The organism is Microbacterium sp. 11MF, assembly GCF_000383475.1.
Lineage (GTDB): Bacteria > Actinomycetota > Actinomycetes > Actinomycetales > Microbacteriaceae > Microbacterium > Microbacterium aquilitoris.
In genome coordinates, this window is record NZ_KB911459.1 from 1,051,329 (window position 1) to 1,105,804 (window position 54,476).

A 54,476-nucleotide genomic window follows, 5' to 3' on the forward strand; every position below is an offset into this window, starting at 1 on the left:
TTCTCCGAGTTCCCCGCCAAGGGTCGGGCGACCGGCGGCGTCCGCGCGCAGCGTTTCCTCCGGTGGGAGGACGCGTTGCTCGTCGCGTGGGTCGGCGACCAACCGCGCGCCGTCGGCATCGACGGCGCGGTCCGATCGCTGCCCGAGACGGGCGCGAAGCGGGATGCCTCCGGCCAGGCGCTCGACGCCGCGGTCGGCGCCATCGGCACGACGGTGGCCTGAGCAGGGTTCAGCCTGCGAGCTTCGCCTTCACGTAGGCGACGATCGCGTTCGCGTGTCCGTGCCCGAGCCCGTGCTCGTCCTTGAGGACAGCCACGGTCTCCATGTGCGTCCGGGTGTCCAGGCTGTCGGCGGCGACGTCGAGCCAGTGCTGCACCGGTTGACCGTAGGTCTTCTCGATGCTCGGGAAGTACGAGGCGGGACCCTTGGGCTTCTCCCCCGGGGCGATGACGGGCGCGACGACGCGGTGGGCTTCCATACCCGTCACGCTAGCGCCGCAGGGGTCAGGCGTCGATGCGCTCGCGATCGAGCCGTTCGCTCGAGGTCACGATGAAGTCGCGGCGCGGAGCGACCTCGGACCCCATCAGCAGCTCGAACACCGTCGAAGCGACCTCGGCGTCTTGCACGCGCACGCGTCGCAGTGTGCGCCCGGCCCGGTCCATCGTCGTCGTGGCGAGCTGATCGGCATCCATCTCACCGAGACCCTTGTAGCGCTGGACCGGTTCCTGCCACCGCTTGCCCGACTTCGTCAGCTTCGCCAGGAGGGTGTGCAGCTCCTGCTCGCTGTACGTGTAGATCGTCTCGTTCGGCTTGGTGCCGGGGTTCATGACGACGACGCGGTGCAACGGCGGGACGGCGGCGTACACGCGGCCCTCCTCGATCAGCGGACGCATGTAGCGGAAGAACAGGGTCAACAGCAGCGTGCGGATGTGCGCCCCGTCGACGTCGGCGTCGCTCATCAAGATGATCTTCCCGTAGCGCGCGGCCTCGAAGTCGAAGGATCGTCCGGACCCCGCGCCGATCACCTGGATGATCGCGGCGCACTCGGCGTTCGAGAGCATGTCGCTGACCGAGGCCTTCTGCACGTTGAGGATCTTGCCGCGGATCGGCAGCAGCGCCTGGTACTCGCTGTTGCGCGCGAGCTTCGCGGTGCCGAGCGCGGAGTCGCCCTCGACGATGAACAGTTCGGACTCGGCCACGTCGTTCGTGCGGCAGTCCGCGAGCTTCGTCGGCAGAGACGACGACTCGAGCGCATTCTTGCGTCGCTGGGTCTCTTTGTGCGTGCGCGCAGAGATGCGCGCCTTCATCTCCGAGACGATCTTCTCGAGCAGGAGCGCCGTCTGCGCCTTGTCGTCCCGCTTCGACGATGCGAACTTCGCAGCCAGCTCCTTCGAGACGACGGATGCAACGATGTTGCGGACCGCGGGCGTGCCGAGGATCTCCTTGGTCTGCCCCTCGAACTGCGGCTCGGGCAGACGCACCGTGAGGACGGTCGAAAGCCCCGCGAGGATGTCGTCCTTCTCGATCTTCTCGTTCGCGCCGACCTTGAGCTTGCGCGCGTTCGACTCGATCTGACCGCGGAGGGTCTTCATGAGCCCCTGCTCGAAGCCCTGCTGGTGCGTGCCCCCCTTGGGGGTCGCGATGATGTTGACGAACGAGCGGGCGACGGTCTCGTACCCGGTGCCCCAGCGCAGCGCGATGTCGACCTCGCACTCGCGTTCCACCTCGGTCGGGACCATGGCCCCCGACGCCTGCAGGACCGGCACCGTCTCGGTGAACGTGCCGGTGCCCGAGAGGCGCCAGGTGTCGGTGATCGGCGCGTCCGGCGCCAGGAACTCCGCGAACTCGGAGATGCCGCCGTCGTAGCGGAAGCTCGTCTCGATCTCCTCGTCGGTCCGCCGATCGACGATGACGATCTCGAGCCCCGGGACGAGGAACGCCGTCTGCCGCGCACGCTGCTCGAGCTCTCCGAGGTCGAAGGCAGCGTCCTTCGTGAAGATCTGCCGGTCCGCCCAGTACCGGATGCGACTGCCGGTGACGCCGCGGGGCGCCTTGCCGACGACGCGGAGTTCGCTGGACTTCTCGAAGGGACGGAAGGTGGTCGAGGGACCGTCTCCGTCGAACGATCCGGGCTCGCCGCGGTGGAACGACATCGCGTACGTCTTGCCGCCGCGGTCGACCTCGACGTCCAGGCGCTCCGACAGGGCGTTGACGACCGACGCTCCGACACCGTGCAGACCGCCCGAGGCGGCGTACGAGCCGCCGCCGAACTTGCCGCCCGCGTGCAGCTTCGTGAAGACCACCTCGACACCCGAGAGACCCGTCCGGGGCTCGATGTCGACGGGGATGCCGCGGGCGCGGTCGCGCACTTCGACGCTGCCGTCGGCGTAGAGAAGGATCTCGATCCGGTCGCCGTGCCCGCCGAGGGCCTCGTCGACGGAGTTGTCGATGATCTCCCAGAGGCAGTGCATGAGACCGCGGGAGTCGGTCGAGCCGATGTACATGCCGGGCCGCTTGCGGACCGCTTCGAGCCCTTCCAGGACCTGGAGATGATGGGCGGAATACTCGGCTGTCACGATCTCCCATCGTATTCGCCGCGGCTGACACCGAGCCGACCGACACACACGCCGACGCGAGCTCGTCATGCACAGCGCGCGCATACCGTACGCGCACAGCGAAATGTCATGCAATGGCGGCATACGTGCCACATCCCCGTGGTTGTATGACATGACAGTTCACCCGTCATGAGCAGTACGAGGAGGCACCTGACATGAGCACGTCGACCACCACCGAGCCTGGAGCCGTCCTCGAGCACCGCCTCACGGCGATGGATCGCTGCGATTCCTGCGGCGCCCAGGCCTACATCGCCGCCGAGGTCAACGGCAGCGAGCTCCTCTTCTGCGCCCACCACGGGCGCAAGTACGAAGAGAAGCTCCGCGCCGTCGCCACGTCATGGCACGACGAGACCGCACGCCTGACCGAATCGGTCTGAGCCGAGGCATCCCGAATACGACGAAGGCCCCCTGCTGAGGCAGGGGGCCTTCGCGTATGCGGAACCGATTCAGAAGCCGACGGCCGCCTGATACACGGGCAGCAGTCCCGTGCGGACGCCGGAGGCCGAGGGCTTGGGCTGGAAGACACTCGAGTTGTGGTTGCCCTCGATCACGACGGGACCGTTCGCCGTGATCGCGATGTCCCAGCCGACGTAGGGCGCTTCCGGGGTCCGCCGGGCGAGCGAGGCGACCAGGTCGAGCACGCGGTCGTACTGCGGCACCTGGAACCCGACGATCGGGGTCCCCGTGGCAGGATGCTCCCGATACACGTTGCTGTTCTTGTCGACGCCCGGGTAGAGCGCGACGCCCTCGTCGTCGAGCATCGTGAACATCCCGCCCGACGCGAAGTTGTCGATGACGTCCCCGTTGCCGATGCGCAGGACGGCGGCAAGCAGGTGCACCCGGTCCTCGCCGTCGAGGAACGTGATGAGCCGGACGGTGTTGACGGCATCCGGATAAAGCGCCGACATCTCGGGGTGCTGGACGATGAACTCGTCGAGGACCGTCTGCCCCTTCGCGGTGACCTCCGCGCGGAACGCGGCGACGTCGACGTCCGCACCCACCTCGTGCAGGTCGATGCCGCCGCCGCCGTGTCCCTCGTTCGGCTTCGCGAGGACGCGCGGATGGCGCGCGAGGAAAGCCGTCAGCGCGGCATCGTCGACATCACGCAGATCGATCGTCTCGCGACCGAGCAGGTCGGCGTACTCGCGGGCGAACCGGCGCTTGTCCTCGAGCTTCGACCGCCCCTCGGGCGTGTTGTACATCTTCGTGATGCGGAACGACTTGGGGTGCGTCATCCACGTCTTCCGCTCCCGCGCGTTCAGCAGACGGATGTCCCACACGGCGTAGTCGCGGAAGGCCATGTCGTAGCGCACCGAGCACCACAGCATGTCGGCGATGATGACGGGCAGCGGGGCCTTGGAGACCTGCTGCACGGTCCGCGCGAACTCGACGAGGTTGCCCGGCCGGAGCTTGCGCGCGCGTCGGATCAGGTACTGCAGGCGAACGCGGATGCGGCGCATGGCGGTCCCTTCGGTTCGGGTCGGTCAGAAACGCATTGCGGCGCGATACCGCGGGAGGAGGCCGCGACGGATGCCGGAGACCGAAGGCTTCGACTGGAACACACCGGAGTTGTGGTTGCCCTCGATGACGACGGGTCCCTCCGGAGTGATCGCGATGTCCCACCCGATGTACGGGAACGCGGGCACGCGCCGCGCCAGGCGGTCCACGAGCTCGAGGACCTCGTCGTAGAGCGGGACCTGGAACCCCGTGATGGGCGTTCCGGTCGCAGGGTGCTCGGCGAAGGGACGACCCTCTTCATCGCTCGCCGCGTGCAGTGCACGGCCGCGCTCGTCGAGCATCGTGTACATGCCGCCGTTGCTGAAGTTGTCGATGACGCCGCCGTTGCCGATCTTCAGCACACCCGCGAGCACGTGTACCTCGCCGTCGGGATCGAGGTAGGACACCATCCGCAGGGAGTTGACGCTGCCGGGGTACAGCTCCGCCATGTCGGGATGCTGCACGAGCACCTGTTCGACGAGGGTCTGACGATCGGCGAGCAGCCGATCCCGGAAGGCGGCCGGGTCGTCGATGTCGACGGAGTCGACCAACGTGATGCCGTTGCCGCCCACGCCGCCGGGGTTCTTGGCGATGATCCGCGGATGCCGGCTCAGGAAATCGGCGAAGGCCGCGGCATCCGTCTGGTCGAGATCGATCCACTCACGGCCGAGCTCGGGTCCGAACCGCGTCGCGAACTGCAGCTTGTCGTCGAAGATCGCGCGCTGCGCGTCGTCGTTGAGTCGGCGCGACAGGTGGAACGACTTGGGGTCGGTCATGTAGGTCTTGCGCTCGCGCGCCTTCAGGATGCGGAAGTCCCACTCCGAGTAGTTCTCGAAGGTGGTCTCGTAGCGCACCGAGCACCATGCCATGTCAGCGACGACCCACCACAGCGGCGCCTTCGACAGCCGGGCCGACTGCCGCGCGAACTGCAGGACCCGGTCCGTGTCGAAATTGACCACGCGTCGCACGAAGAACCGAGCGCGACGGTAGAGCCTGTTCACGGCACCCACGGTCAGGCCTTCGACGGACGGATGATGCCGAGCGGGGTGGACTGGTGTCCCTGTCCGAGCGGGTTGTCCGAAAGGATGCGGACGAGCCGCTGCTCCCCCGCCTTGTCGAGCGTCGACCCGAGGATGTTGCCCCCGATGTCGTTGATGTCGACGACGGCGACGTCGTTCCCCCCGCCGAGCTGCGCCTTCAGACGTCGGGCGACCGTCGCCGGTTCCTTCGGTCCGAGCACGACCGCCTTGTTGTACGGCGGGATCGTGTGCGGCGTGGGCCCGTCGATGGAGCGTGCCTTGTCGCCGGCGATCCGGTAGAAGTCGCCGCGGCGTCCGAACAGCTTGGTCACGGCCGCGACGCCCGCTGCGAAGACGATGCGGGGCGTTCCGCATTCACGGAGCGCCATCTCCATCGTCTCGGGCATGCCGAGGCCGATGCCGTACTTCGTCTTCACGACATAGCGCGACAGGAACCGCGCGAGCGGCCTGGGCGTGATGTCCTCGACGAGGTACGAGCGCCCCTGCGTGATCGCCACGATCTTCTCGGTCACGAAGAGCAGATCACCGGGCCGGAGCTCCGCAGCGGCGTAGGTCGCGACGATCTCGTCGATGTCCTCGCCCGGCATGACGACGTGCGTCCGGATGGGGATCCGGGCGTACGTCGCGCCGTCGACCGCTCGCGTGAGCTCCTTGCCCTCGTTCGCGGCGTCGCTCATTCGAGGTAGTCCCGGAGCGACTGCGACCGCGACGGGTGCCGCAGCTTCGCCATCGTCTTGGACTCGATCTGGCGGATCCGCTCGCGGGTCACGCCGAACGTGTCGCCGATCTGGTCGAGCGTCTTGGGCTGGCCGTCGCCGAGACCGAAGCGCATGCGGATCACGCCCGCCTCGCGCTCGCTCAGCGAATCGAGGAGCGACTCGAGCTGACGCTGCAGCATCGTGAAGCCGACGGCGTCGGCAGGAACGACCGCCTCGGTGTCCTCGATGAGGTCGCCGAACTCGCTGTCGCCGTCCTCACCCAGGGGGGTGTGAAGCGAAATGGGCTCGCGGCCGTACTTCTGGACCTCGATAACCTTCTCGGGCGTCATGTCAAGCTCGCGGCTGAGCTCTTCCGGCGTGGGCTCGCGACCCAGATCCTGGAGCATCTGACGCTGCACGCGGGCGAGCTTGTTGATGACCTCGACCATGTGTACCGGGATGCGGATGGTGCGCGCCTGGTCCGCCATCGCACGCGTGATGGCCTGACGGATCCACCACGTGGCGTAGGTCGAGAACTTGAAGCCCTTGGTGTAATCGAACTTCTCGACGGCACGGATGAGGCCGAGGTTGCCCTCCTGGATGAGGTCCAGGAACTGCATGCCGCGGCCCGTGTAGCGCTTGGCCAGCGAGACCACGAGACGGAGGTTGGCGCCGAGCAGGTGGCTCTTCGCGCGCTGTCCGTCACGGGCGACCCACTGCAGGTCGAGGCCCAACTGCGACGACTTCTCCGCCGCCGTCATGTGCGACAGCTTCTCTTCGGCGAACAGACCCGCCTCGATACGCATCGCCAGCTCGACCTCTTCGGCCGCGTTGAGGAGCGGGACCTTACCGATCTGCTTCAGGTAGTCCTTGACCGGGTCGGCCGTCGCGCCGGTGATCTGCGTCGAGTAGACCGGAACCTCGTCGTCGTCCGACGACGAGATGACGATCGCGCCCGTCGGAAGGGGCTCGGTGAACGCCGGCTTGGCGGGCTCGTCCTCGTCGTCGCCGTCCGCCTTGTCGGCATCCTTCTTGGCGTCGTCGTCGGAAGTGTCGTCCGTGGCCTCGGCGTCGAGCTCGACCTCGTCCGCCTCAGCGTCCTCGTCGTCCTCATCTGCGGACTTCTTGGCACGGGACTTCGCCGGGGACGCCTTCGTCGCGGCGGGCTTCTTCGCGGGAGCTTTCTTCGCCGGAGCCTTCTTGGCCGGAGCCTTCTTTGCGGGCGCCTCGGTCTCGGCAGGCTCGACGACGTCAGCTTCGTCGACCGCTTCTGCCGCTCGTGTACGGGTGGTCCTCGTGCTCGAAGTCACGTCTCGCCTTTCACCGACGGCATTCCGCCGGGTTTCGGACACTAGTAAGACCCTTGTCAAGTCCCGCGGACACGCACAACGACGTTCCTTCGGACCGGACAACGGGTCATTTCGTCCATTCTCTCATACGTGTCGGATGCATGAAGGACGTACCGGTGTCAACACCGAAAACCGTATGCGCATTCCCCCAACAGAGGGATGAATACGGGCGAGGCGGGCCTGTCAGCCGAGGCCCGGCCGCCGATCGTCGTCACCCGACGGGCGATTCGCGAGGAACCGCTCCAGTTCGGCGGCGAGTTCGTCGGCCGACGGGAGGTCTCCCGTGTGGATGATCGGCTGAGCCTGCGTGGAACCCGCCATGTAGGCGTCGTAGCGCGCCTCGAGATTGTGAAGCATCGTCGTCAGCTCGTCGCTCGCCGAGACCTGATCGTCGACTTTCTCGAGGTACTCGCGGTTCTCGTCGCGCAGGGTGTCGCTGTCGAAGACGAGTCCCGTCGCGATCGACACGCTGTCGAGTGCGGCGATCGCCGCCGCGGGGAAGTCGGTCTCCGCGAGGTAGTGCGGGATGAGGAGGGCGAAACCCGACACCGAGACACCCGCATCCGACAGGCGGTACTCGAGGAGATGGCCCGCCGTCGAGGGCACCTGCGTGCGCGGCTTCCAGACGGAGTGGGCCTCGGTGAGGTCGGACCTGTTGCCGCTGACCGTCGTTCCGAGGGGTCGCGTGTGCGGGACGGGCATGGGGATCGCGTGGACCCACGTCACAGATCGCACCTGCAGCCCCTCGGCCAACCCGACGACGGTGTCGACGAACGCCTCCCACGCGAAGTCGGGCTCGTAGCCCGACAGGAGGACGAACGGCTGACCGAGCGCGTCGTGAACGAGCGCGAGGTCTAGGCGCGGCGGGCGGTAGTCCGTGAGGTGATCGCCGTCGAAGGTGATCAGCGGGCGCCGAGCCCGGTAGTCGAAGAGCACGTCGGGGTTGAACGTCACGACCGGCTGCGGGTCGTGCTCGGTGTGCAGATGGTCGACGACGCGCGTGACCGCGGACCCGGCATCCGTGAAGCCGGTCAGCGCGACGACCAGGGGCAGGCCCGCCGGAACAGGGGGCGCGGTCGTGATGCGCTCGTAGAGGGGACCAGACAGGGGCATGCTTCCACTGTAGAAGCAGGCTCGAAGGGGTCGGCGCGCGAGCCGTCCCGCTCTGAGCGAACGCCTCTCTCCATAGGATGGAGACCATGCCGCACCCCGAGCTGACCGTGTCCACCTCTCCCGCACGCGACGGCGGCGCCGACGCGATCGTCCTGGCCCTTCCGCCGCTCGAGGAGGCGGCGGCGGTCCTGTCCGAGTGGCCCGGCGTGGAGGACGTCCTCCGCGGCGTCGGGTACACGGGCGTGGCGGGAACCACCGTGCGGGTCTTCGCCCCGGCATCCACCGATCTCCCCCTGTTCGTCGTCGGAACCGGCGCAGCGCCGTCGAGCGACGCGATCCGGGATGCCGTCGGTGCGGCGATCCGCACCACCACGGGCTTCGCGCACGTGGCCGTCGCCCTTCCGCATGCACAGGAGCACTGGCGGGCGGCTGCCGAGGGCGCCGTCCTGGGCGGCTACCGCTTCGAGGGGTACAAGTCGGGTGAGCCCGCCAAGACCCGGGCAGCCCACGTGAGCCTTCACCTGACAGCGGACGTCGATGCCGCCGACCTGCGCGCCGTCGAAGTGGCGGGTTCGGCCGTCGCCCTCGTCAAGGATCTCGTCAACATCCCCGCCGAATGGCTCAGCCCGGCCGATCTCGCCGAGCGCGCGATCGAGGCCGTCGCGGGGCTGCCCGTCGACGTCGAGGTCCTCGACGAGACGGAGCTCGCCGCGCAGGGGTTCGGCGGCATCCTCGGTGTCGGCCAGGGTTCGGACCGCCCGCCGCGCCTCGTCCGTCTCAGCTACTCCCCCGCGGGCGCCGACCGCCACGTCGCCATCGTCGGCAAGGGCATCACGTTCGACACCGGCGGCCTGTCGCTGAAGCCGCCGGCATCCATGGTCGGGATGAAGTTCGACATGGCCGGTGCGGCTACGGCGCTCGCCGTCGTCCGCGCCGCAGCGCAGCGCGAACTCTCCGTCGGTGTCACCGCGTGGCTCTGCATCGCCGACAACATGCCCTCCGGACGCGCGACCCGCCCGGGCGACGTGCTCCGGATGCTCGACGGCACGACCGTCGAGGTCCTGAACACGGATGCCGAGGGCCGCCTCGTCATGGCGGATGGTCTCGTCGCGGCGAGCCGCACGCAGCCCGACGTGATCGTCGACGTCGCGACCCTGACGGGAGCCGTCATCGTCGCCCTCGGCAACCGCCACACGGGCGTCATGGGCGATGACGCCACCGTCGCCCGCTACCTCGAGGCGGCGGCATCCGTCGGAGAAGCCGCGTGGCAGTTGCCGCTCCCCGACCACATGGAGGACGAGCTCGACTCCCCCATCGCCGACATGCGCAACGCGAAGGTGGGCGACCCTGCCGGCGGGACGATGTTCGCGGGCCTGTTCCTGCGCCGATTCGTCGGACGGACGTCGGAGGATGCCGATGCCCCCCGCATCCCATGGGTGCACCTCGACATCGCCGGCAGCGGCGAGAACAAGGCATCGCCGTTCGGCCCGACGGACAAGGGCCCGACGGCCGCGACGGTGCGATCGCTCCTCGCCTTCCTCGAGACGGAGTCGCGATGACCCGTCACGACTTCGACCTCGTCGTCCTCGGCGGCGGCAGCGGCGGGTACGCGGCCGCGATCCGGGCGAGCGAGCTCGGCAAGACCGTCGCGCTGATCGAGAAGGACAAGGTCGGCGGGACGTGCCTGCACCGCGGCTGCGTCCCCACCAAAGCTCTGCTTCACACCGCCGAGATCGCCGATCACGTCCGCGAGGCCGCGGCCGTCGGCGTCGACGCCACGTTGACGGGCTTCGACCCGGCACGCATGACCGCGTACCGGGAGGGCATCGTCGCGAAGAAGTACCGCGGCCTGCAGAGCCTGCTCTCGACGCGCGGGATCACCGTCGTCGCCGGCGCCGGACGACTGACCGCAGAACGGACCATCCTCGTCGGCGACGACGAATACGCCGGCACCGACGTCATCCTCGCCACCGGTTCGCAGACGCGCTCCCTCCCGGGGATCGAACCCGGGGGCCGCATCCTCACGAGCGAGACCGCCCTCACCCTCGACGAGGTGCCGGCCTCCGTCGTCATCCTCGGGGGCGGCGTGATCGGCGTCGAGTTCGCCAGTGCGTGGCGTTCACTGGGCACCGAGGTCCTGGTCGTCGAAGCACTGGATCGCCTGCTGCCCGCGGAGGAAGCCGTGTCGAGCAAGGCGCTCGAGCGTGCGTACCGCAAGCGCGGCATCCAGACCGCCCTGTCGACCCGGTGCGAAGGCGTGAGCGCACGAGAGGACGGCGTCGCGGTGACCCTCTCGGACGGTCGCGTCGTCGATGCCGACTACGTTCTGGTCGCCGTCGGCCGTGGGCCGGTCACAGACGGACTCGGCCTGGCGGAAGCCGGTGTCGCGCTCGATCGCGGCTTCGTGACCGTCGACGCCGACCTCCGGACGACGGTTCCGCACGTCTGGGCCGTCGGCGACATCGTCCCCGGCCTGCAGCTCGCGCATCGCAGCTTCCAGCAGGGCATCTTCGTCGCCGAGCGGATCGCGGGGCTTTCGCCCGTTCCGGTGCCGGAATCGACGATCCCGCGTGTCTCGTACTCGCACCCCGAGGTCGCCTCGGTCGGGCTGACCGAGGAGCAGGCGCGGGCTGCGCACGGCGACCGGATCACGGCGTTCGAGTTCAACCTCGCCGGCAACGCGAAGAGCGAGATCCTCGGAACAGCGGGGTTCGCCAAGGTCGTCCGGATCACGGACGGACCCGTCGTGGGCGTCCACCTCGTGGGCGACCGCGTGGGCGAGCTCATCACCGAGGGACAGCTCGCGATCGGATGGGAAGCGCACCCCGAGGACATTGCGCCCTTCATCCACGCGCACCCCACTCAGAGCGAAGCCCTCGGCGAGGCCTTCCTCGCTCTCGCGGGCAAGCCCCTCCATACCATCTGACCCCGTCGCACTCGCGACACTAAGCTAGACAGCACATCGCTTTTTCTTGAAGGAGACACAGTCATGAGCACATCCGTGGTCCTCCCCGCGCTCGGTGAGAGCGTCACTGAGGGAACGGTCACCCGCTGGCTCAAGAAGGTCGGTGATTCGGTCCAGGCCGACGAAGGTCTCCTCGAGATCTCGACCGACAAGGTCGACACCGAAATCCCCTCGCCCGTCAGCGGCGTGATCGAGGAGATCCTCGTGGACGAGGACGAGACGGTCGAAATCGGAGCCGTCCTCGCGAAGATCGGCGACGGCTCGTCGGCCCCCGCTGAGTCGGCTCCCGAGGAGTCGGCCCCTGAGGAGCCCGCTGCCGAGGAGCCCGCTGCCGAGGAGCCCGCTGCCGAGGAACCCGCGAAGGAAGAGGCACCGGCTCAGTCCGCGCCGGCATCCGCGCCCGCGTCCTCCGGCGACGCGAAGGACGTCGTCCTTCCCGAGCTGGGCGAGAGCGTCACCGAGGGCACCGTCACCCGCTGGCTGAAGCAGGTCGGCGATGACGTCGCCGTCGACGAGCCGCTTCTCGAGATCTCCACCGACAAGGTCGACACGGAGATCCCGTCCCCGATCGCCGGCACTCTCACCGAGATCCTCGTCCAGGAGGACGAGACCGTCGAGGTCGGCGCTGTGCTCGCCCGCGTCGGCTCCGGTGCCGCCGCTGCACCGGCCGAGCCGGCCCCCGCGGCGCCCGCCGAGGAGAAGACCCCCGAAGCACCCCAGGCCCAGGAGCCGACGCAGGACGCTCCCGCGGCTGAGGCGCCGAAGGCTGACGCACCCGCGGCCGAGGCCGAGGCCCCCAAGGCTGAGGCACCCAAGGCTGAGGCACCTCAGGCTGAAGCGCCTCAGGCCGCACCTGCCGAGGACGGCGTGACCTACGTCACGCCTCTCGTGCGCAAGCTCGCTCAGCAGCACGGTGTCGATCTGTCGACGATCACGGGCAGCGGTGTTGGTGGACGAATCCGCAAGGAGGACGTCCTGAAGGCTGCCGAGGCCCCGAAGACTGACGCAGCTCCGGCTGCCGCAGCACCGGCCCCCGCCGCCGTCGAGGTGTCGCCGCTGCGCGGCACGACGCAGCCCATGTCGCGTCTGCGCAAGGTCCTCGCCAGCCGCGCCGTCGAGTCGATGCAGCAGACCGCTCAGCTGACGACGGTCGTCGAGGTGGATGTCACGAAGCTCGCGAATTACCGCGACTCTGTCAAGGCGTCGTTCCTCGAGAAGACCGGCGACAAGCTGTCGTTCCTGCCGTTCTTCGCTCTGGCCGCCGCCGAGGCGCTGAAGACGTACCCCGTCATCAACTCCACCGTCGACGGCGACCAGATCGTCTACCCGGCGAGCGAGAACCTCTCGATCGCGGTCGACACCGAGCGCGGCCTGCTCACGCCGGTCCTGCGCGACGCGGGCGATAAGAACATCGCTCAGATCGCGCACGAGATCGCCGATCTCGCTGGCCGCACGCGCAACAACAAGCTGAAGCCGGACGAGCTCGCGGGCGGCACGTTCACGCTGACCAACACGGGTTCGCGCGGCGCGCTGTTCGACACGCCCGTCGTGTTCCTGCCGCAGTCGGCGATCCTCGGCACCGGTGTGGTCGTCAAGCGCCCAGGAGTGGTGACGGTCGACGGAAAGGACGCGATCAGCGTCCGTTCCTACGTCTACCTCGCCCTGTCGTACGACCACCGCGTCGTCGACGGTGCGGACGCGGCTCGCTTCCTCAGTGCGATGAAGGCCCGCCTCGAGGCTGCGCAGTTCGAGGGTCAGCTCGGCGTCTGACGCCGTTCGGGCGAAACCCGTCATGGCTGGTCCGCGAGGTCGTACACCTCGCGGACCAGCCATTTCTCTTCCACCCGCACCATGACCAGGACCTGCGTCAGCTCGTCTCCGACGATCTTCACCGCGGCAGCCCCGCCGTACTCATCCACGACGGCCACTCCGTAGCCGCCGGCGGCTGCAGGAATGTTCCCGGGGTCGACCGACTCCTCCCCCCACCGCTCGCGGCACGGCGCGTCCGAACACGCGCTCACCGCGTCGACCAGCCGGCGCGCGGCCGCGACGAGCTCCGCAGGCCCCGTGTCTTCGTGTGCAGGTGGGTCAGCCGGAGCCGAAGACGCCGCCGTCGGGGATGCAGAGGCGGACCTCGGCGGGGCAGTCGAAACGGACCCCACAGCGGCCGCCGGTCGGTCCTTCTCGTCGGTCGGCCACAGGGCTCCCGCCAGGATCACAGCGGTCGCCGCTGACGCCGCGACGAGAACCACTTTCCGCCTGCCCGCCGGGCGTGTCCTCCTCCGACCCCGGACGGCAGAGGTCCGCGTGAACACGGCACGAGTGCGGGCGATGGCGCGACCGACGCGATCGGCGACACCGCCGTCGACGAGTCGGGTGACGAGGTCGCGCACTGCACTCGTCACCCCGGGCCCGGCGGCGTGCTCGCCGGTGGTCCGCAGCCGCGTGGGCGGCGCCGTATCGGCGTCGCGGAGCGAGGTCGGAAGCGGCTCAGGATCGGCCGCCGCGAACAGCAGGTCCTCGACCTCTTCCGATTCGCGGCGCAGCCGGCGTGGATCGTCGATCGCCTCCACCGCGCGATCCAGCGCCGCACGGAGCGGCGGGTTCGCGGGGTCCAGACCTTTGAGAAGTGCGAGCGTGTCGCGCCGCCAGTCCAGTGTCCCCGTGAGCGCGAGGACGGGCCGCCCCTCCGTCGTCACCCACCACCGGCCGCAACTCGCACCCAGCCGGTCCGCCTCTGCCGCACCCCGAAGAGCACTGACGGCGACGGTGACGAGCGCTCCCGGTGACAGTGCGGCATCCCGCACCACATCGTCGAGCTGCACGGGACAGTGAGCCAGGAGGACGCGCGGCCCGTCCGTCGTCGCGGCGGCGTCGATGGGAGCGAGGATGTGCTCCGTGTTCAGCGCCGCCCACGCCGGTGAGGCCGCGACGTCGACCGCGTCCACCCAGACGGTGAGAGGTTCTCCGGCTCGGAGGACGCCGGCGAACGGTGCCTCCGCGAGTGTGAGATCGCGGAGGGCTGCGGGCGTCTCGAGAGTGACGGGGTCCATCCCTCCAGCCTGGGAAGCCGGTCAGGGTGCGGACGGCCCAGCCTGGCGGCCGGTGGACAGCCGGCATCCGCTCGACAGTGTGAAGAAGTCTGCGGGGCGCGAAGGTAGGCTGAGCACATGGCATCCCGCAGTACCGCACCTGAGAAACGCCCCGGATTCTTCTCGCAGATCCGCTCGCTCTACACGTTCACGCAGAGCGAGTTCCGCTGGCTGCCGTGGGCCCTCGTCGGCGCAGTCCTCGTCGGGATCGGCGTGGGCATCGGGATCGGGTTCCTCGTGCCGCCGGTGGAGATCTGGAGCGTCATCCTCTGGGGCGTGAGCGGCCTTCTCATGGGCGTCTTGCTGGCGATGGTCCTCTTGACCCGCCTGTCGACGCGCGTCATGTACCGCAAGCTCGACGGGATGCCCGGAGCCGTGGGACACGTCCTGTCGACGGGCCTCGGCCGCAGTTGGGTGACCTCGGAGATGCCGGTCGGCGTGAACCCCCGAACGCAGGATGCCGTCTACCGCGCCGTCGGGCGCGGCGGTGTGGTCATCATCGGCGAGGGAGCCCGTGGACGCCTGACGCGGCTCATCAACGACGAGCGCAAGAAGGTCTCGCGGGTGGCATCCGGGATCCACGTCGAGGTCCTCTACGTCGGCGACGGCGAGGGCGACATCCACATCTCCAAACTCGCCAAGACGATCAAGTCGCTGCCTAAGAACGTCGACCGTGCGACACTCGCCGCCGTCGTCAAGCGCATCGAATCGGTCTCCCAGTCGGTGACCTCGCTTCCGATCCCCAAGGGGATCGATCCGGCGCGCGCCCGGGCGCAGCGTCCTCGCTGATCCGGTTCAGCCTCTGACGAGGACGGTGCCGACGGCTTTGTCGTGGAGTCCGCGCTGATCGGCGTCCCAGATGACCGCCGGGAGGACGACGACGAGCAAGGCCGTGCGCACGATCGGGCGCCACAGGCCCGGCCATCCACCGCGGGCCAATTCGACGCGCATCCCCAGGATGCGATGCCCCGGGCTTCCCCCGATCGTGGGGATGAAGACGACCTGCAGAACGGCGAAGACGATCATCGGCGCGAACAGTGTCCACCCGGCCTTCTCGGGCAGAGCGAACTGGTCGTATCCGAAGAACGCAGTCGCCAGGATGGTCGCTGCCGCGTAGTCGATGAAGAGCGCGCCGATACGACGACCGGGGCGACCGATACTGCCGCGGCCGGTGGCGGGACGGCCCAACCGTTCTCCGGGATGATCGGGCGAGGACGAGGTCACCGCTTCAGACTAATCGCGCCCACGTAACATCCTCGAAACATCGGGGACACTGCCGAGCAACTGCTTCCCGATAGGTTCGAGGAGCGCCTGATCCGACGGGCGTCGACATCGCACCCGATCTTGGAGACTCCATGTTCAAAGATTCTTCCGAGGTGCTTGCTTTCATCAAGGACGAGGACGTCAAGTTCCTCGACATCCGTTTCACGGATTTGCCTGGTGTCCAGCAGCACTTCAACATCCCGGCCTCGACCGTTGACGAGGAGTTCTTCACGGTCGGCCAGCTCTTCGACGGCTCCTCGATCCGCGGCTTCGCGAACATCCACGAGTCCGATATGCAGCTGATCCCGGATGTCACGACGGCCTACCTGGACCAGTTCCGCGAGGCGAAGACGCTCGTCATGATCTTCGACATCTACAACCCGCGCACCGGCGAGATCTACCACAAGGACCCGCGTCAGGTCGCCAAGAAGGCGGAGAAGTACCTCGCCTCCACCGGCATCGCCGACACCGCGTTCTTCGCGCCCGAGGCGGAGTTCTACATCTTCGATGACGTTCGCTACGAGGTGAAGCAGAACTCGAGCTTCTACTCCGTCGACTCCGAGGAAGGCGCGTGGAACACCGGTCGCGTCGAAGAAGGCGGAAACCTCGCCAACAAGACGCCGTACAAGGGTGGGTACTTCCCGGTCAGCCCGGTCGATAAGACGGCCGACCTCCGCGACGACATCACCCTCAAGCTGATCGAGGCCGGCTTCGTGCTCGAGCGCTCGCACCACGAGGTGGGCACCGGCGGCCAGCAGGAGATCAACTACCGCTTCGACACCATGGTGCATTCGGCGGACGACATCCTGAAGTTCAAGTACATCGTCAAGAACACCTGCGAGGAGTGGGGCAAGGTCGCGACCTTCATGCCCAAGCCCCTCTTCGGCGACAACGGCTCCGGCATGCACACGCACCAGTCGCTGTGGCTCGACGGCAAGCCGCTGTTCTACGACGAGAAGGGCTACGGCGGGCTTTCGGACACCGCTCGCTGGTACATCGGCGGCCTGCTCGCACACGCCCCCGCGGTCCTCGCCTTCACGAACCCGACGATCAACTCGTACAAGCGACTGGTCAAGGGCTACGAGGCTCCCGTCAACCTGGTCTACTCGGCGGGCAACCGTTCGGCTGCGATCCGCATCCCGATCACCGGCTCGAACCCGAAGGCCAAGCGCATCGAGTTCCGCGCTCCGGATGCCTCCGGTAACCCGTACCTCGCCTTCGCGGCGCAGATGATGGCCGGCCTGGACGGCATCATCAACCGCATCGAGCCGCACGAGCCGGTCGACAAGGACCTGTACGAGCTGCCGCCCGAGGAAGCGAAGAACATCCCGCAGGTCCCGAACTCGCTCCTCGACTCGCTCGAGGCTCTGCGGGCCGACCACGAGTTCCTCACCCGCGGCAACGTGTTCACGCCCGAGCTCATCGAGACGTGGATCGAGTACAAGATCGAGAACGAGATCAAGCCGATCGCGGCACGCCCGCACCCCTTCGAGTACGAGCTGTACTTCGGGGTCTGATCCCACGATCGAGAAGAGCCCGCCGGCAGGACGCCGGCGGGCTCTTCTGCGTCGCCCGGGAGGTGACGACGTGCGTCAGAGACCCTCGTTGTCGTTGGTCGTCAGCCATCGCTGAAGCTCATCACCGGTGGGCCGCAGGGAGGTTCCCCATGACTGGACCACCGGGGCATCCGTCTCTCCCGACAATGTGCACAGGTACCCGTCCTCCGTCTCGGCGGGCACGTAGACGAACCATTCCGGCGTCACGGTGCGCCGCACGACGAGCGCGCTGTCCTCATCTACGGTGAGGGGCTGATCCGGCATGCTCGCGCTGACGCATTCCGAGACCAGCTCGCCCCATTCGGTCGAGTCGAGGACCACAGGCTCAGCGCCGGCGGATACGGACGGCGAGGGCGACGGAGCGGGTGCAGCCGATGACGCACCGGCTGAGGACGGCGGCACGGCCGAATCGCTGGGTGCGGGTGCCCCGCCGCTCGTCCCTGTAGGGGCGCATCCGCTGGCAGCCAGCGCCCCGAGGAGAGCGATCGATGCCGCCGCCGTACGTCTTCCGATCTGCGGTCGAACCGCTCTCTGAGGTGTCATTCCTCGAACGTATAGGTGAATGATGCACCGTCACCGAACGATCGGATAACGACGTCAGAAGCCCGGCAGGTTGATGTCTTTCGGATCCACCTCGATGTCGCCGACGTCGTCGGGGCCACCCGTGCCCGGTGCGACCTGGACCTGCGACGCGTCGATGTCGCCGTCGACGTCGTCGGAGACATGTTCGCCCTGCTTCTGCTGCGTCTCGGTCTCACTGCCGGGGCTGTAGGCGGTGTCCCGGTCGACCCCATCGACCTGGGACTGGGGTGAATCCGTCGCGGGTGTGGGTTCGCCGGAGGGGGAATCGTGGTGGTTCGTCATCCTCGGACGCTACGCTCCCCCACACCGGGACCACGCCCCCTTGACAGCCTCAGTGGGCTGCCGGCGTCTCGGTCTTCGTGTGTCCCCGGTCCTTGCCGCGCAGGCGTCCGATCAGCAGGATGACTCCGACGATGACGAGCCCGAGGAGCAGACCGGCGACGGCGGACACGAGTGTCTCGCCGATCCACACGATGACGGGCCCGGCGGCCTCGAGCAGATGCTCCACACCGTGCAGCAGGTCCGTCGTCCAGTGCCAACCGACCTTGCCCACGTTCTCGAGCACGAGGTGTCCACCGACCCACAGCATGGCGACGGTGCCGAGGATGCTGATGGCACGGAACACCGCAGGCATGGAGCGTACGATCCGGGCGCCGTTGTGGCGCACGCGCTTGATCGAGCTCTTCGCCATCTTCAATCCGATGTCGTCGATCTTCACCAGCAGTGCGACGGCGCCGTAGACGAGGAGGGTCATCATGAGGGCGATGACCGCCAGGATGGCGAGGGTCTGCCATACCCCGAGGTCCTCCTCGAGGCTGTCAAGCGCAATGAGCATGATCTCGCTCGACAGGATGAGGTCGGTGCGGACGGCGCCGAGGACCAGCTTCTTCTCGTCGCGCTCCTCCTCCTCTTCGGCGTGCATGTGGAACCCGAACCACTCGAGCACCTTCTCAGCGCCTTCGAAGCAGAGGAACGCTCCTCCCAGGATGAGCAGAAAAGGGAGCACCTGCGGGGCGAACGCCGTCAGGACGAGCGCGATCGGGATGATGATGAGGAACTTGTTGACGAGCGAGCCGAGCGCGATCTTCGCCACGATCGGGAGCTCCCGAGCCGGCGTGACCCCCTGGACGTACTGGGGCGTCACGGCAGCATCGTCGATGACGACACCGGCTGTCTTGGAAGAGGCCTTCAGGGCGGCGCTCAGGATGTCGTCGACGACGGCCAGCAGTCCAACGGACATGGGGGTGCCTTTCGGTGTGATCGGCACTCAGCCGTAGAAGAGATTCTCGAAGGCGCGACGTGCCCGACGCGCGGTACGCAGCCAATCCTCCTCCACCTGCGTGGCGGAGCGCGGCTCATACTCCAAGAGTCTGCCGATGCCGTCGAGTTTGCCACGATCGCTCGGCAGCACGTCGCTGGTCTGGCCGGAGAGGAGCGTGTTGGCCGACCGGAGCCGGCTGGCGAGCCACCATGCCTCGGCAAGACGTTCGGCCGCGTCATCCGGAACCAAACCGGCGCCGCGGGCGGCTTCGAGCGCGGCGGTGGTCGACGTGGTCCGGAGACCTTCGACGTCGGCGGCATGCTGCAGCTGGAGGAGCTGCACGAGCCATTCCACGTCGCTGAGTCCGCCCGGCCCGAGCTTGAGGTGCCGCGACCGATCGACCCCCTGCGGCAGTCGCTCGTTCTCGACCCGCGCCTTGATCCGTTTGATCTCGCGCAGACCCTGCGGATCGGGATGGAGCGGATACCGGAGGTCGTCCGCCAGCGCCATGAAGCGGCCGATCAGCGTGACGCTTCCGGCGACGCCTCGGGCACGCAACAGCGCCTGCGCTTCCCAGGACAGCGACCACCGGCGGTAGTACTCCGCGTAGGAGTCGAGCGATCGCACCATCGGGCCGTTCCGCCCCTCCGGGCGAAGACCCGCGTCGAGATCGAACGGCGCGCGCTGATCCTCCGAATGGGTGCGCAGCCCCTGGACGATCTTGAGCGCGAGCTCCTGCGCCCGCTGCGCCGGCACGCCGTTGGCGTCGTAGACGTAGATGACGTCGGCATCAGAGCCGAAGCCGAGCTCGGCTCCCCCGAAGCGCCCCATCGCGATCACCGCGAAGTCCAGCGCGTCGTCCTCGGGCGGGACGACCTCGCGCCACACCGCGCGGAGGGTCGCCTGGATCGTCACCTCGCTGATCGACGTCAGACCCTGCGAGAGCTCGGCGATCGTCAGCTCGCCCAGCAGTCCCCCGAGGGCGAGGCGAAGGAGCTCGCGGCGACGCAGCGCGCGCACCGAGCGCATCGCGTCGCCTATCGATTCGTGGCGCGCCTGGATCGCGCGCGCCTCCTGCTGCAGGGCGAACCCCGACCTTGGTCGCAGCTGCTCCGAGGAGTCGAGCCAGGCAGCCGCCTCAGGGATCCACTCCATGAGATCGGCGGCATACCGTGAGCCCGACAGCACGTGGGTCAGACGCTCCGCCGCACCAGAGGAGTCGCGGAGCATCCGCAGGAACCAGGGGGTGTCGCCCAGGCGTTCACTGATCCGCCGGAACGAGACCATGCCGTAGTCCGGATCGACCCCGTCGGCGAACCAGCGGATCATGACAGGCATGAGGTGGCGCTGGATGGTGGCCTTCCGGCTCAGTCCGCTCGTGAGCGCTCCGATGTGGCGAAGCGTCCCCGCCGGGTCTCGGAATCCGATCGCCGCGAGCCGGTCATGCGCTTGAGCTGACGACAGGGCGCCTTGTTCGTCCGCGGGCAGCGCCGCCACCGCCGACAGGAGCGGGCGGTAGAACAGCCGGATGTGGATCTCCCGCACCTGGAGCTTGATGCGCTCCCACACGGCTCCGATCCCGGCGGCATCCGTCGCCAGCCCGGTCGCTCGGGCCAGGACGCGCAGCTCGTCGTCGGTGGTCGGCATGAGGTGGGTACGCTGCAGTCGCCGCAGCTGCAGGCGGTGCTCCATGACGCGGAGGGTGCGGTAGTGCTGGCCGAAGGCCGCGGCATCCGTTCTCCCGATGTATCCCTCCCCGACGAGGGCGACCAGGGCACCCAGGGTGCTCTGCTGACGGATGCCCTCGTCCGACAGGCCGTGGACCAGCTGCAGCAGCTGGACGGTGAACTCGATGTCGCGGATGCCGCCGGGCCCGAGCTTCAGCTGCCGGGCGACCTCGTCTGAGGGGATGTGATCCGTCACGCGCTCGCGCATCCGCTGGACGCTGTCGACGAAGTTCTCCCGGGCGCTGCTCGTCCAGACGAGCGGTTGCACCGCGGCGCAGTACCGCTCCCCCAGTTCCAGATCCCCGGCGAGGGCACGCGCCTTCAGAAGCGCCTGGAACTCCCAACTCTTCGCCCACCGCGCGTAGTACGACAGGTGCGAGTCGAGGGTGCGGACGAGGGCTCCCTGCTTGCCTTCGGGCCGGAGGTTGGGGTCGACCTCCCACAGGGGCGGTTCGATCTCGACATCCGAGATGCCGCGCATCGTCAGCGCCGCGAGACGGGTCGCGATGTCGACCGCGCGGCCCTCGGCGAGTTCCGCTCCTTCGGCCACCCCGGCGACGAAGATGACGTCGACGTCGCTGACGTAGTTCAGTTCGCGCGCGCCGGTCTTCCCCATGCCGATGACCGCGAGGCGCGTCACTGCGACCTCGTCACGCGGGAACATCGTCGCCGCGCGAGCGCGAGCGGCGCACAGCGAGGCGTCGAGGGCCGCGCCCGCGGCATCCGCCAGCGCCGCCGCGACCTCCGGCAGCACGTAGGCGGCATCGTCGGAGGCGAGGTCGTAGGCGGCGACGAGCGCCACGAGCCGGCGGTAACGGACACGCAGGGCGATCCACGCAGACTCATCGGATGCCGCGGCGAACCCGTCCGCGTCCGCCCCGACGGATTCGAGCAGGCTCTCCCGCATGGTGCGCCCCGAGGGCAGCATCCGTCCCGCACCGATCAGGTGCACGAGCTCCTCGGGATGACGCAGGAAGAAATCGGCGTAGCCCGAGGAAGCCCCGAGGAGGGACCACGCGACGTCGCCGGCCTCGGCGAGCACATGCGTCAGGGCGTCGGGGGCACGCCGACCGATCCGCACGCAGGCCTGCACCGCACCGTCGGGGTCCGCCGCCCGCTGCGCAGCCGCGACGAGATCGGTACGCGCGATGCCGCTCAGCTCGCTCAGCTCGTCCAACGCGTCGGAGGACGATGCGAGGTCCGAGAACCCCGCACGGGCAAGATCGGTGAGCGCAGCCCGTCGCTCGATCGAGGCCATGGCCTCAGAGCATCTCGAGGTTCTTCTGCAGTTCGAAGGGCGTGACCTGCGACCGGTACTCCTGCCACTCGCGACGCTTGTTCAGCAGCACGTAGTTGAAGACCTGCTCGCCGAGGGTCTCCGCCACGAGCTCGGACTCCTCCATGTACTCGAGGGCGTGGTCCAGGCTCGACGGCAGCGGACCGTAGCCGAGGGCTCGGCGCTCGGCATCCGTCAACGACCAGACGTTGTCCTCGGCCTCGGGGGGAAGCTCGTACTCCTCCTCGATGCCCTTGAGGCCGGCCGCGAGCATCAGCGCGTACGCGAGGTAGGGGTTCGCCGCCGAGTCCAGCGCGCGGTACTCGACCCGCGTGGACTGTCCCTTGTTCGGCTTGTACATCGGCACGCGCACGAGCGCGGAGCGATTGTTGTGGCCCCAGCAGACGAAGCTCGGGGCCTCGTCGCCGCCCCAGAGGCGCTTGTACGAGTTCACGAACTGGTTCGTGACGGCCGAGATCTCGTTCGCGTGACGAAGAAGGCCCGCGATGAACTGTCGACCGGTCTTGGAGAGCTGGTACTGCGCACCCTCTTCGTAGAAGGCGTTCATGTCACCTTCGAAGAGGGACATGTGCGTGTGCATCCCGCTGCCGGGCTTGCCGCTGAGGGGCTTCGGCATGAACGTGGCGTAGACGCCCTGCTCGATCGCGACCTCCTTCACGACGGTGCGGAAGGTCATGATGTTGTCCGCAGTCGCCAGAGCGTCCGCGTAGCGGAGGTCGATCTCGTTCTGACCGGGCCCACCCTCGTGGTGGCTGAACTCGACCGAGATGCCGAGGTCCTCGAGCATCCGCACCGACCGACGACGGAAGTCGTGCGCGGTGCCGCCGGGGACGTTGTCGAAGTAGCCTGCCGAGTCAACCGGCTCGGGACCCTCAGGACCGAACGACGACGACTTGAGCAGGTAGAACTCGATCTCGGGGTGCGTGTAGAACGTGAAGCCCGCGTCCCCGGCCTTGGCCAGTGCGCGCTTGAGCACGTTGCGCGGGTCGGCAACTGCCGGCTGCCCGTCGGGCGTCGTGATGTCGCAGAACATGCGCGCCGTGGGATCGATCTCGCCGCGCCACGGCAGGGTCTGGAACGTGGCGGGGTCCGGATGAGCCAGCAGGTCGGACTCGTAGGAACGCGTCAGCCCCTCGATCGCGGAACCGTCGAACCCGAGGCCTTCGGCGAACGCGCCCTCCACCTCGGCGGGGGCGATGGCGACCGACTTGAGGGTCCCCGTCACATCCGTGAACCACAGCCGGATGAACTTGACCCCCCGCTCCTCGATCGTCCTCAGAACGAAGTCACGCTGCTTGTCCATCGCATCCTTCCCGGTGCCGAGCCGACTGCCAGACTAGCGGTCCGAAGCCGCGACGCCGTCACGCGACGCGGCGCCTGCTCACTCGTCTTCGGCGGCATCCTCTGCGGCCCACCTGCGCGAACGCTCCCGCATGATCTCCGGGGCACGAGCCGCTTCCTCGGCGGTGTCGAACGGACCGGCGCGATCGACCGCCGGAGACTCGAAGCCCTGCTGGACCTCACCCGTCTTCAGGTTGTACCAGTACTTTTCGGCGTTGCTCATGGGGTCCTCCTCGGCCTCGTGCGGTTCATCCTACGGACGGGTCCGCCAGAGGCCCACGTCCGGGCTGCCGCGGTCGGACTAGGCTCGAATGCATGACTGGGACCGCCACCACCGCCGTCGGCATCGACATCGGAGGGACGGGCATCAAGGGTGCCCTCGTCGACCTCTCGCAGGGAAAGCTCCTCACCGACCGCATCAAGGTCCCGACACCGAAGGGCGCCGAGCCCGATGATGTCCTGAAGGCCGTGACCGAGGTTCTGGAGAAGCTCGAGGTGACGGACGAGGATATCCCCCTCGGTGTGGCGTTCCCCGCGATCGTGAAGAACGGCCGCACACTGTCGGCCGCGAACGTCGCGCACACCTGGATCGACTTCGAGGCCGAGGCGTTCTTCGAGAAGGGTCTCGGCCGCCAGATCCACTTCGCCAACGACGCCGACGTCGCCGGCGTCGCCGAGATGCGGTACGGCGCTGCGAAGGACCGCGACGGGGTCGTGCTGCTCACGACCCTCGGGACCGGCATCGGCACCGCGATGATCTACAAGGGCGTCCTCGTCCCGAACACGGAACTCGGCCACCTGCACCGCCCGGGCCACAAGAAGGACTTCGAGCACTTCGCCGCGTACTCGGCGATGGAGCGCGAAGAACTCGAATGGGATGCCTGGGCCGAGCGCCTGCAGCAGTACTACAGCCACCTCGAGTTCCTCTTCACCCCCGACCTGTTCGTCGTCGGTGGCGGCGTCTCCAAGCACGCCGACAAATTCCTGCCCCTGCTGGATCTGAAGACCGAGATCGTCCCTGCCGTGCACCGCAACAACGCGGGCATCATCGGAGCCGCCGCACTGGCGCTCGCCGGCGACGACTCCGGCGCGCGTCGGTCGACGAGGGCGAAGACCTGGCGGGCACGACCTCGCGCTGACCATGAAGGTGCAACAGGTCGATGAGCGCGATGCGCGCTCCGAGGACTACGCGGTCGGTTACCGCGTGATGCTTGTTGGCCCCGGGCTTCGCATCGCGGCCTTCGACGTCGACGACGCAACACCTCGAGACGTCATGGAGTGGGCGGAGTCGGCCGCCGCCACTCGTGAGGCGAACTTCTCGATCGCCGCGAGGACGCGTAGCGACGACGGCGGAGTGGACCTCATCTGGCTGACTCCACCCCCGGAAACCTTCATGGGCTAGGACGCCTCGACGTACGAGGGGCGAATGGGCCGGCCTGTACGCCGGGTTCTGAACGCACGGACGTCGCGGCCAGCTGGCTGTCGTTGGCAAGCGCTGAAAACCCCGGTCAAGCGTCAATTGTCTGAGTTGCCCGGGATTGGGCGTGGTTGCGGGCTATCGCGTTTTCCGCGGACGCGTTGCGGACTGCGGGCGGACTGAGGAGCACCGTGCGCTCGCACACTCAAGCTGGAAAGCTCTTGCCATGGCGAACTCGATGACTGAACGCGACGAGGGTTCGGAGTGGCTCTACTGGGATCCCAAGCCACGGCGTTGGCGCAGGGTTGAACTCCTGACAGTTCCTGCTGGCAACCCCAAGCGCATACGAATACAGCACCTCGACCGGGACAAGGCGGGCGCTGCCGAATGGGCTCCTGCTTCTCGCTGCAGAGTCCGGTGGTCGGAACGCGGAGAGTACCTGGCGAGAGTCGAGCGGTGGGAGAGAGTTTCCGAACCCAGCCCTCCGACCCATATCGGGGACATCGCGGCTACGCTCCTCGATCGATACGTCGATGCGGATATTGCGGAGTTCTCGACCGTCGTAGGCGTCCTCCTTGTCCGCGACGCCGAGCGACTCGGAGCGCAGTGCGGCGTCTCGCCCACTTTCTTGACATCGGATCCGGCTGCATTCCGGGAACAGGATGGCTGGGTCATCCCGTGGTCAACGGCTGACAAAGTGCTTCGCGAACTGTGCCGGACCGACCCGGGTCCGGGCCTCCAGCTCCTGGAGGAGCAATTGCGCAACCAGCAGGCCTTTGATCAGCTGGTCGAGAAGGAGGGACCGCGGTGGTGGCAACGCATTGATGAACTGGAACCGTCCGATGAGCGTCTGGCGGCGTCGACGAGGGCATGGCATGAGGGAAGACTTGCCGCGACGCGCAGGGTTCGACTTTGGTTGGAGGATGGTAACCCCGCGGGGCTGGCAGACGCATACCTGGAACTGCGAGGGATGTACGCCGACCTGGCCGAAGCCGCACGAGACGCGATTCCTCGGCTGGGTATGGACCGCACGCAGATCTCCGGCCGCATCGCGATCCGATTGCGTCAGCTGACCGACGAGCCGACGCCGGTAGTCAATGTGCGCGGTTTCCGGCGGAGCGAGTAAGCCCGGCCGAGATCCAATGAGGATCGGCAATCGGTGGAGGTGACAAAACTGGTCGGCGGCCGCACTCATGTGAAGACGAGTAGGTCGGGACCTGTTCGAAAACTGATGCTGGCTCACCAGCTCGTCACGCCCCTATGCTTCGAACGCGCGGGGTCATGGGGCCCCGCATGTTCTGGGGAGAACTAATGCGCAAATCAGCGTTCACGCGATCGCGAGTGGGGGTGGCGGTCATTGCCGCTGCGGTCGGTTTCGGTCTTCTGGCGGCTCCGAGCCCTGCCTCGGCCGCCGAACGGACCACGGTGGTGCTTGGCAAGATCGCTGCCGCCAGTGGCGGGACGGTCACCGCGGGGAAGGTCATCGTCCTTTCGGGACGAGCGTCCTCGAACCTGAAAGGCAAGAAGCTGATCGTTCAGGTGAAGGCGGGGGCGGCTTGGCGGACGCTCAGCGCAACGCCCACCGTCACGTCGAAGCAGACCTTCGCCGCGAAGGTGAAGGCTGTGGGCCTCGGGACGACGACCTACCGCATCGTCTACCCCGGCACGACGGCCGGCAAGGATCTCAGCCGGTCGACAAGCAGCCGCAGCACAGTCGTCTGGCAGTGGTTCCCGCTAGCCGGGCAGAAGACGGTCGACTCGAAAGCAAGCTACGGCTGGTACGAGCCGTACGCTCAGGCAGCCACGATGGCAGGCGTCTATTACCCCGAGGCTATTGCCGGGAGCTCGAAGAATGACCGCACATCGTGGTCGGAGTTCAATCTCTCGTTCCAGTGCAAGCAGTTCTCTGCCCTTTCTGGCACAGACGACTCATCGCCTTCTGACAGTTCCGGAACCAGCTACATCACCGTCGATAGCACCACACCATCGAAGGGATCGGTCCCGCTCAAGCTGGGTAAGCCCACCGCCATCAGCCTGAACGTCACAGACGCCATGCGCTTGCGACTCTCGGTCGTCTCGCCGAACTCCGACGCAGTCACCGCCGTGTGGGCAAACGCGAAGATCCTCTGCAAGAAGGACGTGAACCCGAAAGACTGAGCCGTTCCGCGCGAAGACGCCCCCCCCCAGATTTGATCAGCCTGGGGGGCTTCTCCGTCACATGAAACCAGCGCCCTTGAGCCGTTCGATCGTCGCCTCGCGCGTCAAACGGTCGTGAGGGTCGATCCTCCGAAGGAACTCGTCGACGTCGTTCAGGTTCCGCACGCCTGGACTGTCAGGGCCGTGCGCTCGTGTCGTGGTGCGTCGCGGGATCAGCGGGGCCTCTCCCTCCGTGGGGGTGGGCGCCTTCGCCCTCAGATGATCGAGCACTTCGCTGGGGAACATGCGCCAGCGGTTCCCCACTTGGAAGGCAGGGATCTCACCTTCTCTCGCGAGGCGGAGCACGACCTCGTACGACACGCCCAATGTCTTCGCCATCGTTGCGGCCGAGATCGCGGCCTCGACGGGCTCCGCCGGCACCTCGAGCTCACCCTCCGCGAAGGCCTGGCAGCCCGTCGGGGGCTGACGGGCGTTCAACCCACGCGACATCGATGGTGGTCCCATCCCATGCGCATTCGTACCCGCCGTCGATGTCACGCATGACTGTCGCGCAGGCAGGGCATCTTGGCTGCGCGCCGTCATCGAACTCATCCATGGAGGTCACGCCGCTAGCCTCGCACGCCACCACGAGTTTGCGCGGTTCACCGACCCTGCTCGAGCGCAGCAGTATGACCCCCAGCACGAGAACGGCTGCAAGAAGTGGGATCGATGGGTCCGCCGACGTGGCATGCATGACAGATGCCAACGTCGCTTCACCGCCGTCCAGCACTGCGTCGACCACTCCCCCGTGTCGTTCCCCCGAAGACATGAGTCCAAACAGTAGACCAAGAGCAACCACCGACTCGAATTGGGCGTAAGTGTCTGCGTGTCCTCAAGTGGGCCCGATGGCGCTACTCTCACCAAAGAACGGCACAGCGGTGCGCCGTCAGTATGGGGGACCATCATGACCAATACACCTCTGCCCGCACCCGGGTGGTACCCGGCGGCGCACGCCAACAATGAGGCGCGCTACTGGGACGGGAGCCAGTGGCTCGAACAAGGGTCTGTCGCTGCAGCCGAACCGGCCACGACACCTCAGGAACCCGCGCCGGTCGGACCAAAAGCAAGCGCTGAGAAGAAGCCGCACTTTCTTCGTCGGCACTGGGCCATCATCGGTGTTGGCGTCGCGGGCCTGGTGATCGGGGGCATCATTGGGGGCGCTGCCAACTCGCACAGCGAGCCAGTCGCTCAGCCAACGCCCGTCCCAGCAGAGACAGTGGAGGTCGAGAAGATCGTCGAGTCTGGCGCACCAGAGATCTGCGTCAAGGTCGCCGGTGACCTCTTCGACATGGTCACCGGCTTTAACAGCGACATCGCATTGAACTACAACGAAGCGCTCCAGATCATCGCGACCGAGATGAGCAGCGGGTTCCCCGACGCGTCCGAGATTGAGCGAGCGACAGGCTTGGTCCAGGACGCTACCGACACCGTGTCGGGCTACACCGATCAGATGCAGAACGGCCTGAGCGCCGACTATCTAGAGTGCGTCGAGTGAGCATCAAACCATCCCCCGCGGGCTCAGGCGTCGGGCACCGCATCTACGCGCGCCCACACCTGACAGTGGGCGGCACGATAGGTTTCGCGTCGTGACGATGTTCAGTGGCGATGACCGGGCGCGACCTTCGATCTTCGACGCACCGATACCGCAGCTCGTGTTCCTCGCCATCCTCGGACCTCTTGCCCTGATCGGTGCCGTGATATTCACCCTCTGGTCGGGTTCGATTGACGTAGAGATTGATGTGCTGTTCGACCCGAGCGACGCCGCCCTGAAAGCAGGCCTAGCCGCGTGGGCGAACATTTTCCTCATCGTCGGGGTAGCCGCATCGGTCGCCGCTATTGGCCTGAATGGTGTCCTGCAGATGCTGAAGCGGGTCTTCAGCGCGCTTGAGTCACGGCTGTCATCCGAGGACGCCAGGTAAGGCGTCGCCCGCGGGGGAACGTTCGATATAGGGGACATCTATGCGTGTGCCGTCGAATCTGCACTCGTAACCGCCGTCGACGTCGCGCATAACCGTCCCGCAGGCGGGGCAGTTGGGTTGCTCACCGCCCTCGAACGAGTCAGCCGGCAAGGTGGCTTCGATCATTGGAGACGGATCGGAAGGAATGCCTCGATCAGCTCCCTGTTGGCTCGGAAGCCACGCCCCGAGCGTACGATGAGCCGTCGATTAAGCAGTCCGTTGATGTCACGCGAAATCGTCTTGGACTCCTTGTTCGCGTACTCCCTCAGGACACGGGCGGATACCTCAGGGAGCTTCGCACGAGTAACGACCTCTCCAGGTGGCATGTCGAGCACCAGGTGCATCTGTCGTCGCTTTGCCGGTGTGTCCTCGTCTCGGAACATATCGTGCACGTAGTTGACCCACGTGACTGAGAGCTGCTGCTGCCGGACGATCTGGATTTGCTCCCGAAGCTGGTCTACGAGCCCCTGGACGGCGTACCGCACGAATCCCTCGATCGGGTACCCCGGCATCCGGCTCGTCTTGTCGAGCTCGATCAGGTATACATCACGCGTGAGGTTGTAATGGTTGGAGAGAAGGTGCGCGGCCGGGCTGGGGACGCCGGCCTCGATCATCAGTTGAAACTCGATCATCCGTGCGGTGCGACCATTGCCGTCGCCGAATGGGTGGATCCAGGCGATGTAGAGATGGGCAAGGATCGCCTTCATTACCGCTATCGGGAATCGCATTTCGGGCTGGTCGTCAGGTGCCTGAAGTTGATTGAGCCAGTCCACCATCTGGTCGAGAAGGTACTCCGCATCCTCCGCAGGCGCGCCGCGGTAACCGGACAAACCGACGACGACGCTGTCCGTTCGTGTGCGACCGGGTATCACTCCCTCGCGCAACGGCTGTCCGTCCAAGATCCGGCGGTTGAACTCCTTGATTCGCGCCACGCTGAGCGAGAAGTCGCCTCCCAGGCGCATCTCGTCCGCGAGGTCGTTGCATATAGCCAGGATGTTGTCGATCTCGGCGCCCAGGTACTCCCGCGACTTAGAGAGTTCAAGCTCTCCGTCGATGCGGCGACGGACCTCGTCCTCGCTCAGGGTGTTGCCCTCGATGCTCGTCGTTCCGTGGATGCCTTTGGTCAGGAAGACCTTGTGAAGTTCCGCCGCGATCTCCGGCGTGAGGGCGGCCCCGGCGAGATGCTCGCACTTCGACTCGGCTTCACCCAGAAGCATCCAGACCACGTGGGATAGTCGACTCATGTCTACCCGAAAGGTCAGCCAGGGGTGCGTGCCGACATACTGACGCAGGGTGGAGGTAGCAGTCACGTAGCGATTATTGCACTACTTTTTGTCCATCCGGCTGACCTTCTGGATGTCCGAGTTTGCGGGCTCATGTCGGCGTAGCCTGACATCCTCGGCCGGAGGAAGGATCCCGGCCACCCGTGACGAAGAACCGCCGCTACGAGGCGCACTACGACACCCTCAACGACGCTCGCATCATGGAGTCGGCGAACGTCCGCGCTGCGACCACGCTCCCCCAGCAGGCGTTCGGCCCGCAGCCGTTCGAGTGGACGAACCGCGGGCAGCCAGTATGGGCGTGGATCTCGTGGGCGGCGGGGCCAGCGACGCGGATCCCGGCGACCGCGACCGGGTGGAACGACCGCGTCGTATGCGTCGAGTGGGAAGCGCACGGTGGCCGGCGATCAGTGATCGTCTGGCGTAACGCTGTCTCGCGACGCTCATAGGATCGCATTCATGCCCGTCACGCCATCTGTCCTTCGACTCCCGATTTTGACCCTCCTGACCGCCGGAGCGATCGTTCTTAGCGGATGTACTCCCGAGCAGGCTGCGCCCGCGGCAGTCGCCACCTCCGCGACGCCGGCTGCGAGCCCGACCCCCGAGTCTGCGACGCCTGCCGGCGCCAAGACAGGCGACATTGTCGACGACGCGACGTCTGAGGCGATCAACGGCGAGTACATCGACCCGATGCGCAAGGACATGACGGTCAAGCTGAGCTCGGGCGAGAACATCCTCGTCAAGAAGGCCGAGCCTCTGCCGAAGGTAGTCATCGACAGCGTGACGAAGGACGTCAAGACGGCAGCCCCGAACTACGCCAATGACACTTCCAACGACAGTGTCAACAAGATGGCCGACATCAAGCGTGACCTTGAGGAGCGCACCGGCCGGATGATCGCGACCGTCGTCTACGGCAACAGCTACAACGACAACGGAACCTGGTCTAAGGGCTGGTTCGTCGGCGAGCCGGCGACCGAGATCCTCGGCCAGTACCCGTCGAAGGAAGCGGCTATCGCAGCCGTCGAAGGCTGGGTCGCGAAAAGCCCCGCGATGCGGACCTACATCGTCATCGACACGGAAGGTTGATCATCATGTACCTCGGCACGATGCGCCCCAGCGAGACCCAAGCTGTCGACCTGACCGGGAACTCGCTCGAGGAGATCCACGCGGCCGCGATCGCGCGGCTCCCTGCCGGTTTCGAGCTCGTCAGCGCTCCGGTGCAGATGATCAAGGGCAGCACCGCCCTGACCGCGACCGCCACGTTCCGACGCGTCGATGGCATCCGCGAGATCGAGGCCGACGACCGGGCCGCGCTGTTCGCGAAGGTGCCCGCCGGCTGGCAGCTGCTCGAGCTGCGCACCGCCTGAGCGGCGCGGGTCGGAGCGTGGCAGGATCAGGTCCCATGAACGTTGAAGACGAGATCAAGGCGATCGCCGCGAACGTCGCCCACCTGAAGGCAAGCGGTCGGTTTGGCCACAACCCGGCGGAGGCCGACATCCATCGGCAGCTCGAGGGCATTTGGGAAGCGGTGCTTATCCTCGCCCGCGCGATCGACAAGTAGATCGCTCGACCTCCGCGAAACGCGGAACAGCCCCCGTAGCCGGCATCCGTGAGGACGCCGGCTACGGGCTGAACAATGGCGTCAGGTTCGGTCTAGGTAAACCCACAGGTGGTCGATCTCATAACCGGCAGGCAAAGCGTCCAGGTAATCCATGCCGTCTTGCACAGCCGCGAACGCATCCGTCGAGGTCGGGAAACGGCCCTCATACGCAGCCGTTCCGATCTTCCGAAAACCGGCGTTAGCGAGCACCTTTCGGAGCTCCTGCTGCTTGTTGTTCGGCGATGGGCCATTGATCGATGCCCGGACGATTGCACGCGCCATTCTGAACCCCCATTGCGAGGGACATCTTCATCCCCCTGGCGGACAACATACAAGCAAAACCCCCGACCACCTCAAGAGAGGCAGTCGGGGGCTGAACTATGTAGGGCGGCGTTACTGATACCCCCCCCTAGAGCGTTCAGTGGGCGGGCCAGAGAGCCTCGCTCACGCGGCGGTCGCATCAGCCACTACGGCCCATCCGCGTTGGCGAAGTGCGTCCAGTATGGCCTCGACGTGCTCCTCCGGGCTACGCCAACGACGTGAAGAGCGGTCGAGCGACTCTGCGACCTGAGCGATGAATCGCTAGGCTCACGAACTGGAGGAGTCGGGCATGTCGAGTCAGTCGAAATTGCGTGAGGCGAAGCACTTCGCCGAGCTCTTCCCCCAGCAGCATGACGAAGACGGCATCAGGCGCGTCTTCGGCGCTGCGGTCGCCGCGATCAGGACAGCCGCGCAAGCCATGCGGGAGGAGTCTCTGGCTCGCGTTTCCGGGGAACGCGACGCCTCGAGGACCAAGCGCGATTTGCGAGAGTGGTGGGACGCTGAACACCGCCGTCAGATGGACGACGACGTGTTGCGTTGGATCCTCGACGCCCGAAACAGCGACCAGCACGGTGACAATGCCAACTACCTTCAGGTCTATTACCGGTACGAAGCGGACTTGGTGTGTTCAACTGTGCCACCGGGAGCGGAAGTTGCCGACGGACAGATTATTTACGACCGCCACACCCCCGACGAACGGCGAGAACCCCTCAACGGCATCCACTCCAAGAAGTTCTTCTCACGTGCGGTCGGGAAGGTGGAGACACACCGCGGCGACGACATCCGCGACCACAACGGACCCCACGCGCTGCTGTTCATGGCGATCGAGTACTACAAGGAACTTTGGTACGCGACTCAGGATGACCCGCTGACCAGCGACTGGCCGCGGCCCCTCTGAACCGCGCAGGAGCTGCCCTGGTCATCGACACCATGCACGGAAGCGCCAGTCGCGCGCCCTCAGCGCGTGTCGCCTCGGGCGCGCGACGAGTTCTTCAGTAGGCAGGCATTGCTGCGGCGAGGTTGATCCCACCGGCAAGGCGGGTGACCATTGCCGGCGCGGGATGGGTCCCATCCGCCGTGGGAGTGCCAGCCGTGACGGACCATTTGCCCGAGTCGCGTGCGGATTCGGCCAGGTCGGCGATGTCCACGAATCCGAACAGAGGGTGGACTGGGTCGCCCGCCCGGATGACACTGGCACCGGGTGCACCGATTGCGGCTGCAGCGTATGTGCTCTTGTCCAGCGGCGCACCATCGCGGAGCCAGTTGTTGTAGGTCACACGGTGGCCGTTCTTGGTGGCATCGCTGATCGTCTGGTTCGCGACGGTCGCCCACGAGTCGGTTGAGGTGGTGCGCGGCGGGACGGTGACGCCGACCACACGAGACCCGCGGTCAGCGTAGAGCCGCCAGCGGGCGATTACGTCAGCCTGCAACTGGGCGGCCGTGCGGCTGTTCACGTAGAGGTCGTTCGACCCCATCGCGGAGATGACGTAGTCGGTGCAGCCAGCGAACTTTCCCCGATCACGGAGCCAGGGCACGAGGTTGACGGCAGAGTCCCCGTAGAGCGATCCCTGCAGGTAAGAGAACTCGTTTGCCATCGCCTTCACGGCCCATCCGCGGTCGTACGGGATGGTTGGGTTGGACGTGTCGCCGGCGCCCTGGGTGATGCTGTCGCCGTCGATGAGGACGGAGGGTCGGGCTGCCCGAGGGACCTGACCGATGATCGCGGCGGGCCCGTACACGCGAACGTTCGTCGTCCCGTTCCACGATGGGCTGCCGACCATCGTCTGATCGCTGCCGTCGAACCGTCCATCGGCGATGCCATCCGCCGAGGAAACGACATGCGTGGCCGGAAACTTCTCCCCCGCAGCCACGGTGACTGAGGTGCGCAGTTCGAGCCACGTGCCAGCCGGGATTCGCGGGGCGATGACATCTGAGACTGCGTAACCGAGCGGGTTGATCAGCTTGGACGTTCGCCCGTCAAAGGTGATCTGGTAGAGAACGCCAGCGAGCTTGATCGCGGCGGTGATGGTGATGTCGTTGTTCGTGAGGAGGGTGTTCCACCAGGCGGAGTTGCCGTACACGAACCGAACGCCCACGGCGTCGTCAGGGAAGTAGTGGCGGGTCATCGACGTCTGAGTCGTGACGACCCCATCGCTCTGGCTGTTCGCCTGGGAGTCACGTGCGTGGAGAAGCTGAGTGCGTGTCGCGCACGGGCGTAGCCCCAGCAGAGCATTCCCGGCACGCAGCTGGCTGAGGACTGGGAAGCTGTCGAGCCGCCGGCCGGTGGAGTCTTTCATGTAAGCCACGGTCAGGCCTCCTCGTAGACGATGTCGTCGATCTCGCCTGTGGTCGTGTTGATGACGATGGTGGTGATCGAGCCGGCGGGGAGCGGGTCGCCCTCCTGGTCCACGAACCGTACGAACGTGGCCCTTAGTGCAGCACCGGACGCGGTCGTCGGGCTGGCGAGGATCGGCGCCATGATGCCGTCGCTCGTGGCGACGACAGCCTGCACCGCTTCCTTCGACGTGTTCGCATCGGATGCCGCCGTGCTTGCTGCGGTGGCGAAGTCTCCCGCCGCGGTCGCAGCATCCGTCGCCGTACCCACAGCCGTGGTGATGTCTGCGGCCAGGCCTTCGACGTCGTTCTTCGCCTGGAAGACCTCAGCGATCACCTCAGGGCCGAGCCCGGCGTCCGCGACGGCCTGCTTCGCCGCGCCGAACACCGACCGGAGACGCACCTCGAACTGCCCGGACTTCAGGATCACGAACTCGGGGTCACCCTCGACACGGAACTGCGGGAGCTGTCCCACGCTCGACGAGACGAGCGGGTTGATCTCCGCACCAGACACTGCCTCATACACGGCGAGGGGTGTGGTGAAGGACAGGTCGGTCCCCGCGAACACCTCGAACTCCGCGTTCGGCACGAGCGTCCCTGTGCCATCGTTCCCGGTCGGGTCGACCGCGATCGGCTGGTCAAAGTAGTCGACCATCAGCCCTCCTCAGCGGTGATCAGGACCGTCTGCGCCTTGTCAGCGACGCCGGTGGGCTTCCACAAGCCGAAGTGGCCGGCGACGGCAACGACGAACGCGGGCAGTGCGGAGAACAGTGCAACCCCGAGGTCGTACACCTCACCGGAACCGATGGTGCGTGCGAGCTCGACGAGCAGCGACGTCACCAGAGTGAGGGTGGCGAGGAGCACAGCCTTCCACCGGCCCGACGTGACACGAGTGGTCACCAGGCCGACGAGGACGGGCAGGACGAACGAGATGACGAACTGGACGACCACGAGCGGGTCCAGCGTGAAAGCGAAGCTCATGATGTCTCCTTCTGCCGGCGCAACCACGTCGGCGGGATGGTGTCCTCAATCAGGGCGATGTCGGAAGGGTCAAGGTCGGGGCCGTGGTCGGAAGGCCACTGGCGGGCGATGGCGCGGAGGATGCGGGCGAACGCGGACGACTTGAGGCGGTCCTTCTCGACCAGCTCGTTGACCCGCCCCTCGAGGGAGCCGATCTTCGTCCAGGCGCCCTCGAGCTGCTCCGCAACGCGGGCGTCGATACGAGCATCGAGCGCGGTCTTCGCGTCGGTCTTCGTCTTCCCCCTGGTGCCGATGAACGTGACCACGATCCCGAGGAGACCGATGATCGCGACGACGATGGTGACGATGTGCTGCGGGTCCATTTCAGGCTTCCTCCTCGCGTCGCTCTTTGATGTCCTCCCCGAGCAGGCTCAGCCTGAACAACGGGAGGGGCAACGCGAGAAGCAAGATGAACACGACGAACGCGGACGACGGGTCCGGGCTCGAACGGAACAGCAACACCACAACGGCGTACGTACCCAGGAGGGCGACGAGCGCAACCTTCGACATCACCTCGAGGCGCCACAGCGCGGGGAAGATGACACCGATCGCGCAGGCGACACCAGCGGCCGCCAGCAACGCGCCCAGCACGACGATCACCTGATCGGGGAACAGACGGTGCAGGATCGGTGACCCCCACAGCATCGCCCACGCACCAGCACCGATAACGATCGCGTCGTACACCGGGAGGGCGATCCGCATGAGGTTGCGGAACTTCCACTCATCCGGGCTGATCGCGTCAGCATCCCAGATCGTGCGCCGCAGAATCCGCCGCCGCATCACTTCCCCAGTTCGGGGATGCTCTGCACCTGCTTCAGGTTCTGCTTGCCCTTCGAGTACGGGAGCTTCCGGCCCGCAGCGGTGAACGCGCTCTTGATGACCTCCCACTCCCCCGAATCGACCCGACGGCGGCGGCCGTCCTTCACCTCGTAGACGACCTTGTCGCCCTTCGCCTGCACGTAAACGGTCATGTCTTCCTCTTCCGGAGTGATGGCGGGAGTCGCCGGCTTGGGCTTGTTGGATGCGGGGGCGGGCTTCGGCGGCGCGATCACCGGGCGGCCCGGCAGGTGGCGACCATGAGGGGCGCGGTACAGGTCCGGGTCGACGCGGATGCCGTCGATGAGGAGCTCCTCATGCAGGTGCACACCGTTCGTTTCGCCCGTGTCCCCCATGACCCCGATCGGCTGGTCCAGGGCGACTTTCTGCCCTTCGCGGACCTTGACAGTCCCTGTCTGGTGGTGCGCGAGGCGAACCTGCGCACGGTCAGTGATCTGGATGAGGACGTAGTTGCCCCAACCGAGGTGGTGGCCGCCATCGTTGAACGCGGTGCGGATGATCCCCGCAGCTGGAGCGACGACCTGCTTTGACTGGCCCGGCCGAGCCGTGCTCCACTTCCAGTCCTTCCCCATGTGGGGGCGGTCGCGACTGTACGGCTTCACGTTCGTAGCGCCGAAAGGCAACCCAGGGGTCGTGGATGCGTACGGGACGGGCGAGGCGAGCTGAACCATGAGGCTCCTCCGGGAACGGCGGAGCCCCCGGGGTTACCGGGGGCTCCGTAGGTGGGTGTCAGGCCGTCAGGCCCTCGAGCGCGGCAAGACGCTCCTCGATCACGCCGAGACGTTCGATCGCGCGCTGCACCGGGGGGAGCATCGCGAGCCACGCGCGCTCGTAGTGGATGCCCTCGACGTCGCCGTCCTCGTTGTAGAAGACAGCCCAGCCAAGACCCGCCGCGTCGAGCGCGTCGGCGATCATTCCGGCATCGACCGGAGCATCCGACCCGTGCTGAGCGACCTGCTCCCGGTACCGGTACATGACGAACGCGACCGACAGGAGCTGCTCGTCCGTGATCTCCATCTCGGCGATGTCCTGCTTGTACTTCGCGGCCGACGACTGGTGACCCAGGTAGGTCGGCTCCGAGCCCTCGTTCGTGATGTACGCGGCGCGGCGGGTGCCGGTGAGGTTCCGGTTCCACACGTCCGCGTTGAACCCGCCACTGCGCACAGCGGGCAGGTCGGCCGTCTTCTGGTCGACGTACCGCTTGTTCGCACCGTTCTCCGGGGTAGCAGGGTCGGCCATGTCGAGGCGGCCGCCCGAACTCCACCGGGCAAGCTGCCCACCACCGGACGGACCAGACGTGGAACCGGCCGTGGCGTTGTCGACGTACCGCTTGTTCGCACCGTTCTCCGGCGTCGCGGGGTCCGCCATCTCGATTCGCCCACTCGCGGACCACCGGACCAGCTTGTTCCCACCCGACGGGCCCGACACGGACGCTTCGGTAGAGCTGTCGGTATACGCCTTCGCGACGGCCGCGGCGACGTCCGTGTAGGCCTTCGCTGCCGCGGCGGCTGTGTCCACGGTGCGCTTGTTCGCGACGCTGTCCTGATCGGTCGGGTCGGCGACGATGATGCGGCCACCAGCCGTGAAGCGGACGAGCTTCCCCGGCCCGGTAAGGCCCGAGGTGGACGAGTCGGTCGCGTTGTCCACGTACCGCTTCGTCGCGCCGTGCTCGAGCGCGGTGGGCTCGGACATGCCCAGGCGGCCCTCAGGGGTGAACCGGGCGAGCTTCCCTCCCCCACCGCTCGCTCCCGACGTCGTCGAGTCGGTGAGGTTGTCGACGTACCGCTTCGTCGCCCCGTGACCGAGCTGCGTCGGATCTGACATCAGCAGGTTCCCGGTGGGGCTCCACTGGACGAGCTTTCCGCCGCCCGTGCCGGTACCGACCGCCGTGGACTTCGTGACAGCATCCGCTGTCGGCTTCAGGGCCGCATCGACGTACCGCTTGTTCGCGACGTGAGCGTTCGTCTCCGGGTCCGCGACAGCCAGGCGCCCCTCCGGGGTGAACTTCGCCAGCTTCCCGCCGCCGCCATCCGTGCCGGTGGTGGTCGCCTCGGTGATCTCCGCTCGAGCGTCGACCCAGGTGGGGACTCCGGCGACGATCTGCCGCACCCACACCGCCGACCCCACGGTGACACGGGTGCCGATCCGCTCGAGGAAGGTGCGGACGAATGCGTCATTGGCTGAGGCGCCACCGTCTCCGTTCCACACGCGGAGGTCGACGACCTCCTGCGCGGAGGGCTGCCCGGCGGTGAACCGGACCAGAGCGAGAGGGTGGTCGTCGATCACACCGGGCACGTTCTGGCGGGTCGTGGCGAGGGCCTTCGTCGATGTGCCCTTCAGCACGACGACAGTGCTCGTCTTCGCTGCCCAGTCGCGCCGCAGTACAACGGTGTCCCACCGGCTGCCAGATGGCACCGCGACGGCTCCGACTGCCTCGACGTCGTAGGACACGTCGAGTACTCCGCGACCCGACGCGGTCCCAGGTTGCACGTTGAGGGTACGGTCGGCGGGGTTTGGGACGACCTCGAACGAGGAAGCACCGAAGACTGAGTAGGTCGCGCCGGCGTAGGTCAGGAGCTGCCCGTGCTCCGCGTAGGTCAGGGCTCGCTCGTACCCCTTGGAAACGATCGCCATGGTTACCTTCTCTCCAAGCTGCGTACGGACTTCGCGATCCCCGCGACGTACTTCGTGAAACGGATCTGCGGTTCGGTGTCGGCGAACCCGAACCGGGGCGTCACCGTGAAACCCGACCCGTTGGCGTGTGTCACGGTGATCTCGCTGACAAGGTCGTGCATGGAAACCGGGCCGACTTGCACGGGGAGGCGGGTGCCGAGCTCGTATGCGGTCGGGAACCGGAACCAGGACGTCTCCCGCAAGTTCGCGGTGACGCTGGCCTTCGCGGCGCTGTCAGCGAGGGCTTCGACGCCGTAGGGGGTGAGGTCGGCGCCCGGCTCAGCATCCGACGCGTCGACGTAGGTTTCGAGCACGCGCCCGAGGGCCGCTTCTCGCGCGGCGTCGACGACGACCCGGTACTCCTTGTCCGTGCCGCTTCCGGCACCGCCGACGACTACGCGGGTTGCGGTGGCTGGTTGCATCGACCAGTTCCAGGAAGACAGGACTCCCGATTGTGGGGTGAGCGGCCGCGCGTAGGTTGACCCTTCGCGGATGCTGACGTCCCATCGCCCGGTCGTGGCATCCCGCTCAAGGGTCAGCTGTAGCCGCGCCGTAGTGAGCATGTCGATGACAGTTGACAGCTGGTCCATGCGGAACCGGCTCACTCCGACCGGCCCTCTCCCGGTGGACGTCGGGACGTTCCAGGGGAGGTTGAGCCGCGCCGCAGCGGCGGCTATTACCGCCAACGCGCGGGTCTCCGCGGGGCCACTGTAGGTCGCGAACTCGCTGGTTTGTGCTGTGACTGCTGCTGCTGGGTCCTGCCATCCGAGGATGCTCGTGAACCAGGAGAAGTCGTCAGTGACAGTGACAGTCACGTTGCCGTAAGGGCCAGCTCCCTCAAGGGGGCCGATCCTGCCCTCGACGAGACGGCGCTTCGTCAACACGCTGCCATCCAGGCTGATCATCCACACGACGGCGCGTGCGCCCGCCGCTATCAGATGCGTGACAGCAGGGTGCGAGTCGCGAACAGTGAGCCGCGCGGTGGATGCTTTGTTGAAGCGGAGAACGCTCGTCGTCTCGGCGGGAAGAAGCTGCTTCACGAACGCTGAGGTCGCATCCTGGATCTCGACGAGAATGTGGTCGCGCTGCATCAGTACGCCCGCCAATACAAGGGTGTGAGCTCCGCGACCACTGAACCGGTGCCCTCCGCCTGGATGACGAGGGGGGACGTTCCGCGGGCCGGAACCGGGCCGAACACCTGGAACCCGAGTTCGGGGGTGACATCTTCACCGTCGAGCGTGGCGAACTGCCGGGCCGGGTCCGTGTCGATGACGAGAGTGGAACCGTCGGGGACGGGGATGGGGACCTCGATGATCGCCCCGTCCACACCGAGCTCGATGCTCGATGCGGGTCCGTGGACTGTCCATGTCAGGTAGGCGGGTTCGTTGCCCGGGTTGTCGATGTTCGCGAGAGCGAAAGACGAGTCGGAGGAGAGGTAGTAGATGTCGCCGGGCTCGTCCGGGATGAAGTCGACGCCGGCCTCGGCTCCGAGGAACGTCTGGCGGACCGGTTGCCCTCGCCACAGTGGGCGTGGCGCGTACAGGTCGATCCCGATCCATGCGAGGCCGGTGACGAACGGGTCGCGATCGAAGCTGTGCCCACCGGTGAACGCTCCGCGCAGGTCGATGCTGCGCGCTGTGTCGCCGGTCCCGACCGTCCACGTCCCGGTTCGCACGGGGTGGAAGGAGTCGAAGAACGCAGCATGCTCGACCCGCCACTGCTCCGAGCTCGACGCGCGGAACAGGAGCGGCCAATACGCTGACCTTTCGGGCAGGGAATACCCGACGACATCGACACCGGGGACGAGGGGCGTCTGAGACGTGAAAACGTCGACCGGGGGCAGGTGGAGACCTTTGACGCCGCGTCCCATGCGAGGGTTCGACGCGTCGGGGCCCGACAGGACCCAGAAGGATCCGTCGAACCCCGTCCACGTCATCGGCCACGGCGCGAACGCTTCGGGGGCGACCTCGGGTGCTGAGGGTGTCGCAGCGAGTACGAGCGGCATCTATGGCCTCCTTGGGTCGCTTACGACAGCCCCGCAGCGTCGAGCGCGCGGCGCAGTTTCTCTTCCTTCTCCGCGGCGACCTTGTGGGGGTCGTACGCGTAGTAGGTGCCGTGATCGATGACCTGCACTGACGCTCCCCTGCCGCTGTCGACGGTAGGGCCTGCGGGTGCGGGGACGCCCATGCGGCGCATCGTCTCGGCCAGGATCCCCATCGAGCGGGCGGACCCGTCGAGAGGGATGAACGCTTCCGGCACGTCGCTGCGGTCGCCCACGACACGCCACGTGCTCGCGGGGACCATCTGCGCCACCGGTTGCATCGGTGTCAGGTTGTGGAACCCGCCGCTGGCGTAGAAGTCGACGACACCACCCATGGCCTGTGTGGTGGCGACACGCGAGCCGATGACGATCTGCCGTCCGCTGTTGCGGATGATCAGGTTGTCGATCGACCGTTGCGCGTCACCAGTGGAGGCACGGATGACGACGTCACCGTTCGGGAGGCGCTCGACTCGCGACGCGAGGTCTGCGACCTTCTGCTCTTCGTCGGACGCGTTCGAGGAGAACGTCGTCCCCTTCGATGAGGGCGTGGCGAGGATGGTGTCGATGAGCTTCTGAGCCTCGTTCTTCGTGAGGTCGGACTGCACCATCTGATCGCGGATCGCATCAGTTCCCACGCGGAACCGATCCGAGAGGGCGTCCTGACTTTCCCCGGCGTCCTCCGCCGCGGTGATCTCGTCGTTCAACGCTGCGACAGCCTTCTTCGTCTGGGTTTCCAGGTCACCTGACTCGTCGCCAACGTTCGCGATCGCATCCGCGAGACGCAGGGAGGCGTCGTTCAGGTACCCCATCGCCACTGCGCTGTCGCCGAAGCCGTTCAATCGGTCTCGGGCGTCGTCGATGCCAGGCAGGAGGTTTTCGCGGATCTGATCGGCAGCGTCAGCGGTTGTTGAGTCGAACCCACGCATGCTTTCGGCGAGGTCGTCGAGCTCCTTCGGTCGCTCGCCGAAGCCATTCATCACATCGATGATCCCGGCGATTCCCTCGACCGTGTCCGCGAGCGGACCCGCCACGAACCCGCCGAACGCTTCCGTCCCATCAGCGACCGCGATGACCATGGACTCACCGAAGTCGAGAGCGCCATTGGCCATCTGCAACAGGAACTCGAGTACGGGGCCACGGTTCTGCGAAACGAACTCGGCTACGTCTCCAAGCGGTTCGGAGAACGCTGCAGCGAGGGCGCCCTGGATGCCGTTCATGGCGACTTCGATGTTGCGTTGCGCTTGCTCGAGCTTGGTCGCGTCGTTGTCGGCCAGCGTGTCGAACATGCGCTGGGCTGAGCCGGTCACCCCGTCGAGCTGCTCGACGGCGTTGGACAGGTCCATTTTGAACAGCGCGTCGCCGAGGTCTTCGGCCTGTGTGCCGAACAGCCCCACAGCGGCGGCGTTGCGGAGCACCGGGTCCTCGGTTTCGCGGAGCTTGTCGAGGACGAGCGCCAGCCCGTCGCGGGCGGATTCGCCCCCCTTCGCGATCTTCGCGGTCATCTCGTCAGCGCTGAGACCAAGTTCGCCGAATGCCGTTGCTGACGTCTTCGAGCCGTCCGTCGCGCGGATCTGGAACTCCTTCAGGGCGTCCGCCGCGAGGTCACTGTTACGCGCGCCGCCCTCGAGGGCCTGATTGATCAGGCCGAGTGCTTCGTCGCCCTCGAGACCGAGCCGGGAGAACAAGGCCGGGTATTCGGTGAGGGTGTCGAGGAGGTCGTCGGCCCTGTTCGCGCCGTTGCGTTCCCCCGCCGCGATGAGGTCGAAGGCTTCCTCCGCGGACTTCGCGACCCCGGTGCTCAGGAGGGTGCTGACCGCCGTAGCGACCGGTTTCACGTCCTCGCCGAGAACATCCGCGATACCCGCGAGGCCTTCAATGACCTTCTGCGCGTCGCGGTTGGACGCATCAGCGTCGAGGATCCCGAACTGCAGCGCGAGCCGAGCGGTGTCCATGTTGGATTCGACGGACTCGCCGAACACGTTCGCGTACGCCTCGCCGGCGGCGCGTGCGAGGCGCCCCGCATCGGCCTCGTCGAGACCTGTCAGCGCGGCAAGACGATCCCGGCCAGCTTCCTGGCCAATAGCCTTCCGCGCGCCGTCGATGAGCGCCTTACCGACCGCAGCGCCGACACCGATCACCGCGCCTGCGATGGGGATGGCAACAAGAGCGGAGATCAGGTTCTCACCGAGCTCCGCGCCCGCGTCGTCGCCAGCGTCGCCCGCGTAGTCCTCAACTGACGACAACTTCTGCTTGGCGGGGTCGTCGTCGACATCCACGACCATTTCGGCGCGAGCGCCTTCCAAGGCGTTGAGGGCACGACGCGCGCCGCGGAGCTTGTTCTCGGCTCGCTGGACGTCCGCGTCAACCTGCACGTTCGTGGAGAGCGAGCGAAGGTAGTCGAGCTCCTTCTCGATCGTGTCGACGGACTTCTGCGCTTCGTCGATGTTCGCGTTGACACGGAGCGCGGTGTCCTTGGAGACGAGCTGCTTGGCCCGCGTCTCGACCCGCTCCATGCCCGCGATCGCAGCTGTGTCGTCAGCATCCAGCTGGATCTTCTGCGAGTTGAGGCGCTTGACGGTGGCGTCAGCCCGTTTGCCTGCGGCTTCGAGGGGCTTGTCGTCTGCGGTGAAGAGGACTTCGAGTTCCGCGACGCGCATAGGTACTCCCCTACTGGTTTAGTGCCACGCTCAGCCGTGTGCGGCTGTCCAGGAGGCTGAAGATGAGGGTGCGGATACCGGGCCACGGCCTGGCGAGCACGTCTTCGGCGTACAGGTCGACGCCTCGTTCGGCGAGATCTGCGACGACGAGACGCCAATGGGTGACCAGGTCGAGGATGGACACGTCCGGGGTCTGTTGCTTCTGCGCGACCGGTTCTGGGAGCACGTCGGCGGGCGGAGTCCGGTAGTCCGGGTACCATCCGTCTGCGTCCGGTTCACCGACCCCGTATGGCGCCCAGTCCTCGGCCGTGACTAGCCTTTTGGGCTCGCATCAGCTCCCTCTACCTCGCGGGGGGTCCACAGGATCGCCGCGAGCGAATCCGCGTACGCCTTGCCCCGCGCCCAGAAGAAGATCGCGTAATAGGCGACTCGGTCGATGGTCGCGGCGGGGTGCCCGTCTTGCCGCAACCGTTCGTAGGTGTCACCCAGAGCGGGGTGAGCATCCTTGGGGATCGTCTTGATCAGGGCATCGATCTCTGATGGCAGCTTGCCCTTGACCATCCCCAGCTTCACCTCGCCACGTACGGCGAGGGCGAGGATCAGCTTCGCGTCCTCGACGCTGGGCGGCCGCACCGCGTAGGTACGGTCGCCCAGCTTGATCTCGAGGTTCGGTGCTGCCCACGCTTCGAAGTCGACAGCAGTCACGGGTTACGCGCCGCGCGTGAAGGTGAACGCGGTCGACGCTCCGGCTTCGGTGGTGACGACCACTGGGACAGCGCCCGCTTCGCCGACGGGTACCACGGCGATGACGGATGCACCGTTGACCGCGGTGAACTCGACCTCGTCGCCGTCGATCGTGACCGACGTGGCACCGAGGAACCCGGAACCGCTGATGGTGATGAGGTCACCGTCGCCGGCGTTCGGCGGGCTGACGTAGGAGACGACCGGGACGGTCGCACCCCAACCCTGGAAGGGGTTCTCGATGGGCTCGTACTCGCCCTTACCGGCGAGGGAGATCGCGAAGGTCTCGGTCTCCGCATTGCCCGTGTTCTGGCGGGACAGCTCGACGGTCACCTGCGCGCGGCCGGCATCGTTGGGCGACGGGGTGCCGGTTTCGGGCTTGTGGTAGAAGCGGATGTCGAGGACAGCCCCTTCACCCTTCGCACGGGCAGCGGCGACGATCGCCTCGAGCTCGGGAAGGTACAGTCCGGTCGTCGTGGAACGGTTGCCCTGGACGGTGAAGTCGGCGGCGAATCCGCGCCCGGTGACTTCCTCGTTCGTTGCCCCGCGGTCGTCGTACGTGGTGACGTCCGTGGTGACCTTGGGGAACGTGGGCGCCCACCCCGACATGCGGCGGACCGGCTGCCAGGACGGAGACGCGTACGTTCCGAGGTTGATGTCGATGCCGTGCTCGTAGGACTTCCCGAGGACCGTGCCTGCGGGGAGGGGAACTGCATTGCTCATGTGAGCGCCTCCAAATTGTCGAGGGTGATGAGGTAGTTGTCTGACCGCTCGGTGCGGCCGTTACCATCGGCACCCTGGGGCACCATGGACACGCGGGAGATCCCGCTTATCCCTCCCGTCCGGGGAAGGTTCTGCAGCATCGCGAAGGTGGGCGATGCGAGTTTGTCTGCCCCGTTCGGGGAGTTGCGTGGGCCGCGGAACCAGAACTGGACCCGACGTTGCGACTCGCCTGTCTGGGGGTCGTCGGTTGTTGCGTACACGCGCACTCCGATGGCTCGATCGGGTGATGCCGGGATAGCTCCGTAGAAGATCCCGACCTCTGAGGCGCTGTAGGCGGGCCCTGCGGGTCGCCACTCCCACCCGGGGACGGTCCCGAGGAGTTCACAGAGCCGGATCGTGAGGGTTTCGTCATCCACCGAGCACCCCACGAACATGTCGACCGATGGTCGGGGCTAGTTGATCGGTGAGCTCGTCGGTAGCGGTCTCGAGGAACTTGGCTTGGCCGTCATCGTGGGAGTAGTCGAGGCGCTCATGCTGATACCGGGCGACGAAGTCTCGGTAGCCGACTTGGGCGGTGAGGTCAGCAACGCTGACGAAACCGGAGGCGATCATGTCGCCGGTGTCTTTCGGGGCGAGCTCGTTTGAACGCTCAAGGACGGCCTTGGCGTGCTCGTCGAGGCCCGCCTGCACGGCCTTCTCGATGTCGGCGAGGATCGGCAGGAACATGGGGCCTCCTACTCGAGGTACAACGTCTGGAACGCGGGCAGGTCGGGATGCTGGCCACGTTTGATCGCGACGACTCGCGCTTCACGTTCTCCGGTGAGTCCCGGCCAGATGGTGACGAGGGAACCGAGGGGAACGACCTCGTCGAAGTTGACGTGGTGTTGAGCGGAGGAGGTCACTTCAGCGCCGTCGTTTCCGGCGACTGCTTTCTGGTCGTCTTCGCTGAAACCGCGTACCTCTCGGGCCGCACCGTAGCCGCCTCCCATGCCTCCGCCCGCACCGTAGTCACGGACCAGGGCAACGTGCGGGGTGAAGTAGTCCGGGAGTGGGATGCTCACGGCAACTCCTCGTAGCGGGGCGCAAGGTCGATGCTGAACGGCCGTTGCCGGCGCCCGCGGAGCATCCTTTTGTGCTCTTCGGTGAGCAGGAGGGTGCGTCCGGGACGGTCGAACGTCCAGGACTCAGAGAACGGCCCCATGGACCGCGACTTCTGGGTGACATCCGCCCCGCCCACGACAGCACCTTGGTCGCTGGTCATCACCCACTTGACCATCTCGCGGGAGACGGTCTTCCGGGTGCGCAGCTGCGGGGCTGTCGGGGGGTCGCTGGGTGGGGCGTAGGCGTCGATGCGGACCGCTGCATCGATAAGCAGTTCCCGCGCCTCTGTCTCCCGCCCTGAGGGGAGGCCCGGCCAGATGGCCTTGAGATCCGCGATGGTCGCGTATGCGCCTTCGATCGGGTCGTTTTCAGCCATGCCGGGCCTCCTCTCAGATCACTTGACCGACGTCGCGCCGGTGTCGATGTTGTGCGTGACGGTCACGACGGTGCCGTCCGGCTTGACCGCGTCGTACTTCTCGATGCGGTGCTCGGACTCGTCCACCTCAGCGGCGGCGGGCTTCTCGACGGGCTTCACGGCGTTGACCGTTCCGACCTCGATTGCCTCGTCGCCGGGCTGTGGCGGGACGGACACAGCGACCTCGGTGGGGTCGGTGGTGTCCGCCGGTCCGTCGCCAGGTGCGGTGACGGACGGCTTGGTGACGTCCGAGTCGAGCGTGGTCGTCTCGGGGACGTCTTCCTTCTTGCGTGCAGCCATGTGCTTCTCCTTCGTGATCAGCTGGCGAGCACACCGCGGAGACGCGCAGCGGCCTTGCCGCCGAACGTCGCGAGTCCGCAGTAGAACTCGATGCGGGTGCGGTATGCGGGCTTCTCCTGCAGCTGGCCCAGGTCGTCGACCTGAACGCCGCCGTTGGTGAGGCCGGTGACGCCACCGTCGGTCTCGTCCTCGCCGAATCGCACGGCGTAGATCGAGGATGCGGCACTCGAGGAGCCCTGCGTCTCGCTCAGCGGCAGCACCTCAGCACCGGCCAGGTTCTGACCGGGGTCGAGGACGGGGATGCCGTTGTAGGTGAGGACACGCTTGCGGGTGAGCTCCTCGTTGACGAAGTCGGCACCGCCGAGGCGGCGCAGGCTCGAGAGGATCTTGGCGCGCACGAGACGGTTGGCGTAGATCGCTCCGTTGGAGCCGTTCAGGCCGGGCACGGATGCCACGAGCGCGTCGAGCGCATCGAGGAAGTCGTGTCCTGCGGCGACGGGGCCGAGACCGTTCGTCGCGGCGTCGAGGACCTGACCGCCAGTGAGGCGCTTCTTGAGCCCGTCGAAGCCCTTCGGGTCGACGGCGACGTCACCGTTGAAGAACGCGTCCTGGTACTTGTAGGCCGCGGACTTCACCTTCAGGCGGGTCTGAACGGCGCGCTGGTCGTTGAGGTTGCCGCGGGTCTGGACGATGAAGCGGTCGACGTCAGCGTCTCCACCGAGAATGACGAGCGACTCGGTGGCCTGGACCACGGTGCCAGTCGATTCGGTGTAGGCCTCGTTGACGGATCGGAACGCGACGCCCGGGAGGGTCGCTTCCTTGTTGTAGGCGTATGCGTTGCCCTCGATGTCCATCAGGGGGATACGGTCGAGGACCGAGGACTCCTGAACGAACGTCTCGACGACACCGCGCTGAAGCTGGTTCTCCGAGAGGAGAGCAGCCTGGGCGAGAGTGACAGCCACGATGGCTCCTTACTTGTCTGAGTCGGCGTAGGCCGCGCGTAGCGTGCCCAAACCGGGGGATGTGGATTCCTGCACGCCGTCACCCTTGTTCGCTCGCGCGAGGGCGGGCGAGGTGGGTGCTGGCTTCTTGGGGATGAGCGTCTGCAGCTCCTTGGCGTGCGCCTCGAGCTCGTCACGGGTGGAACCCCGCAGCGCAGCGGCCGGGATACCGGCTTCGCTGGCGATCTCGGACTTCCATGCGGCGATCTGCTTCTCCGCCTTCAGCGCCGCGTTCTCCGACTCGAGAGACGCGAGGCGTTCAGCACGCTTCTCGTCCTCGGTCATCTGCGACTGCTTCAGAGCGGCAAGCTCTTCCGCGGCGGTCTTGTTCTCCTTGGCCTGGCGCTCCCACTTACGGGCCTGCGCCTTCCAGTCCGTCGTGTCAGCGTCGGTGTCGTGCGACTCTTCTGCTGTGCTGGAATCCTGCGCCTCGCTGGCGTCCTGCACTCCGTCGCCGGTGTCAGCGATGTAGCGGAGGTGCGGGCGGTGCCAGATCGGTGCGGGGAGGATTCCGAACGACCGCTCGGTGTCCTTGCTCATGGTGTTTCCTTCCATGCGGAATGGCCTCGCGCCGTGCGGCGCTCAGCAGGGTGACCGCCGTGCGGCGGTAGTCAGTGTTCGTGCTCGTCGGGCGGGAACTCGCTGTCGAGCCAGCCCCGGATCTTCGCGTTGTGAGCGGCTTTCGCGCGTGCGGACATCCCGCCCGTGCGGGCTGACGCCAGATATGCCACCGCGGGAACCTCGGGTGCCTTGCTGTTCCAGTTGGGGACAGCAACGCACCCGCAGTCGTTGTGCGCCGCGAAGTCGGCTGTGCTCCGCCGGTACGTGCGGCCTCTTTGCTCAAGGGCGCGGCAGAACCGGCATGCACCAGCCCGGACCCGGCGGGACCAGCCGTAGGCATCCGGGTCGGCTTCGACGGACTGGGTGATCGTGAGCCGGGCGGGTTCCGCTGTGTACCGGGCCGCTGGGGCGAGGATCGCGGGCAGCGCGAGCGCCGGCGTGGCGGTGAACAAGTGCCCCGCCGCGAACCGGACCGCGCGTTCCACACGGTCCGCCGCCACCGGGTCCGCGACCTGCGCACGGAACCGTGTCCGCACGTTCGCGCCAGCGCGAACCTCGTCGTACCAGTCCGCGGCGACCGAGGCTGCGCCCTGCCCGTACCGGCGAACCAGCAACGGGACGAACTGCAGCAGCGCGTCCCGGACCTTATCAGGCTTGTCGAGGTTCAGCGACCCGAAGAAACCGTCGAGCTCCCCGCGGATGAGCGAGGCAACACCAGCCTGAATTTCGCGGAGCGTTTGAGCTTGCGATGCTGTGGTCATCACGCGACCTCAGCGTCACTCGCCCCGCTGCTGGCTGCCTGGATCAGCGAAGCCATCGTCGCTCCGCCCTGCGCGCGTCGCTTCTCGGCGAGCATCCGGTCGATCTGCTTCTGCGTGTGCCCGAAGCCGCGGAGCGCTTCTTCCGTCTCCGCCACCCACGGCATCGCGCTGATCTCCTTCACCATCGCATCAGCGGCGGCCTGCCGCGTCGGCTGAGATGCGGGACGCCACACCGCTTCGAGCTCGTCGAGCTCCTCGGGGAGCTCATCGAGCCCGTCGCGGAGCATCACGCCCTTCTGCAGCAGGTCGACCCAACCGGATCCAAACGTCGTGTGCGCTTGCTCAGCGATCTTGTTCAGAGCATCCCAGCGGACTTCCATGGCCTCGGCCGAATCCGGGTTGTCCTGGACAACACCGAGGACCGAGACGGGCAGGTCGACGATCGACGAGTACACCGCGGCGTCCGAACGGATCATGTCGGTGTGCGGCTGCATTGACACCTGGGGGGCGTAGGAAACCTGAGGGATGTCACCTTCCTCGTCGCGGCTGATTGCGTTGATCCGTCCGATGAGGGCGTCCCATGAGGAGATCTGCTTGCCGTCCTCGTCGACGAAGATGTCCTCTTCGGCTCCGAGTAGGTACCGCTGCGGGGCGGAGAAGAACTCTGCCGTGATCTCCGAGCGGAGCAGGGTGCGCTGCGCACGGTCGATGGCTCGCATCACCGGGTGGGAGATGCGCGACCGCCCGAACGGGTTGTCCAGGTCGGGCTGGAAAGCGAGAAGTGATGCCGGGCACATGGCCACACCATCGACGTGGACGACCTCGAGCCCGCGGGCGCCTTCAGCGACCGTGTAGACCGCCTCGTCGTCCGCGTAAATGAACTCTGTCGCCCGGCCCCACTTCGTTCCGGTGACCGTGAGGATTTTCGTCAGCCGGCGGGCGTTCGGGTTCCACTCCCCCGTCGTGGTCCGCGCGGACAGGCCTCGCAGGACGATCTCGGGCTCTCCCGGTCCGCCACCGAGCGCGATCGCGAACCCGGGTCCGTACTTCTCGGCCTCGAGGTGCGTCATCGGGGCTTCACTGAGGAGCCGGTTCTGGCGGATCATCCGGCGGATGTCGTCAGGCAGCTCACCGTCCGGAAGGGCGAACCCGTCGAGGTTGATGCGCGCGTTCAGGTGCGTGCACGCCTTCTCCGCCCACGACAGAGTCGTCTCGAACTCGACCATGTGAGGCGGGACGGCGATACCGAAGTGCCTGGTCTTCTGCGCAGCCTCGTAGTAGTTCTTGCGCGTCTTGTTGATCATCCGTACGGACGCCAACTGCGCGAGAAGACGAGTCACATGCTCAGCTGTATCGGGACGCATCCCCTGGATCGGCAGCTTCATCGATGAACCACCGCCCTCTGTTTGCGCCCCGGGCGCCGTTTGCTTGTCCGCGCGGCGTAGACCGCGAGGCTGATCGATTCGATCGGGGTCTCATCCCCGTCAGGAGTCGTCGCGACCCACCCCCACGCGCCGGCGGCGTTGCGGAGTTTCTTGTCGCACACGCCGACGGACGCGTCGAGGACTTCCTGGCCGTCCCGCTTCTTCGTGAACGAGCCGTCCTTGACCGCTTCCCACGTCATGGAGCACGCCGTCAGGTACTGCGTGGTGGTGAGGGTCCAGATGACCTTGTCGGACACTCCTCGGTCCCGAAGCTTCGCCTCGAGCGTCTTCGCATCCCCACCGGAGATGGCGATCTGGGCGGTTTCCCGCCAGCATCCCGCCAGCCAATCCGCGAGAGCATCGATGCCCTGATCAGTCGGCCCGGTGAGAGCGTCGATGAGCTCAGCGTGGACCCCGTCGGCGTGCTTGCGTGCCCCCGACAGCGAGACCCGCGAACCGTCCTGCGAGAACGCAACACCGTACGAAATGACACCGTCGGGCGCTGCTTCGACAGCCCTATCGGCCCACACGGAAGCCGGGATCAGTCGAGACCCGGCCTGGTCTTCGTCCCAAACCCCCAGCCCTTCCCGCTGGAAAGACTCAGGCGTCAGCTGCTTGCGCATCCGGAGGACAGCACTCTTCGGAGTCCGTGTCGGATAGGACGGGTTCGCTCTCTCCACCGCAGCCCAGTCGACCTTGCCGACCGACCAGTCACGTACACGGATGTCTGCGTCCGCAGAGCACTCGATGTAGACCATGTCGTCCGAGTCGCCCGAAAGGGCCTCACGGCGGCGACGTTTGAACTCTTCGCCGCGATCCGTCGGCCGCGGAGGTGTCCCCACGATAAACATCAACGGGTCCGTTGCCTGGTTCATCGTCGGCACCAGGTCGTCGAGGGTTTTCTCGGTGAGGCGCTGCCCCTCGTCGAGGATCAGCATGCCCACCTTCGTGAACCCGAGACCAAAGCCGCGCTCGCGCGCACCGAACAGGATGCGGGAACCATTCGTGAACTCGACAGACTCGTCACCCGAACCCATCCGGACCTGCTTGATGAAGGGTGCGATCTTGCCCTTCTTCGCCATCGCAGCCATCGCCCGATGAGTCTCACCGGCCGTCGCCAACTGATGCGCAGTCCAAATGACCAGCATCCCCGGCTGCAGCATGCACAGCGCGAACGCCAACGAGCCGATGAAGAACGTCTTACCCACCTGACGTGGGATTGAGATGACCACCCCACCGATCGAGCAGGCGTAGGAACCGTCAGCACGCCGGCCGAAGATGACCTGGCCCGCACCGTCCTGCCACGGATCGAACTCGATCCCCAACCGACGACACTCCGCCTTCACCGAGGGCCAAGACGTCGTCCTCAAACCGGACGGAATGACAAGGTGGCGCGCAGCCTCAGAGAGCCGCGGCGTCGAACTCCTCGTCGTCAACATCTGCGCCGCCACCAGTGTCCTCCGCGTCCTTCAACTCAAGCGCGGCGATCTCCTTCGACAGCAACGACAACTGCCGATGCAACGCCGCCAACGCCGGGCCCTTCTCGCCAGGAAGCGCAGCAACAACCTCACGCCGCTGAGCCCGCAAGATCTCGAGGTAGCTACCCGAATCGATCGCCTCATCGAGCGTCAAGATCCGGGCGGCCGGCTTCTCATCAGCGGAAACGGCACGCAAAGCGGGCTTCGAAGCCATTGCATCCACCTCCGCTCGGCAAGAAAAAATGCGACGGATAGAACGGCGCTATCCCCTGGGGTCGCCGCCCCTTAGGGGTGGGAGGGTGGTACCCCCTGGTCGGGGGTTGGTCGCGGGTGACTTGGGTTGGTCATGTCGCTGGGCCCCATCCGGGCGATGCGTTGATGCTTGGCTTCGCGACGGGAGCTGTCCGTCCTGCGCCTCGTTGTTGGTTGCATCTGCGTAATCGGTGCAGCAGACGAAGGTTGTCTGCTGCGAGTGGATCACCGCCGAACTTGATGGGGATGATTTCGTCGACTTCGGGGAATTGGTCGTCGTGGTGGTGGCGTTCGCGGGCGGTTTGGGTGTTGAGCCAGTCGGTGGGCCAGGGGCAGGCGGGCCAGGCGCAGTGGGCTCCGGTGGTTAGGAGGCGTTTGCGGAGTTCGCGGCGTCGGTGGCCGTTGGCGTACCTGGGATTGGTGGTCATGGTCAGTACCGGGTGATGCCGGAGAGAGCGCCTAAACACGTGGCCGTCCGTGGCCTCGTGTGACCTCGAGCCTCAACGTTCCGTCCGTGGACAGCGCCGCGCAAGTTCGCAATCGGCAAGAGCTCCCCCAACTGATCAGAGCTGTCTTGACCGACGGCCCACGACAGCCACTCAGACTCGGTACGGTTTGGTCATGAGCGACAACCTGCAAGCCGCTGCCACGGAGGTCTACCGAGCGGCGAAGAGAAACACGCCAGAGAAGTTCGTTGTCACACGGAACACGCTCGATCAGGTGATCAAGTACGGCGAAGACGAGAGACTGACCACGGAGAATCTGGTGGCTTGCCTGTTCGGAGCCATCGCTGCACTGGAGGGCCAGTTGATCGAACTTCGCAAACCGTCGGACCTCGTAGACTCGGAATAAAGCGCCCGGGGGCGACGACTATCAAGGCTGGACGTAGAAGCGGCCGGCAGTCTCGCTGATCCTCCCGGTTGAGGCTTCACTCCGGGCGGTGATTCGGAGAACGCGACGGTCTTCGCGATCAAATGGGAACAGGCTAGCCGGCAACTCGAGAGTGAACGCGTACGCATGCGCCTCAAGACTGACAGCCGAGTTGACATCCCGGGTGGGGCGTCCCGGCACCTCGAGCGAGACGGTCCGATCGCCGTCACCCTTGAAGGTCGCGATGAGCTTGCAGATCTCGGTTCGTTCGTGTGTCGCGACGCTGAAGGTCACGACCAGATCGCCGCGGTTGGGCAAAGGACCGTCGGTCTGGCAGTTGATTTCGACGTATTCGGGATGCTCATCCTCGTCGTAGTAGTACGCGACGCCGTGCACTTCCTTGATCGCGGGCGGGTTATAGATGTGGGTCACAGGCGAAACATACATGCACGAAGGGCGATCGGTGCAGCGACCGACTAGCGCAACTATCCAGCCGTCTGCTGACCCGAGACTGTAGAACCGTTAGGGCCAAAGGGCATTCAGCTCGATAGCGCGACTGTCAGAAGTACTCCCAAGTCCACCCGCTGAACTTGACGCTCACCCACAGGCGTGAATGATGCTGGCGGTTCGCTACTCGGACGACCGCCGCGCCATCATGTCCGCGCGGCGTGCGTCGGCCACGTACACGTCGTCGAGAACGAATCGCGCGATCGTCAACGCATCCTCTGCATCCTCCTGATTCGGAGCGACCTCGATCTCGCCGTGAGCCATGTCGTTGCCAAGGATCCGAAGCGCATGTGCCATGTCCTTGGTTCCCTTCCGAAGATGACCCGCCTCGAACATTGCATTGATCTTCTGAACCAGGGAGCCGTCACTGATGTGGCTCTGGCGCGCTGTCGCCTCAATCAAGCTCCGAACGAGCAGCAAGACAGCTCGGTGTGCTCCTACGCTCAGGGCATTGTGAGCCTCGATCAAATAAGCAGCAACGGCCTCTGGCACGAAGGATACGTCGACCGGCAACATTGGAGACGGCGACCAAGACGAGATCGTCATCAGTTCACCCTCCTTGACTGCCATCGCCCCTTCAAGAATTGAACCCTCGTTGAGGGACCTGTTGGC

General features: G+C 66.5%; 63 protein-coding genes and 1 pseudogene (2 of these 64 cut by a window edge). 19 read left to right on the plus strand and 45 right to left on the minus strand.

Annotated elements, in window-relative coordinates:
- On the plus strand, positions 1 to 222 hold the final stretch of the coding sequence (locus H286_RS0105135) for a DNA gyrase/topoisomerase IV subunit A (RefSeq protein WP_028497399.1). 2,232 nt of this gene lie to the left of the window's left edge; 222 of the gene's 2,454 nt are visible here — the last part of the coding sequence; the start codon falls outside the window, past its left edge; it ends in the stop codon at positions 220 to 222.
- A gap of 7 nt (positions 223 to 229) precedes the next feature.
- Here the strand turns inward: H286_RS0105135 and H286_RS0105140 are convergent, their stop codons facing one another.
- Both H286_RS0105140 and H286_RS0105145 read right to left on the minus strand, forming a co-directional pair.
- Positions 230 to 478, minus strand: coding sequence for a DUF4287 domain-containing protein (locus H286_RS0105140; protein WP_020097345.1), 249 nt, complete (start codon positions 476 to 478; stop codon positions 230 to 232).
- Positions 479 to 503: 25 nt separating this feature from the next.
- Positions 504 to 2,576, minus strand: a complete 2,073-nt coding sequence (locus H286_RS0105145; protein WP_020097346.1) for a DNA topoisomerase IV subunit B — start codon at positions 2,574 to 2,576, stop codon at positions 504 to 506.
- Between the two features lie 194 nt (positions 2,577 to 2,770).
- Between H286_RS0105145 and H286_RS0105150 the strand changes: the two genes are divergently transcribed.
- Positions 2,771 to 2,992, plus strand: coding sequence for a DUF7455 domain-containing protein (locus H286_RS0105150; RefSeq protein ID WP_018186680.1), 222 nt, complete (start codon positions 2,771 to 2,773; stop codon positions 2,990 to 2,992).
- Positions 2,993 to 3,061: 69 nt separating this feature from the next.
- On the opposite strand, the gene H286_RS0105155 is transcribed toward H286_RS0105150, so the two are convergent.
- The 5 genes from H286_RS0105155 to H286_RS0105175 all read right to left on the minus strand — a co-directional run bounded on the left by H286_RS0105155 (position 3,062) and on the right by H286_RS0105175 (position 8,312).
- Positions 3,062 to 4,075 (minus strand): sugar-transfer associated ATP-grasp domain-containing protein, encoded by a 1,014-nt coding sequence (locus H286_RS0105155; protein ID WP_020097347.1) that lies wholly within the window; start codon positions 4,073 to 4,075, stop codon positions 3,062 to 3,064.
- A 24-nt stretch (positions 4,076 to 4,099) separates the two neighbouring features.
- On the minus strand, positions 4,100 to 5,113 hold the full coding sequence (locus H286_RS0105160) for a sugar-transfer associated ATP-grasp domain-containing protein (RefSeq protein WP_231370891.1): 1,014 nt from the start codon (positions 5,111 to 5,113) through the stop codon (positions 4,100 to 4,102).
- A gap of 11 nt (positions 5,114 to 5,124) precedes the next feature.
- Positions 5,125 to 5,829, minus strand: a complete 705-nt coding sequence (locus tag H286_RS0105165) for a coenzyme F420-0:L-glutamate ligase (protein ID WP_020097349.1) — start codon at positions 5,827 to 5,829, stop codon at positions 5,125 to 5,127.
- Positions 5,826 to 7,160, minus strand: coding sequence for an RNA polymerase sigma factor (locus tag H286_RS0105170; RefSeq protein ID WP_020097350.1), 1,335 nt, complete (start codon positions 7,158 to 7,160; stop codon positions 5,826 to 5,828). Before H286_RS0105170 ends, H286_RS0105165 begins: the two co-directional genes overlap by 4 nt.
- A gap of 222 nt (positions 7,161 to 7,382) precedes the next feature.
- Positions 7,383 to 8,312 carry a proteasome assembly chaperone family protein gene (locus tag H286_RS0105175; RefSeq protein ID WP_018186675.1) on the minus strand — a complete coding sequence of 310 codons (930 nt, stop codon included), beginning with the start codon at positions 8,310 to 8,312 and terminating at the stop codon, positions 7,383 to 7,385.
- An 86-nt stretch (positions 8,313 to 8,398) separates the two neighbouring features.
- Here H286_RS0105175 and H286_RS0105180 point away from each other — a divergent pair, with 86 nt between their 5' ends.
- From H286_RS0105180 to sucB, 3 genes are all read left to right on the plus strand, one after another.
- On the plus strand, positions 8,399 to 9,871 hold the full coding sequence (locus H286_RS0105180; protein ID WP_020097351.1) for a leucyl aminopeptidase: 1,473 nt from the start codon (positions 8,399 to 8,401) through the stop codon (positions 9,869 to 9,871).
- On the plus strand, positions 9,868 to 11,238 hold the full coding sequence (lpdA, locus tag H286_RS0105185) for a dihydrolipoyl dehydrogenase (RefSeq protein WP_020097352.1): 1,371 nt from the start codon (positions 9,868 to 9,870) through the stop codon (positions 11,236 to 11,238). The genes H286_RS0105180 and lpdA overlap by 4 nt, the downstream gene beginning before the upstream one ends.
- 63 nt (positions 11,239 to 11,301) lie before the next feature.
- Positions 11,302 to 13,047 carry a 2-oxoglutarate dehydrogenase, E2 component, dihydrolipoamide succinyltransferase gene (gene sucB / locus H286_RS0105190; protein ID WP_020097353.1) on the plus strand — a complete coding sequence of 582 codons (1,746 nt, stop codon included), beginning with the start codon at positions 11,302 to 11,304 and terminating at the stop codon, positions 13,045 to 13,047.
- A 20-nt stretch (positions 13,048 to 13,067) separates the two neighbouring features.
- On the opposite strand, the gene H286_RS15025 is transcribed toward sucB, so the two are convergent.
- The gene (locus H286_RS15025) at positions 13,068 to 14,330 is read right to left on the minus strand and encodes a hypothetical protein (protein WP_051090657.1); all 1,263 of its coding nucleotides are present in this window, start codon (positions 14,328 to 14,330) and stop codon (positions 13,068 to 13,070) included.
- A gap of 117 nt (positions 14,331 to 14,447) precedes the next feature.
- Between H286_RS15025 and H286_RS0105205 the strand changes: the two genes are divergently transcribed.
- Positions 14,448 to 15,158 carry a DUF4191 domain-containing protein gene (locus H286_RS0105205; RefSeq protein WP_020097356.1) on the plus strand — a complete coding sequence of 237 codons (711 nt, stop codon included), beginning with the start codon at positions 14,448 to 14,450 and terminating at the stop codon, positions 15,156 to 15,158.
- Between the two features lie 6 nt (positions 15,159 to 15,164).
- Here H286_RS0105205 and H286_RS0105210 read toward each other — a convergent pair whose 3' ends face one another.
- Positions 15,165 to 15,593, minus strand: a complete 429-nt coding sequence (locus H286_RS0105210; protein WP_018186668.1) for an RDD family protein — start codon at positions 15,591 to 15,593, stop codon at positions 15,165 to 15,167.
- Positions 15,594 to 15,724: 131 nt separating this feature from the next.
- On the opposite strand from H286_RS0105210, the gene glnA (H286_RS0105215) reads away from it, so the two are divergent.
- Positions 15,725 to 17,149 (plus strand): type I glutamate--ammonia ligase, encoded by a 1,425-nt coding sequence (glnA, locus tag H286_RS0105215; RefSeq protein WP_020097357.1) that lies wholly within the window; start codon positions 15,725 to 15,727, stop codon positions 17,147 to 17,149.
- A 75-nt stretch (positions 17,150 to 17,224) separates the two neighbouring features.
- Here the strand turns inward: glnA (H286_RS0105215) and H286_RS0105220 are convergent, their stop codons facing one another.
- The 6 genes from H286_RS0105220 to H286_RS0105250 form a co-directional block, all read right to left on the minus strand.
- Positions 17,225 to 17,509 carry a hypothetical protein gene (locus tag H286_RS0105220; protein WP_018186666.1) on the minus strand — a complete coding sequence of 95 codons (285 nt, stop codon included), beginning with the start codon at positions 17,507 to 17,509 and terminating at the stop codon, positions 17,225 to 17,227.
- A gap of 276 nt (positions 17,510 to 17,785) precedes the next feature.
- Positions 17,786 to 18,052 (minus strand): hypothetical protein, encoded by a 267-nt coding sequence (locus H286_RS0105230; protein WP_018186664.1) that lies wholly within the window; start codon positions 18,050 to 18,052, stop codon positions 17,786 to 17,788.
- Between the two features lie 49 nt (positions 18,053 to 18,101).
- Positions 18,102 to 19,010, minus strand: coding sequence for a DUF808 domain-containing protein (locus tag H286_RS0105235; RefSeq protein WP_018186663.1), 909 nt, complete (start codon positions 19,008 to 19,010; stop codon positions 18,102 to 18,104).
- A 27-nt stretch (positions 19,011 to 19,037) separates the two neighbouring features.
- Positions 19,038 to 22,016 (minus strand): bifunctional [glutamine synthetase] adenylyltransferase/[glutamine synthetase]-adenylyl-L-tyrosine phosphorylase, encoded by a 2,979-nt coding sequence (locus H286_RS0105240; protein ID WP_020097358.1) that lies wholly within the window; start codon positions 22,014 to 22,016, stop codon positions 19,038 to 19,040.
- 4 nt (positions 22,017 to 22,020) lie between these two features.
- On the minus strand, positions 22,021 to 23,358 hold the full coding sequence (gene glnA / locus H286_RS0105245) for a type I glutamate--ammonia ligase (RefSeq protein WP_018186661.1): 1,338 nt from the start codon (positions 23,356 to 23,358) through the stop codon (positions 22,021 to 22,023).
- A 78-nt stretch (positions 23,359 to 23,436) separates the two neighbouring features.
- On the minus strand, positions 23,437 to 23,619 hold the full coding sequence (locus tag H286_RS0105250; RefSeq protein ID WP_020097359.1) for a hypothetical protein: 183 nt from the start codon (positions 23,617 to 23,619) through the stop codon (positions 23,437 to 23,439).
- 92 nt (positions 23,620 to 23,711) lie between these two features.
- Here H286_RS0105250 and ppgK point away from each other — a divergent pair, with 92 nt between their 5' ends.
- The 4 genes from ppgK (at position 23,712) to H286_RS0105270 (ending at position 26,970) form a co-directional block, all read left to right on the plus strand.
- Positions 23,712 to 24,560: a polyphosphate--glucose phosphotransferase gene (gene ppgK, locus H286_RS0105255; RefSeq protein ID WP_020097360.1), complete on the plus strand. Its 849-nt coding sequence runs from the start codon at positions 23,712 to 23,714 to the stop codon at positions 24,558 to 24,560.
- Positions 24,538 to 24,798, plus strand: coding sequence for a hypothetical protein (locus H286_RS0105260; RefSeq protein ID WP_018186658.1), 261 nt, complete (start codon positions 24,538 to 24,540; stop codon positions 24,796 to 24,798). The genes ppgK and H286_RS0105260 overlap by 23 nt, the downstream gene beginning before the upstream one ends.
- 241 nt (positions 24,799 to 25,039) lie before the next feature.
- The gene (locus tag H286_RS14900) at positions 25,040 to 25,939 is read left to right on the plus strand and encodes a hypothetical protein (RefSeq protein ID WP_155900289.1); all 900 of its coding nucleotides are present in this window, start codon (positions 25,040 to 25,042) and stop codon (positions 25,937 to 25,939) included.
- A gap of 221 nt (positions 25,940 to 26,160) precedes the next feature.
- Positions 26,161 to 26,970, plus strand: a complete 810-nt coding sequence (locus H286_RS0105270; protein ID WP_020097362.1) for an NPCBM/NEW2 domain-containing protein — start codon at positions 26,161 to 26,163, stop codon at positions 26,968 to 26,970.
- A 57-nt stretch (positions 26,971 to 27,027) separates the two neighbouring features.
- Here the strand turns inward: H286_RS0105270 and H286_RS0105275 are convergent, their stop codons facing one another.
- Positions 27,028 to 27,459 (minus strand): helix-turn-helix domain-containing protein, encoded by a 432-nt coding sequence (locus tag H286_RS0105275; protein ID WP_020097363.1) that lies wholly within the window; start codon positions 27,457 to 27,459, stop codon positions 27,028 to 27,030.
- A gap of 454 nt (positions 27,460 to 27,913) precedes the next feature.
- On the opposite strand from H286_RS0105275, the gene H286_RS14780 reads away from it, so the two are divergent.
- Positions 27,914 to 28,504, plus strand: coding sequence for a DUF2510 domain-containing protein (locus H286_RS14780; protein ID WP_081630832.1), 591 nt, complete (start codon positions 27,914 to 27,916; stop codon positions 28,502 to 28,504).
- 91 nt (positions 28,505 to 28,595) lie between these two features.
- Positions 28,596 to 28,928 carry a hypothetical protein gene (locus H286_RS0105285; RefSeq protein WP_020097365.1) on the plus strand — a complete coding sequence of 111 codons (333 nt, stop codon included), beginning with the start codon at positions 28,596 to 28,598 and terminating at the stop codon, positions 28,926 to 28,928.
- Positions 28,929 to 29,089: 161 nt separating this feature from the next.
- Here H286_RS0105285 and H286_RS0105290 read toward each other — a convergent pair whose 3' ends face one another.
- Positions 29,090 to 30,184 (minus strand): Fic family protein, encoded by a 1,095-nt coding sequence (locus tag H286_RS0105290; RefSeq protein ID WP_231370908.1) that lies wholly within the window; start codon positions 30,182 to 30,184, stop codon positions 29,090 to 29,092.
- 209 nt (positions 30,185 to 30,393) lie between these two features.
- Here H286_RS0105290 and H286_RS0105295 point away from each other — a divergent pair, with 209 nt between their 5' ends.
- Genes H286_RS0105295 through H286_RS14905 form a run of 4 tightly spaced genes read left to right on the plus strand, consistent with a single transcriptional unit; the run spans position 30,394 to position 31,808 of the window.
- Positions 30,394 to 30,696 (plus strand): hypothetical protein, encoded by a 303-nt coding sequence (locus tag H286_RS0105295; protein WP_020097367.1) that lies wholly within the window; start codon positions 30,394 to 30,396, stop codon positions 30,694 to 30,696.
- A 46-nt stretch (positions 30,697 to 30,742) separates the two neighbouring features.
- Entirely contained in the window at positions 30,743 to 31,333 is a 591-nt protein-coding gene (locus H286_RS0105300) for a hypothetical protein (RefSeq protein ID WP_231370892.1), read from the plus strand.
- Positions 31,334 to 31,338: 5 nt separating this feature from the next.
- Positions 31,339 to 31,614 carry a hypothetical protein gene (locus H286_RS0105305; RefSeq protein ID WP_036324123.1) on the plus strand — a complete coding sequence of 92 codons (276 nt, stop codon included), beginning with the start codon at positions 31,339 to 31,341 and terminating at the stop codon, positions 31,612 to 31,614.
- A gap of 35 nt (positions 31,615 to 31,649) precedes the next feature.
- Positions 31,650 to 31,808, plus strand: a complete 159-nt coding sequence (locus H286_RS14905; protein WP_020097370.1) for a hypothetical protein — start codon at positions 31,650 to 31,652, stop codon at positions 31,806 to 31,808.
- 81 nt (positions 31,809 to 31,889) lie between these two features.
- Here the strand turns inward: H286_RS14905 and H286_RS14910 are convergent, their stop codons facing one another.
- Entirely contained in the window at positions 31,890 to 32,129 is a 240-nt protein-coding gene (locus tag H286_RS14910) for a hypothetical protein (RefSeq protein WP_155900291.1), read from the minus strand.
- Between the two features lie 328 nt (positions 32,130 to 32,457).
- Here H286_RS14910 and H286_RS0105320 point away from each other — a divergent pair, with 328 nt between their 5' ends.
- A complete protein-coding gene (locus H286_RS0105320; protein ID WP_020097372.1) occupies positions 32,458 to 33,066 on the plus strand; it encodes a hypothetical protein in 609 nt (202 codons plus the stop codon).
- Between the two features lie 94 nt (positions 33,067 to 33,160).
- Here H286_RS0105320 and H286_RS0105325 read toward each other — a convergent pair whose 3' ends face one another.
- The 25 genes and pseudogenes from H286_RS0105325 to H286_RS0105440 all read right to left on the minus strand — a co-directional run bounded on the left by H286_RS0105325 (position 33,161) and on the right by H286_RS0105440 (position 52,449).
- Entirely contained in the window at positions 33,161 to 34,474 is a 1,314-nt protein-coding gene (locus tag H286_RS0105325; RefSeq protein WP_155900293.1) for an SGNH/GDSL hydrolase family protein, read from the minus strand.
- Between the two features lie 2 nt (positions 34,475 to 34,476).
- Positions 34,477 to 35,157: a hypothetical protein gene (locus H286_RS0105330; RefSeq protein ID WP_020097374.1), complete on the minus strand. Its 681-nt coding sequence runs from the start codon at positions 35,155 to 35,157 to the stop codon at positions 34,477 to 34,479.
- On the minus strand, positions 35,157 to 35,483 hold the full coding sequence (locus tag H286_RS0105335) for a hypothetical protein (RefSeq protein ID WP_020097375.1): 327 nt from the start codon (positions 35,481 to 35,483) through the stop codon (positions 35,157 to 35,159). The genes H286_RS0105330 and H286_RS0105335 overlap by 1 nt, the downstream gene beginning before the upstream one ends.
- Complete coding sequence (locus H286_RS0105340) at positions 35,480 to 35,845, minus strand: hypothetical protein (RefSeq protein WP_020097376.1); 366 nt, start codon at positions 35,843 to 35,845, stop codon at positions 35,480 to 35,482. Before H286_RS0105340 ends, H286_RS0105335 begins: the two co-directional genes overlap by 4 nt.
- Position 35,846: 1 nt before the next feature.
- The gene (locus H286_RS0105345; protein ID WP_020097377.1) at positions 35,847 to 36,302 is read right to left on the minus strand and encodes a hypothetical protein; all 456 of its coding nucleotides are present in this window, start codon (positions 36,300 to 36,302) and stop codon (positions 35,847 to 35,849) included.
- Entirely contained in the window at positions 36,302 to 36,667 is a 366-nt protein-coding gene (locus H286_RS15135) for a hypothetical protein (RefSeq protein ID WP_231370893.1), read from the minus strand. Before H286_RS15135 ends, H286_RS0105345 begins: the two co-directional genes overlap by 1 nt.
- A gap of 12 nt (positions 36,668 to 36,679) precedes the next feature.
- A pseudogene (locus H286_RS15255) lies at positions 36,680 to 37,030 on the minus strand (M23 family metallopeptidase); the annotation flags it as partial.
- A 58-nt stretch (positions 37,031 to 37,088) separates the two neighbouring features.
- Positions 37,089 to 38,993: a hypothetical protein gene (locus tag H286_RS0105355; RefSeq protein WP_020097379.1), complete on the minus strand. Its 1,905-nt coding sequence runs from the start codon at positions 38,991 to 38,993 to the stop codon at positions 37,089 to 37,091.
- 2 nt (positions 38,994 to 38,995) lie between these two features.
- A complete protein-coding gene (locus tag H286_RS0105360) occupies positions 38,996 to 40,123 on the minus strand; it encodes a Gp37-like protein (RefSeq protein ID WP_020097380.1) in 1,128 nt (375 codons plus the stop codon).
- On the minus strand, positions 40,123 to 41,037 hold the full coding sequence (locus H286_RS0105365; RefSeq protein WP_020097381.1) for a hypothetical protein: 915 nt from the start codon (positions 41,035 to 41,037) through the stop codon (positions 40,123 to 40,125). Before H286_RS0105365 ends, H286_RS0105360 begins: the two co-directional genes overlap by 1 nt.
- Positions 41,038 to 41,057: 20 nt before the next feature.
- The gene (locus H286_RS14675) at positions 41,058 to 43,730 is read right to left on the minus strand and encodes a phage tail tape measure protein (protein WP_020097382.1); all 2,673 of its coding nucleotides are present in this window, start codon (positions 43,728 to 43,730) and stop codon (positions 41,058 to 41,060) included.
- Between the two features lie 10 nt (positions 43,731 to 43,740).
- Complete coding sequence (locus H286_RS0105375; RefSeq protein WP_155900295.1) at positions 43,741 to 43,914, minus strand: hypothetical protein; 174 nt, start codon at positions 43,912 to 43,914, stop codon at positions 43,741 to 43,743.
- Positions 43,915 to 44,042: 128 nt separating this feature from the next.
- A complete protein-coding gene (locus tag H286_RS0105380) occupies positions 44,043 to 44,435 on the minus strand; it encodes a DUF7426 family protein (protein ID WP_020097384.1) in 393 nt (130 codons plus the stop codon).
- 3 nt (positions 44,436 to 44,438) lie between these two features.
- Positions 44,439 to 45,194: a phage tail tube protein gene (locus H286_RS14680; RefSeq protein ID WP_020097385.1), complete on the minus strand. Its 756-nt coding sequence runs from the start codon at positions 45,192 to 45,194 to the stop codon at positions 44,439 to 44,441.
- A complete protein-coding gene (locus H286_RS0105390) occupies positions 45,191 to 45,610 on the minus strand; it encodes a minor capsid protein (RefSeq protein WP_155900297.1) in 420 nt (139 codons plus the stop codon). Before H286_RS0105390 ends, H286_RS14680 begins: the two co-directional genes overlap by 4 nt.
- Positions 45,603 to 45,920, minus strand: coding sequence for a hypothetical protein (locus H286_RS14450; protein ID WP_020097387.1), 318 nt, complete (start codon positions 45,918 to 45,920; stop codon positions 45,603 to 45,605). Before H286_RS14450 ends, H286_RS0105390 begins: the two co-directional genes overlap by 8 nt.
- A gap of 8 nt (positions 45,921 to 45,928) precedes the next feature.
- Positions 45,929 to 46,255: a hypothetical protein gene (locus tag H286_RS0105400; RefSeq protein WP_020097388.1), complete on the minus strand. Its 327-nt coding sequence runs from the start codon at positions 46,253 to 46,255 to the stop codon at positions 45,929 to 45,931.
- A complete protein-coding gene (locus H286_RS0105405; RefSeq protein ID WP_020097389.1) occupies positions 46,252 to 46,671 on the minus strand; it encodes a hypothetical protein in 420 nt (139 codons plus the stop codon). Before H286_RS0105405 ends, H286_RS0105400 begins: the two co-directional genes overlap by 4 nt.
- Positions 46,672 to 46,689: 18 nt before the next feature.
- A complete protein-coding gene (locus H286_RS0105410; protein ID WP_020097390.1) occupies positions 46,690 to 47,010 on the minus strand; it encodes a hypothetical protein in 321 nt (106 codons plus the stop codon).
- A gap of 17 nt (positions 47,011 to 47,027) precedes the next feature.
- The gene (locus H286_RS0105415; protein WP_020097391.1) at positions 47,028 to 47,972 is read right to left on the minus strand and encodes a major capsid protein; all 945 of its coding nucleotides are present in this window, start codon (positions 47,970 to 47,972) and stop codon (positions 47,028 to 47,030) included.
- 9 nt (positions 47,973 to 47,981) lie between these two features.
- Positions 47,982 to 48,551, minus strand: a complete 570-nt coding sequence (locus H286_RS14455; protein ID WP_020097392.1) for a hypothetical protein — start codon at positions 48,549 to 48,551, stop codon at positions 47,982 to 47,984.
- 71 nt (positions 48,552 to 48,622) lie between these two features.
- Positions 48,623 to 49,333, minus strand: a complete 711-nt coding sequence (locus H286_RS0105425; RefSeq protein ID WP_028497402.1) for a VG15 protein — start codon at positions 49,331 to 49,333, stop codon at positions 48,623 to 48,625.
- Positions 49,333 to 50,673: a phage portal protein gene (locus tag H286_RS0105430; RefSeq protein ID WP_196800621.1), complete on the minus strand. Its 1,341-nt coding sequence runs from the start codon at positions 50,671 to 50,673 to the stop codon at positions 49,333 to 49,335. The genes H286_RS0105425 and H286_RS0105430 overlap by 1 nt, the downstream gene beginning before the upstream one ends.
- Before the next feature lie 41 nt (positions 50,674 to 50,714).
- The gene (locus H286_RS0105435; RefSeq protein WP_020097395.1) at positions 50,715 to 52,208 is read right to left on the minus strand and encodes a hypothetical protein; all 1,494 of its coding nucleotides are present in this window, start codon (positions 52,206 to 52,208) and stop codon (positions 50,715 to 50,717) included.
- Positions 52,159 to 52,449 carry a hypothetical protein gene (locus tag H286_RS0105440; protein WP_020097396.1) on the minus strand — a complete coding sequence of 97 codons (291 nt, stop codon included), beginning with the start codon at positions 52,447 to 52,449 and terminating at the stop codon, positions 52,159 to 52,161. The genes H286_RS0105435 and H286_RS0105440 overlap by 50 nt, the downstream gene beginning before the upstream one ends.
- A gap of 659 nt (positions 52,450 to 53,108) precedes the next feature.
- On the opposite strand from H286_RS0105440, the gene H286_RS0105445 reads away from it, so the two are divergent.
- Positions 53,109 to 53,339, plus strand: coding sequence for a hypothetical protein (locus H286_RS0105445; protein ID WP_020097397.1), 231 nt, complete (start codon positions 53,109 to 53,111; stop codon positions 53,337 to 53,339).
- A 21-nt stretch (positions 53,340 to 53,360) separates the two neighbouring features.
- On the opposite strand, the gene H286_RS0105450 is transcribed toward H286_RS0105445, so the two are convergent.
- Both H286_RS0105450 and H286_RS14685 read right to left on the minus strand, forming a co-directional pair.
- A complete protein-coding gene (locus tag H286_RS0105450; protein WP_155900299.1) occupies positions 53,361 to 53,789 on the minus strand; it encodes a hypothetical protein in 429 nt (142 codons plus the stop codon).
- Between the two features lie 198 nt (positions 53,790 to 53,987).
- Positions 53,988 to 54,476, minus strand: the 3' portion of a protein-coding gene (locus H286_RS14685; RefSeq protein WP_081630835.1) for a DUF4145 domain-containing protein. It continues 174 nt past the right edge of the window; the window shows 489 of its 663 coding nt (coding positions 175–663); its start codon lies beyond the right edge, outside the window; the stop codon is at positions 53,988 to 53,990.

What these genes read in the sequence shown, in the direction of transcription:
- H286_RS0105140 (WP_020097345.1), bottom strand. Translation starts at nt 478, where the DNA reads ATGGAAGCCCACCGCGTCGTCGCGCCCGTCATCGCCCCGGGGGAGAAG.
- H286_RS0105150 (WP_018186680.1), top strand. Translation starts at nt 2,771, where the DNA reads ATGAGCACGTCGACCACCACCGAGCCTGGAGCCGTCCTCGAGCACCGC.
- H286_RS0105155 (WP_020097347.1), bottom strand. Translation starts at nt 4,075, where the DNA reads ATGCGCCGCATCCGCGTTCGCCTGCAGTACCTGATCCGACGCGCGCGC.
- H286_RS0105165 (WP_020097349.1), bottom strand. Translation starts at nt 5,829, where the DNA reads ATGAGCGACGCCGCGAACGAGGGCAAGGAGCTCACGCGAGCGGTCGAC.
- H286_RS0105175 (WP_018186675.1), bottom strand. Translation starts at nt 8,312, where the DNA reads ATGCCCCTGTCTGGTCCCCTCTACGAGCGCATCACGACCGCGCCCCCT.
- H286_RS0105180 (WP_020097351.1), top strand. Translation starts at nt 8,399, where the DNA reads ATGCCGCACCCCGAGCTGACCGTGTCCACCTCTCCCGCACGCGACGGC.
- lpdA (WP_020097352.1), top strand. Translation starts at nt 9,868, where the DNA reads ATGACCCGTCACGACTTCGACCTCGTCGTCCTCGGCGGCGGCAGCGGC.
- sucB (WP_020097353.1), top strand. Translation starts at nt 11,302, where the DNA reads ATGAGCACATCCGTGGTCCTCCCCGCGCTCGGTGAGAGCGTCACTGAG.
- H286_RS15025 (WP_051090657.1), bottom strand. Translation starts at nt 14,330, where the DNA reads ATGGACCCCGTCACTCTCGAGACGCCCGCAGCCCTCCGCGATCTCACA.
- H286_RS0105205 (WP_020097356.1), top strand. Translation starts at nt 14,448, where the DNA reads ATGGCATCCCGCAGTACCGCACCTGAGAAACGCCCCGGATTCTTCTCG.
- glnA (WP_020097357.1), top strand. Translation starts at nt 15,725, where the DNA reads ATGTTCAAAGATTCTTCCGAGGTGCTTGCTTTCATCAAGGACGAGGAC.
- H286_RS0105230 (WP_018186664.1), bottom strand. Translation starts at nt 18,052, where the DNA reads ATGACGAACCACCACGATTCCCCCTCCGGCGAACCCACACCCGCGACG.
- H286_RS0105235 (WP_018186663.1), bottom strand. Translation starts at nt 19,010, where the DNA reads ATGTCCGTTGGACTGCTGGCCGTCGTCGACGACATCCTGAGCGCCGCC.
- H286_RS0105240 (WP_020097358.1), bottom strand. Translation starts at nt 22,016, where the DNA reads ATGGCCTCGATCGAGCGACGGGCTGCGCTCACCGATCTTGCCCGTGCG.
- glnA (WP_018186661.1), bottom strand. Translation starts at nt 23,358, where the DNA reads ATGGACAAGCAGCGTGACTTCGTTCTGAGGACGATCGAGGAGCGGGGG.
- H286_RS0105250 (WP_020097359.1), bottom strand. Translation starts at nt 23,619, where the DNA reads ATGAGCAACGCCGAAAAGTACTGGTACAACCTGAAGACGGGTGAGGTC.
- ppgK (WP_020097360.1), top strand. Translation starts at nt 23,712, where the DNA reads ATGACTGGGACCGCCACCACCGCCGTCGGCATCGACATCGGAGGGACG.
- H286_RS0105260 (WP_018186658.1), top strand. Translation starts at nt 24,538, where the DNA reads ATGAAGGTGCAACAGGTCGATGAGCGCGATGCGCGCTCCGAGGACTAC.
- H286_RS14900 (WP_155900289.1), top strand. Translation starts at nt 25,040, where the DNA reads ATGGCGAACTCGATGACTGAACGCGACGAGGGTTCGGAGTGGCTCTAC.
- H286_RS0105275 (WP_020097363.1), bottom strand. Translation starts at nt 27,459, where the DNA reads ATGTCGCGTGGGTTGAACGCCCGTCAGCCCCCGACGGGCTGCCAGGCC.
- H286_RS14780 (WP_081630832.1), top strand. Translation starts at nt 27,914, where the DNA reads ATGACCAATACACCTCTGCCCGCACCCGGGTGGTACCCGGCGGCGCAC.
- H286_RS0105290 (WP_231370908.1), bottom strand. Translation starts at nt 30,184, where the DNA reads ATGCTTCTGGGTGAAGCCGAGTCGAAGTGCGAGCATCTCGCCGGGGCC.
- H286_RS0105305 (WP_036324123.1), top strand. Translation starts at nt 31,339, where the DNA reads ATGTACCTCGGCACGATGCGCCCCAGCGAGACCCAAGCTGTCGACCTG.
- H286_RS14905 (WP_020097370.1), top strand. Translation starts at nt 31,650, where the DNA reads ATGAACGTTGAAGACGAGATCAAGGCGATCGCCGCGAACGTCGCCCAC.
- H286_RS14910 (WP_155900291.1), bottom strand. Translation starts at nt 32,129, where the DNA reads ATGGCGCGTGCAATCGTCCGGGCATCGATCAATGGCCCATCGCCGAAC.
- H286_RS0105320 (WP_020097372.1), top strand. Translation starts at nt 32,458, where the DNA reads ATGTCGAGTCAGTCGAAATTGCGTGAGGCGAAGCACTTCGCCGAGCTC.
- H286_RS0105330 (WP_020097374.1), bottom strand. Translation starts at nt 35,157, where the DNA reads ATGGTCGACTACTTTGACCAGCCGATCGCGGTCGACCCGACCGGGAAC.
- H286_RS0105335 (WP_020097375.1), bottom strand. Translation starts at nt 35,483, where the DNA reads ATGAGCTTCGCTTTCACGCTGGACCCGCTCGTGGTCGTCCAGTTCGTC.
- H286_RS0105340 (WP_020097376.1), bottom strand. Translation starts at nt 35,845, where the DNA reads ATGGACCCGCAGCACATCGTCACCATCGTCGTCGCGATCATCGGTCTC.
- H286_RS0105345 (WP_020097377.1), bottom strand. Translation starts at nt 36,302, where the DNA reads ATGCGGCGGCGGATTCTGCGGCGCACGATCTGGGATGCTGACGCGATC.
- H286_RS0105355 (WP_020097379.1), bottom strand. Translation starts at nt 38,993, where the DNA reads ATGGCGATCGTTTCCAAGGGGTACGAGCGAGCCCTGACCTACGCGGAG.
- H286_RS0105360 (WP_020097380.1), bottom strand. Translation starts at nt 40,123, where the DNA reads ATGCAGCGCGACCACATTCTCGTCGAGATCCAGGATGCGACCTCAGCG.
- H286_RS0105365 (WP_020097381.1), bottom strand. Translation starts at nt 41,037, where the DNA reads ATGCCGCTCGTACTCGCTGCGACACCCTCAGCACCCGAGGTCGCCCCC.
- H286_RS14675 (WP_020097382.1), bottom strand. Translation starts at nt 43,730, where the DNA reads ATGCGCGTCGCGGAACTCGAAGTCCTCTTCACCGCAGACGACAAGCCC.
- H286_RS14680 (WP_020097385.1), bottom strand. Translation starts at nt 45,194, where the DNA reads ATGAGCAATGCAGTTCCCCTCCCCGCAGGCACGGTCCTCGGGAAGTCC.
- H286_RS14450 (WP_020097387.1), bottom strand. Translation starts at nt 45,920, where the DNA reads ATGTTCCTGCCGATCCTCGCCGACATCGAGAAGGCCGTGCAGGCGGGC.
- H286_RS0105405 (WP_020097389.1), bottom strand. Translation starts at nt 46,671, where the DNA reads ATGGCTGAAAACGACCCGATCGAAGGCGCATACGCGACCATCGCGGAT.
- H286_RS0105410 (WP_020097390.1), bottom strand. Translation starts at nt 47,010, where the DNA reads ATGGCTGCACGCAAGAAGGAAGACGTCCCCGAGACGACCACGCTCGAC.
- H286_RS14455 (WP_020097392.1), bottom strand. Translation starts at nt 48,551, where the DNA reads ATGAGCAAGGACACCGAGCGGTCGTTCGGAATCCTCCCCGCACCGATC.
- H286_RS0105425 (WP_028497402.1), bottom strand. Translation starts at nt 49,333, where the DNA reads ATGACCACAGCATCGCAAGCTCAAACGCTCCGCGAAATTCAGGCTGGT.
- H286_RS0105440 (WP_020097396.1), bottom strand. Translation starts at nt 52,449, where the DNA reads ATGGCTTCGAAGCCCGCTTTGCGTGCCGTTTCCGCTGATGAGAAGCCG.
- H286_RS0105445 (WP_020097397.1), top strand. Translation starts at nt 53,109, where the DNA reads ATGAGCGACAACCTGCAAGCCGCTGCCACGGAGGTCTACCGAGCGGCG.